The sequence below is a fragment of the Kocuria carniphila genome (assembly GCF_004136555.1).
GTDB lineage: Bacteria > Actinomycetota > Actinomycetes > Actinomycetales > Micrococcaceae > Kocuria > Kocuria carniphila.
On record NZ_NOIT01000014.1, the window covers coordinates 57672 to 110027 of the forward strand.

The 52356-nt window shown below is 64.8% G+C and carries 47 protein-coding genes and 1 pseudogene (1 of these 48 cut by a window edge); 19 read left to right on the forward strand and 29 right to left on the reverse strand.

The window, feature by feature from the left end; genetic code table 11:
* From EWV37_RS11325 to EWV37_RS11335, 3 genes are all read right to left on the reverse strand, one after another.
* Positions 1–444, reverse strand: partial view of an SOS response-associated peptidase gene (locus EWV37_RS11325; RefSeq protein WP_129701656.1) — the 5' portion only. The gene continues 369 nt to the left of window position 1, outside the view; only the first 444 of its 813 coding nucleotides appear in the window; it begins with the start codon at positions 442–444; its stop codon lies off the left edge, out of view.
* A 9-nt stretch (positions 445–453) separates the two neighbouring features.
* A complete protein-coding gene (locus EWV37_RS11330) occupies positions 454–1173 on the reverse strand; it encodes a lipoate--protein ligase family protein (protein ID WP_129701658.1) in 720 nt (239 codons plus the stop codon).
* Between the two features lie 61 nt (positions 1174–1234).
* On the reverse strand, positions 1235–1696 hold the full coding sequence (locus EWV37_RS11335) for a hypothetical protein (RefSeq protein ID WP_129701660.1): 462 nt from the start codon (positions 1694–1696) through the stop codon (positions 1235–1237).
* Between the two features lie 400 nt (positions 1697–2096).
* On the opposite strand from EWV37_RS11335, the gene EWV37_RS11340 reads away from it, so the two are divergent.
* A protein-coding gene (locus EWV37_RS11340; protein WP_238663226.1) for an IS3 family transposase occupies positions 2097–3244 on the forward strand; the annotation gives its coding sequence in 2 pieces (ribosomal slippage) (positions 2097–2381 and positions 2384–3244; 1146 coding nt in all).
* A gap of 36 nt (positions 3245–3280) precedes the next feature.
* Here the strand turns inward: EWV37_RS11340 and EWV37_RS11345 are convergent.
* From EWV37_RS11345 to nrdF, 4 genes and pseudogenes are all read right to left on the reverse strand, one after another.
* Positions 3281–3658: pseudogene (locus EWV37_RS11345) on the reverse strand (helix-turn-helix domain-containing protein); the annotation flags it as partial.
* A complete protein-coding gene (locus EWV37_RS11350; protein ID WP_202976214.1) occupies positions 3655–3993 on the reverse strand; it encodes a MarR family winged helix-turn-helix transcriptional regulator in 339 nt (112 codons plus the stop codon). The gene EWV37_RS11350 and the pseudogene EWV37_RS11345, both read right to left, overlap by 4 nt.
* 95 nt (positions 3994–4088) lie before the next feature.
* Complete coding sequence (locus EWV37_RS11355; RefSeq protein WP_129701662.1) at positions 4089–4469, reverse strand: hypothetical protein; 381 nt, start codon at positions 4467–4469, stop codon at positions 4089–4091.
* 381 nt (positions 4470–4850) lie between these two features.
* On the reverse strand, positions 4851–5831 hold the full coding sequence (nrdF, locus tag EWV37_RS11360) for a class 1b ribonucleoside-diphosphate reductase subunit beta (RefSeq protein WP_129701664.1): 981 nt from the start codon (positions 5829–5831) through the stop codon (positions 4851–4853).
* Positions 5832–6139: 308 nt separating this feature from the next.
* Between nrdF and EWV37_RS11365 the strand changes: the two genes are divergently transcribed.
* Positions 6140–6328, forward strand: a complete 189-nt coding sequence (locus EWV37_RS11365; protein WP_129701667.1) for an antitoxin — start codon at positions 6140–6142, stop codon at positions 6326–6328.
* Between the two features lie 86 nt (positions 6329–6414).
* Here the strand turns inward: EWV37_RS11365 and zapE are convergent, their stop codons facing one another.
* Entirely contained in the window at positions 6415–7464 is a 1050-nt protein-coding gene (gene zapE, locus EWV37_RS11370) for a cell division protein ZapE (protein ID WP_129701720.1), read from the reverse strand.
* Positions 7465–7727: 263 nt separating this feature from the next.
* Between zapE and EWV37_RS11375 the strand changes: the two genes are divergently transcribed.
* Genes EWV37_RS11375 through ybaK form a run of 3 tightly spaced genes read left to right on the forward strand, consistent with a single transcriptional unit; the run spans position 7728 to position 9600 of the window.
* Entirely contained in the window at positions 7728–8636 is a 909-nt protein-coding gene (locus EWV37_RS11375) for a sulfurtransferase (RefSeq protein ID WP_129701669.1), read from the forward strand.
* The gene (locus tag EWV37_RS11380; protein ID WP_129701671.1) at positions 8633–9094 is read left to right on the forward strand and encodes a SufE family protein; all 462 of its coding nucleotides are present in this window, start codon (positions 8633–8635) and stop codon (positions 9092–9094) included. Before EWV37_RS11375 ends, EWV37_RS11380 begins: the two co-directional genes overlap by 4 nt.
* A gap of 2 nt (positions 9095–9096) precedes the next feature.
* Complete coding sequence (ybaK, locus tag EWV37_RS11385; RefSeq protein ID WP_129701673.1) at positions 9097–9600, forward strand: Cys-tRNA(Pro) deacylase; 504 nt, start codon at positions 9097–9099, stop codon at positions 9598–9600.
* Here ybaK and EWV37_RS11390 read toward each other — a convergent pair.
* Positions 9560–10816, reverse strand: coding sequence for an alpha/beta hydrolase family protein (locus tag EWV37_RS11390; protein WP_095798887.1), 1257 nt, complete (start codon positions 10814–10816; stop codon positions 9560–9562). The two genes, ybaK and EWV37_RS11390, sit on opposite strands and share 41 nt — an antisense overlap.
* 132 nt (positions 10817–10948) lie before the next feature.
* On the opposite strand from EWV37_RS11390, the gene msrB reads away from it, so the two are divergent.
* From msrB to EWV37_RS11405, 3 genes are all read left to right on the forward strand, one after another.
* On the forward strand, positions 10949–11392 hold the full coding sequence (gene msrB / locus EWV37_RS11395; RefSeq protein ID WP_129701675.1) for a peptide-methionine (R)-S-oxide reductase MsrB: 444 nt from the start codon (positions 10949–10951) through the stop codon (positions 11390–11392).
* A 108-nt stretch (positions 11393–11500) separates the two neighbouring features.
* On the forward strand, positions 11501–12115 hold the full coding sequence (locus tag EWV37_RS11400; protein WP_129701677.1) for a DUF3000 domain-containing protein: 615 nt from the start codon (positions 11501–11503) through the stop codon (positions 12113–12115).
* Positions 12116–12251: 136 nt separating this feature from the next.
* The gene (locus tag EWV37_RS11405) at positions 12252–13559 is read left to right on the forward strand and encodes an HRDC domain-containing protein (RefSeq protein WP_129701722.1); all 1308 of its coding nucleotides are present in this window, start codon (positions 12252–12254) and stop codon (positions 13557–13559) included.
* Positions 13560–13677: 118 nt separating this feature from the next.
* Here the strand turns inward: EWV37_RS11405 and EWV37_RS11410 are convergent, their stop codons facing one another.
* On the reverse strand, positions 13678–14088 hold the full coding sequence (locus tag EWV37_RS11410; RefSeq protein WP_095798888.1) for a hypothetical protein: 411 nt from the start codon (positions 14086–14088) through the stop codon (positions 13678–13680).
* Positions 14089–14262: 174 nt separating this feature from the next.
* Between EWV37_RS11410 and EWV37_RS11415 the strand changes: the two genes are divergently transcribed.
* The gene (locus EWV37_RS11415; protein WP_238663228.1) at positions 14263–14727 is read left to right on the forward strand and encodes a QcrA and Rieske domain-containing protein; all 465 of its coding nucleotides are present in this window, start codon (positions 14263–14265) and stop codon (positions 14725–14727) included.
* A gap of 57 nt (positions 14728–14784) precedes the next feature.
* Here the strand turns inward: EWV37_RS11415 and dxs are convergent, their stop codons facing one another.
* The 4 genes from dxs to EWV37_RS11435 form a co-directional block, all read right to left on the reverse strand.
* Positions 14785–16797 (reverse strand): 1-deoxy-D-xylulose-5-phosphate synthase, encoded by a 2013-nt coding sequence (dxs, locus tag EWV37_RS11420; protein WP_129701679.1) that lies wholly within the window; start codon positions 16795–16797, stop codon positions 14785–14787.
* Positions 16798–16990: 193 nt separating this feature from the next.
* Positions 16991–19798, reverse strand: coding sequence for an aconitate hydratase AcnA (gene acnA / locus EWV37_RS11425; RefSeq protein WP_129701681.1), 2808 nt, complete (start codon positions 19796–19798; stop codon positions 16991–16993).
* A gap of 139 nt (positions 19799–19937) precedes the next feature.
* Positions 19938–21353 carry a class I SAM-dependent RNA methyltransferase gene (locus EWV37_RS11430; RefSeq protein WP_129701683.1) on the reverse strand — a complete coding sequence of 472 codons (1416 nt, stop codon included), beginning with the start codon at positions 21351–21353 and terminating at the stop codon, positions 19938–19940.
* On the reverse strand, positions 21350–23323 hold the full coding sequence (locus EWV37_RS11435; protein ID WP_129701685.1) for an APC family permease: 1974 nt from the start codon (positions 23321–23323) through the stop codon (positions 21350–21352). The genes EWV37_RS11430 and EWV37_RS11435 overlap by 4 nt, the downstream gene beginning before the upstream one ends.
* 64 nt (positions 23324–23387) lie before the next feature.
* On the opposite strand from EWV37_RS11435, the gene EWV37_RS11440 reads away from it, so the two are divergent.
* Together EWV37_RS11440 and EWV37_RS11445 are read left to right on the forward strand one after the other, a co-directional pair.
* Positions 23388–24116 carry a potassium channel family protein gene (locus EWV37_RS11440; RefSeq protein ID WP_095798923.1) on the forward strand — a complete coding sequence of 243 codons (729 nt, stop codon included), beginning with the start codon at positions 23388–23390 and terminating at the stop codon, positions 24114–24116.
* Positions 24113–24892 carry a potassium channel family protein gene (locus EWV37_RS11445; RefSeq protein ID WP_095798893.1) on the forward strand — a complete coding sequence of 260 codons (780 nt, stop codon included), beginning with the start codon at positions 24113–24115 and terminating at the stop codon, positions 24890–24892. Before EWV37_RS11440 ends, EWV37_RS11445 begins: the two co-directional genes overlap by 4 nt.
* On the opposite strand, the gene EWV37_RS11450 is transcribed toward EWV37_RS11445, so the two are convergent.
* Genes EWV37_RS11450 through dut form a run of 4 tightly spaced genes read right to left on the reverse strand, consistent with a single transcriptional unit; the run spans position 24792 to position 27169 of the window.
* Positions 24792–25529 carry a DUF3159 domain-containing protein gene (locus EWV37_RS11450; RefSeq protein WP_238663229.1) on the reverse strand — a complete coding sequence of 246 codons (738 nt, stop codon included), beginning with the start codon at positions 25527–25529 and terminating at the stop codon, positions 24792–24794. The genes EWV37_RS11445 and EWV37_RS11450 overlap by 101 nt on opposite strands.
* The gene (locus tag EWV37_RS11455; RefSeq protein WP_095798894.1) at positions 25526–25900 is read right to left on the reverse strand and encodes a single stranded DNA-binding domain-containing protein; all 375 of its coding nucleotides are present in this window, start codon (positions 25898–25900) and stop codon (positions 25526–25528) included. The genes EWV37_RS11450 and EWV37_RS11455 overlap by 4 nt, the downstream gene beginning before the upstream one ends.
* 5 nt (positions 25901–25905) lie before the next feature.
* Positions 25906–26658 carry a DUF3710 domain-containing protein gene (locus EWV37_RS11460; RefSeq protein WP_095798895.1) on the reverse strand — a complete coding sequence of 251 codons (753 nt, stop codon included), beginning with the start codon at positions 26656–26658 and terminating at the stop codon, positions 25906–25908.
* A 49-nt stretch (positions 26659–26707) separates the two neighbouring features.
* Positions 26708–27169 (reverse strand): dUTP diphosphatase, encoded by a 462-nt coding sequence (dut, locus tag EWV37_RS11465; protein WP_129701687.1) that lies wholly within the window; start codon positions 27167–27169, stop codon positions 26708–26710.
* Between the two features lie 81 nt (positions 27170–27250).
* On the opposite strand from dut, the gene EWV37_RS11470 reads away from it, so the two are divergent.
* Complete coding sequence (locus tag EWV37_RS11470; protein ID WP_095798897.1) at positions 27251–27775, forward strand: DUF3093 domain-containing protein; 525 nt, start codon at positions 27251–27253, stop codon at positions 27773–27775.
* Between the two features lie 94 nt (positions 27776–27869).
* Here the strand turns inward: EWV37_RS11470 and EWV37_RS11475 are convergent, their stop codons facing one another.
* Positions 27870–28169: a DUF4193 domain-containing protein gene (locus tag EWV37_RS11475; RefSeq protein WP_095798898.1), complete on the reverse strand. Its 300-nt coding sequence runs from the start codon at positions 28167–28169 to the stop codon at positions 27870–27872.
* A 333-nt stretch (positions 28170–28502) separates the two neighbouring features.
* Here EWV37_RS11475 and sepH point away from each other — a divergent pair, with 333 nt between their 5' ends.
* Both sepH and EWV37_RS15510 read left to right on the forward strand, forming a co-directional pair.
* Positions 28503–29840 (forward strand): septation protein SepH, encoded by a 1338-nt coding sequence (gene sepH / locus EWV37_RS11480; RefSeq protein WP_095798900.1) that lies wholly within the window; start codon positions 28503–28505, stop codon positions 29838–29840.
* 131 nt (positions 29841–29971) lie between these two features.
* The gene (locus EWV37_RS15510; RefSeq protein ID WP_158222969.1) at positions 29972–30610 is read left to right on the forward strand and encodes a hypothetical protein; all 639 of its coding nucleotides are present in this window, start codon (positions 29972–29974) and stop codon (positions 30608–30610) included.
* Positions 30611–30753: 143 nt separating this feature from the next.
* Here the strand turns inward: EWV37_RS15510 and EWV37_RS11490 are convergent, their stop codons facing one another.
* Genes EWV37_RS11490 through EWV37_RS11505 form a run of 4 tightly spaced genes read right to left on the reverse strand, consistent with a single transcriptional unit; the run spans position 30754 to position 36750 of the window.
* Positions 30754–31824: an alkaline phosphatase family protein gene (locus EWV37_RS11490; protein ID WP_238663234.1), complete on the reverse strand. Its 1071-nt coding sequence runs from the start codon at positions 31822–31824 to the stop codon at positions 30754–30756.
* 59 nt (positions 31825–31883) lie between these two features.
* Entirely contained in the window at positions 31884–32603 is a 720-nt protein-coding gene (locus tag EWV37_RS11495; RefSeq protein WP_129701691.1) for a DUF5998 family protein, read from the reverse strand.
* Positions 32604–32649: 46 nt separating this feature from the next.
* Positions 32650–34044 (reverse strand): serine/threonine protein kinase, encoded by a 1395-nt coding sequence (locus EWV37_RS11500; RefSeq protein ID WP_129701693.1) that lies wholly within the window; start codon positions 34042–34044, stop codon positions 32650–32652.
* 12 nt (positions 34045–34056) lie between these two features.
* Positions 34057–36750 (reverse strand): bifunctional acetate--CoA ligase family protein/GNAT family N-acetyltransferase, encoded by a 2694-nt coding sequence (locus EWV37_RS11505; RefSeq protein WP_129701694.1) that lies wholly within the window; start codon positions 36748–36750, stop codon positions 34057–34059.
* A gap of 70 nt (positions 36751–36820) precedes the next feature.
* On the opposite strand from EWV37_RS11505, the gene EWV37_RS11510 reads away from it, so the two are divergent.
* Positions 36821–39406, forward strand: a complete 2586-nt coding sequence (locus tag EWV37_RS11510) for a DNA gyrase/topoisomerase IV subunit A (RefSeq protein WP_129701696.1) — start codon at positions 36821–36823, stop codon at positions 39404–39406.
* Positions 39407–39570: 164 nt separating this feature from the next.
* On the opposite strand, the gene EWV37_RS11515 is transcribed toward EWV37_RS11510, so the two are convergent.
* Positions 39571–41679, reverse strand: a complete 2109-nt coding sequence (locus EWV37_RS11515) for a DNA gyrase/topoisomerase IV subunit B (protein ID WP_129701698.1) — start codon at positions 41677–41679, stop codon at positions 39571–39573.
* A 230-nt stretch (positions 41680–41909) separates the two neighbouring features.
* Here EWV37_RS11515 and EWV37_RS11520 point away from each other — a divergent pair, with 230 nt between their 5' ends.
* Positions 41910–42113, forward strand: coding sequence for a DUF7455 domain-containing protein (locus tag EWV37_RS11520; protein ID WP_016996488.1), 204 nt, complete (start codon positions 41910–41912; stop codon positions 42111–42113).
* A gap of 87 nt (positions 42114–42200) precedes the next feature.
* Here EWV37_RS11520 and EWV37_RS11525 read toward each other — a convergent pair whose 3' ends face one another.
* From EWV37_RS11525 to EWV37_RS11545, 5 genes are all read right to left on the reverse strand, one after another.
* The gene (locus tag EWV37_RS11525; protein ID WP_238663230.1) at positions 42201–42905 is read right to left on the reverse strand and encodes a ubiquinone/menaquinone biosynthesis methyltransferase; all 705 of its coding nucleotides are present in this window, start codon (positions 42903–42905) and stop codon (positions 42201–42203) included.
* Positions 42906–42919: 14 nt separating this feature from the next.
* Complete coding sequence (locus EWV37_RS11530) at positions 42920–44515, reverse strand: RNA polymerase sigma factor (RefSeq protein WP_129701700.1); 1596 nt, start codon at positions 44513–44515, stop codon at positions 42920–42922.
* Between the two features lie 161 nt (positions 44516–44676).
* Positions 44677–46056, reverse strand: a complete 1380-nt coding sequence (locus EWV37_RS11535) for a DUF4192 family protein (protein WP_095798910.1) — start codon at positions 46054–46056, stop codon at positions 44677–44679.
* 141 nt (positions 46057–46197) lie between these two features.
* Positions 46198–47496 carry an MFS transporter gene (locus EWV37_RS11540; protein WP_095798911.1) on the reverse strand — a complete coding sequence of 433 codons (1299 nt, stop codon included), beginning with the start codon at positions 47494–47496 and terminating at the stop codon, positions 46198–46200.
* 59 nt (positions 47497–47555) lie between these two features.
* Positions 47556–48476: a PAC2 family protein gene (locus tag EWV37_RS11545; RefSeq protein ID WP_129701702.1), complete on the reverse strand. Its 921-nt coding sequence runs from the start codon at positions 48474–48476 to the stop codon at positions 47556–47558.
* A gap of 212 nt (positions 48477–48688) precedes the next feature.
* Between EWV37_RS11545 and EWV37_RS11550 the strand changes: the two genes are divergently transcribed.
* The 3 genes from EWV37_RS11550 to EWV37_RS11560 all read left to right on the forward strand — a co-directional run.
* Positions 48689–50227, forward strand: a complete 1539-nt coding sequence (locus EWV37_RS11550; protein ID WP_129701704.1) for a leucyl aminopeptidase — start codon at positions 48689–48691, stop codon at positions 50225–50227.
* Positions 50228–50409: 182 nt separating this feature from the next.
* Complete coding sequence (lpdA, locus tag EWV37_RS11555; protein WP_095798914.1) at positions 50410–51777, forward strand: dihydrolipoyl dehydrogenase; 1368 nt, start codon at positions 50410–50412, stop codon at positions 51775–51777.
* Positions 51778–51892: 115 nt separating this feature from the next.
* The coding region (locus tag EWV37_RS11560; RefSeq protein WP_338032824.1) for a biotin/lipoyl-containing protein at positions 51893–52356 on the forward strand (464 nt) is incomplete at its 3' end.

Consider the following 52356-nt stretch of genomic DNA (forward strand, 5'->3'; position numbering starts at 1 on the left):
CCACTCGTAGATGCCCGCGAACCAGATCATCCGGCCCTCGGGCGGGTGCACGAAGTACGGCTGCTTCTTCCCTTTGCCTTTGCTGCCATCGGCCGGAGCCAGCCACTCGTAGTAACCGTCCGCCGGAATCGCGCAGCGCCGGGATTTGATGGCCGACCGAAACGAGGGCTTTTCAAGAACGGTTTCCGACCGCGCGTTGAACATCTTGGACCCCACGGTGATGTCCTTGGCCCATGAGGGCACGAGACCCCAGCGTGCCGCGTGCAGCTCACGGTGCAGCGTGCCCTGGTCATCCAAACGTTCCAGCAGGATGGGCACAGTCTGGGTGGGCGCGGTGTTCCAGTTGGCGCGCAGGTCGTCCCCGTCGAGGGTTTCGTCCACCTCCGCATCGAATTCCAACGCGAGTTGTCCCGGGGTCTTGGCTATGACGTAACGGCCGCACATGGGGTGCCCCTAACTGTTCTGGATGGATCCGTAGCCCATGTACTGGGAGTACATGGCGTACACCTGCATCAGTGCCTCTTCGACCTGGGACACCGTGGTTCCCGGGCGCACGTCATCTACAGCACCAGCGGTTCCGGGGTCCCAATCCACACCGAGCGCCGAGTAGACATCGGTCAGGACCGAGCGGATCGGGTCGGAGTGTTCCACCACGATCACGCTGGAGAAGTACCAGGCGCCCGCCACTACCCGTTGGGCGGTTCCCGCCAGTTTGACCGGTCGCTTGGGATCCTGGGCGGTGCGCGGTGCGTGCACGCTGTAGTCCCCCGCGCAGTATTCGCCGGGGATCTCCCCCACGTCCGCAGGAATGTCCAAGTGTTCGAGGGCGGCCACGATCATGTCGCCGAACAGGCGGTATCGGTCCTGGATGCCCGTCTTGGGGTCAGAATCGGATTCGACGTGATCCACGATCAGGCACCCGCCGTGATAGGCGGCCGCGCGCCCTCCGACCCGGCGCACCAACGGTGTGAATCCGGCGTCGACCGCGGCCTTTCGCGCGCGTGAAAAGCCCGGGTTGAGCTCGTCGCGGCGACCGAAGGCGACCGTGGGGCGGGGTTGGTAGAGCCGCAGGACGGGTCCGGTGTTCGACGACCGAGCGGCGTCGAGAATCGACAAGGAACGGCGATAGTCCTGCTCGGCACCAAGGGACTCGCGCTGACGTATAAGTTTCATGCTGCGCCCTACTTTAGTTCCTCGGCCGGGCGCTTTCGGGCGACGACGCCGCCCGGTCACCTCACGCGGCCAGGGCCACCGTGGATCCACTGCGCCACTGCGGCGCGACCAGGTGTTCGCGGGGCCGGATCCCGTCGCGAATGGAGCGAATGGCGATTCCCGGCTTCAACGGCCCGTAGGCCTGAGCGGCCGCGGTTGCAGCCGCGAGTAACCCGTAGTCATCCAGCAGGTTGCGAGAGTCCTTCATGCCCAGGATCTTCTCTCCAGGCTCGGAACTCTGAGTGACCGGCACGAAGCGATGAACCCGGTGCTGCACGCGAGCCAGCCGCTTCTTCTCGCGGCGAGACAGCGAGTTGGTGTCCGGATGGGCGCGATGCCAGGCCTGCGCTCCGCGCAGAACACGGGTCAGCAGCGATACGTGGAACTCAGCGACGGTGCCGCCACCGTGCATCAGGGAACCCAGTGCGGACAGTTCATGGGACGTGAGAGCGGAACGGGTCCGCGGGGAAGTGAACGTCGACATGTCATCCTCTCGACATCGGATGGATCCAAGCTCGCAGGGTGCGTGCCAGGTGTGGATCGATCATGCCGGGTGATGACTGATATTTCGTTGAGAGGACCTGGTGCTTAGCTGAAAGCAGTTATTCCTGAATCATGACGCTCTGTCCATGGGCGGCAAGGAAGGTCACCGGAATAGATGTGACGTTCTGGACCAGAGGTTCGAGGGCCTCGACGTGCCGCCTAAATCGTTCTGTCCTCCCCCAACTATTCTTGGCCTCTTCGGATAGGAAACGAGTAATAACAATGAGACTGGCACCATCTTGTGATTGATAGACCTCATTACTCAGCCACCCGGGACTGCCGCACGGATAGGTGACATCTGATCTGGCTTGCCCGTTGGGCGGCCTGGAAGGATGTGCATCATGCCCGCTCCCTACCCCCAGGAGTTCCGCGAAGACGTCGTGCGAGTGGCCCGGTCCCGTGAGGACGGCATCACCATCGCGCAGATCGCGAAGGACTTCGGCGTCCACGAGATGACGCTGCACAAATGGATCCGCCAAGCCGATATCGACGACGGCAACCGGCCCGGCAGGACACGGGAGGAGTCGACCGAGCTGCGCGAGGCCCGCAAGCAGATCCGGCTGCTCCAGCAGGAGAACGAGGTCCTCCGCCGCGCCACCGCCTACCTCTCCCAGGCGAACCTGCCGGGAAAAGGTTCTACCCGCTCGTGAGTGAGCTCGCCGCTGACGGCATCCCCGTCGCGGTGTCCCTGCGGGTCCTGAAGCTCTCCCGCCAGCCCTACTACCGCTGGCGCCACCAGCAGGTCACCCAAGCTGAGCTGACTGAGGCCTACCGCGCCAACGCGTTACTGGACGCCCACGTCGACGACCCCGAGTATGGCTACCGGTTCCTGGCCGGCGAAGTGATGTGCGAGCGCACGGCATGGAGCATCTGCCGGGACAACCAGTGGTGGTCCGTGTTCGGGAAGAATCGCGGCAAGAACGGAAAGCGTCCCGGGCCGCCGGTCCACGACGATCTCGTGAAGCGGGACTTCTCCGCCGATGACGTCAACGAACTGTGGCTGACCGACATCACAGAGCACTGGACCGACGAGGGAAAGCTCTACCTCTGCGCCATCAAGGACGTGTTCTCAGCCCGGATCGTCGGCTACTCGATCAGCGACCGTATGAAGGCGCGACTGGCGGTGAACGCCCTGGACAACGCCGCTTCCCGCCGCGGTGACGTCGCTGGCTGCATCGTGCATTCGGACCGAGGATCCCAGTTCCGGTCACGCAAATTCGTGCAGACGTTGAACCGTCATCACCTCATCGGATCGATGGGGAAAGTCGGTGCCGCTGGGGACAACGCCGCGATGGAGTCCTTCTTCGCCCTGCTGCAAAAGAACGTCCTGGACCGGAAGCGGTGGCGGACCCGCGACGAGCTCCGGATCGCGATCGTTACCTGGCTCGAACGCAAGTATCACCGCCGCCGTCGACAGGCCCGTCTGGGTCGATTGACCCCCATCGAATACGAGACCATCATGAACCCCGCCGTGAGCCTCGCGGCCTGACACCCCAACTGTCACCTATTCGTGCGGCAGTCCCTTTTCGCCACTGGGGTCGATGAACCTTCGCCTGCCCAGTCCGAGCCTGGTCAGGTGGCGGGTGAAGGTGCGGCGGTTGATCGTGAACCCGAGGTCGGCGAGCTCATCGGTGATGCGTTGAGCGGACCACTTGTGCTCGCGTCGCCAGGTCTCGATCTGCTCGATGGCCCAGGCTGGTGTGGCGTTCGGGCTCCGGTGGGGGCTCGATGAGCGGTCGCGCAGCCCAGCGTCGCCGTGACGCCGCCACCGGTTGACCCACTTCGATGCGCACGCACGCGAGATGCCCATCTCGGCGGCCACGTGGGCGATGGGGCGTGTCGTGCATCGCTCGACCAGCCGGCGGCGTCCCTCAATGCTGAGCGGGGCGTTGGCGTGGCTCATGCGTCCATCGCGTAGGAGCGCTCGATCAGGTCGGTCATCGCCTGTTGGAAGTCGCGGCGCTTCTGGTCGCTCCAGCCGATGGTCAGCGCAGCGAACACTTCCTCCTGCCAACGATGCGCCTGGTCCAGCATCGACTGGCCCGCAGAGGTGAGTGATGCTACCCGTCGTCGGCCATCGGTCGCGGACGCTGCCATGACGAGATACCCGGCTACCGTGGCGCTCTTGATCAACCGTGACGCGCCGCTCTGGTCGATCCCGACCTCCTGCGCGACCGCGTTCACCGTTGCCGGGGCGGCGCGCAGACTCAGGGCATGGACAGCCTCGCAAACGAGCACGAGTCGCCCCTGCTCACCGCCCGCGTCCGCTGCAACAGACCGACGTGACCAGTGCCTGACGAAGTGGAACAGGACCTGTCCCGGGCCGAGGTCTGTCACTCGGTTGCCGCCATCTCACGGCAGATGTAGGCCAGCTCGAGAGCGGACTTGAGGTCCGGCAGTCTGAGAGCAGCCGTGACCTTCCCTGCGGCAGCGCGGAAGACCGTCGCTACTCGCGTGGATTCCGCGTTCTCGGGCCAGGTCGCGTCCTCCTCGACAACCATCAGTCGCTCGCTGACTGGGTGCCAGGACCGCGGGACCAGCTTGATGCCCGAGCGCTCCACCCACTCGGCAAACTGCACAGGCGTGATCGGACCCGCGCCCTTCGGGCCGAGCACGACGACCGGATCACCGACCGCCCGCGCAGATCGCTGCAGGTCGCCGGCATTGACGCTCGCGTGCCACTTGTTGATCGCTTCTTCAAGGTTGGGTTCCATGAGCAGCAGTATATGCGATTCGCATGCATCTGTACTCGGGCGGCCGCGACATCAACCTCCTGCCCCGCAACAACTAGGTCGCGCGGTCCCTTCGATCCGGCCTCTCACCTGGCCTTTTACGGGCCTCGACGCGAGCCCAATGGCACGCTGTGGCACGCAGCTGGTGGCACGCTGCCCCCAAATTTCGGGCTTCGAGCCACCCCGCGCTTGGCTGGAAGGTGCGCTCGTGCCACCCCCGTGCCATACCGAACGGATACTGATGTTCATCTGTGCTCTCCTCTGTCCTTCGGATGGAGGCACGAAAAGAGGCCCGGACCTGCAGAAACCTGCAGGTCCGGGCCTCCCATCAGCCCTTTCGGGCCTCGAGCAAGCTCTGGGGTCTTAGAAGTCCCAGTCCTCGTCTTCCGTGTTCACGGCCTTGCCGATCACATAGGAGGAACCGGAGCCGGAGAAGAAGTCGTGGTTCTCGTCCGCGTTCGGGGACAGCGAAGACAAGATTGCCGGGGACACGTCGGTCATCTCGCGCGGGAACAACGCCTCGTAACCCAGGTTGTTGAGGGCCTTGTTGGCGTTGTAGTGCAAGAACTTCTTGACGTCCTCGGTCCACCCCACAGTGTCGTAGAGGGACTCGGTGTAGGCGATCTCGTTCTCGTAGAGCTCGTCCAGCAGGTCGTAGGTGTACGCCTTGAGCTCTTCCTGACGCTCCGGGGTCTCCTCGACCAGACCGCGCTGGTACTTGTAGCCGATGTAGTAACCGTGCACGGCCTCGTCACGGATGATCAGACGAATCAGGTCCGCGGTGTTGGTCAGCTTGGCATGCGAGGAGAAGTACATGGGCAGGTAGAAGCCCGAGTAGAACAGGAAGGACTCCAACAGCGTGGAGGCAACCTTCTTCTTGAGGGGGTCATCACCCTTGTAGTACCTGATGATGATCTCGGCCTTGCGCTGCAGATAAGGGTTCTCGCGTGACCAGCGGAAAGCCTCGTCGATCTGCTTCATGGACGACAGCGTGGAGAAGATCGAGGAGTAGGACTTGGCGTGCACCGACTCCATGAACGCGATGTTGGTGTACACCGCTTCCTCGTGCAGGGTCTTGGCGTCCGGGATCAGCGACACGGCACCCACGGTGCCCTGAATGGTGTCCAGCAGGGTCAGACCGGTGAAGACCTTCATGGTCAGGTCCTGTTCCTGCTCGGTCAGGGTCTTCCAGGACTGGACGTCGTTGGACAGCGGCACCTTCTCGGGGAGCCAGAAGTTGGAGGTCAGGCGATCCCAGACTTCGAGGTCCTTGTCGTCCTGAATGCGGTTCCAGTTGATGGCTTCCGCCGGGTGGCGGAGCAGTTCAACCTTTTCAGGTGTCATGGCGCGCGCTGGCTCCTTCGCTTGGTGAGGGGGCCGTCTTAATACCCGGGGGCGCCACGTGGTCGTGCGCTCGGGACGACGGCGCTTCAAGAGTAGCCCACACCGCCCAGTTCCGGCGATGGCCCAGGTCACCGGCACGTCACGCCCCGGGTGGCTCGGCAGAATCCCACACCGACCCACCCTTGTCACGGTCTGTTTTCTGTCGGCGAAGTTCACGAGAAAGCCTTTTCAGATTCACTTCTGTGAGGTCATGATGATCACATCAGCGCCCCGAGCGGGGCGGCTCGATCTACCGAAAGGAGACCGTCATGGTGGACATCGGAGGACTTGGAGACAAGGCAAAGCAGTTCGCTGAGGACAACCCGGACAAGGTTGACCAGGGCATCGACAAGGCCGGAGACACCGTGGACGACCGCACCGGCGGTCAGCACGCGGAACACGTCGACAAGGGCCAGGATGCGCTGCGTAACAAGCTCGGCGGCGGCAACGAGCAGTAACAGCTGATAGAACGGCGCCCCTCGGATGAATTTCCGAGGGGCGCCGTTTGCTATGCACACGTGCTTGAAAAGAGTCGTTGCGGAACCTAGGCCGCTTCCCCGCCTTCACGAGCGAGCGCGGTCAGACGCGACACGGCGCGGTAGTACTTCTTCTGGTAGCCGCCGGCCATCATTTCTTCGGTGAAGACCTGGTCGAAGGGCACACCGGTCGAGAGGATCGGCAGATCCTTGTCGTAGAGGCGGTCTGCCAACACCACGAACCGCAGTGCCACGGCCTGCTGGTCAATCGTGCGCACTCCGCGCCACACGATGGCGTCCAGACCGTCGATCAGCGCACGGTAGCGGGACGGGTGCACGCGGGACAGGTGCTCGACCAGCGCGTCGAAATCGTCGATCGCCACGGTCTTGCCCGAGAAGGCTTGCTCGGCAGCGGCGTCCAGAGCGGCGTCGTCGGCGAGGGGCCTGGGAGCCTCGGGAAGGCCGCGATGGCGGTAGTCCTCGCCGTCGATCCGCACGACGTCGAACTGGGAGGACAGCACCTGGATCTCGCGCTGGAAGTCCTGGGCCGCGAACCGGCCCTCGCCCAGCGAACCGGGCAGCGTGTTGGAGGTCGCCGCGAGCTTGACGCCCGCGTCCGCCAGTTCGCGCATGAGGCGGGACATCAGCACGGTGTCCCCGGGATCGTCGAGTTCGAACTCGTCGATGCACACGAGCTTGTAGTCCTTGAGCGCCTCCACGGTGTGGCGGAAGGTCAGCGCACCCACCAGGTTGGTGTACTCCACGAACGTGCCGAACGCCTTGGGCCCCGGAACCGCGTGCCACAGCGATGCCAGGAGGTGGGTCTTGCCCACACCAAAGCCACCGTCCAGGTAAATGCCCTGCGCGGGCGAACCCTTCTGGCCGCCGCCCCCACCGAACAGCTTGGAGAAGAACCCGTTGCCGGAGGCCTGGCCGCCACCCACGCCTGCAGCGAAGGCCTTGAGCTTCTCGACCGCCTCGGCCTGCGAGGGCTGGGAAGGATCGGGCCGGTACGTGTCGAAGGAGACCTCTCCGAAGCGCTCGGACGGACGGAAACCGTCCAGCAACTCGTGGCCGGATACGCGCGGATTACGCTCCACGAGGTGTTCAATGTGCATGTTCACGTAAAGGGCCTCCCTGCCCGCTGCGCCACTCCCCCGCGAATTCACGGGCACCGGGCACCGGACGGCATTGATCGGTACGGATTCTGAGCAGCCTAACTGCTCCTGCCCCGATGCTACCGGTCAGCCCGTGGTGAACACGCGCGCTGCAGCGCCCGGTTGCGGCTTTCTCGCATGCATTCGCCACCGCTGGCGCACTACGCTGGAAAACAAGTCCCGCGCGCCGTGACGCGCACGTCTAGACACGAGGAGTACTCCACATGCCCGTGGAAGCAGAGAACAACCAGGATTTCTCCCAGTACGCCCATCCCGAGCGGCTGGTCTCCACCCAGTGGGTGGCCGATAACGTGGGCAAGCCCGGTGTGGTGGTTGTCGAATCGGACGAGGACGTTCTGCTGTACGAAACGGGTCACATCCCCGGTTCCGTGAAGGTTGATTGGCACACGGATCTCAATGAGCCGGACACCCGTGACTACGTGGACGGCAAGCAGTTCGCGGAGCTCATGTCCCGCAAGGGCATTTCCCGCGACGACACCATCGTGGTCTACGGCGACAAGTCCAACTGGTGGGCCGCCTACGCTCTGTGGGTCTTCACCCTCTTCGGTCACCAGGACGTCCGATTGATGAACGGCGGTCGCGACAAGTGGGTAGCCGAGGGCCGCGAACTCACCACCGATACCACCGAGGTCACTCCGACCGACTACCCCGTGGTCGAGCGCGATGACTCCGTGATCCGCGCCTACCGCGAGGACGTCCTGGAGAACCTGGGCACCACGCCGTTGATCGACGTGCGTTCCCCGCAGGAGTACACCGGCGAGCGCACCCACATGCCCGATTACCCCCAGGAGGGCACGCTGCGCGGCGGTCACATCCCCACCGCAGCGTCCGTTCCCTGGGCCCGTGCCGCCGCGGAGGACGCCACTTTCAAGTCCCGTGACGAGCTGGACGCGATCTACCGTGAAGAAGTTGGCCTGTCCGACGGTGACGACATCGTCGCCTACTGCCGCATCGGCGAGCGTTCCTCCCACACGTGGTTCGTGCTCACCCACTTGCTGGGCTTCGACAAGGTCCGCAACTACGACGGTTCCTGGACCGAGTGGGGCAACGCCGTGCGCGTGCCCGTGGCCCAGGGCGAGGCCCGCGGCGAAGCTCCGGAGGGTGTCCGGTGACCACTGACGCATTACCGAATCAGATTCAAGAGCTGATCGAGGATTTCGACGCCGTTCCGGAACCTGACAAGCTCCAGCTCCTTCTCGAGTTCTCCCGTTCGCTTCCCGAGCTTCCCGCCCGGTACGGCGAGCACCCGGAGGACCTCGAGCAGGTGGTCGAGTGCCAGTCCCCGCTGTTCCTGGCCGTTGAGCTCGAAGAGGGTACCCAGGATCCCGGCGTGAACATCTTCTTCTCCGCGCCGGCGGAGGCTCCGACCACCCGTGGATTCGCGTCCATTCTGTACGAAGGACTGGACGGTCTGCCCGCGTCCACCGTGCTGGAGATCCCCGATGATCTGCCCGAGCGCTTCGGGCTGACCAAGCTGGTGTCCCCGCTGCGCATGCGGGGGATGTCCGCGATGCTGGGCCGGATCAAGCGCCAGGTCAAGGAGCAGCAAGCGGCCCGATCGGCCGACTGAGCATGGCACGCAAGCGTTCCGGGGCTCGAGCGTCACACGCCGCCACGGCGGCTCTTGCCGTGCTCGACGCCGCCGGGGTTGCCTATACTGCGTTGCCTTACCAGCATGATTCGCGCGCGGAATCGTTCGGGCTGGAAGCAGCTCATGCTCTGGGCAAGGATCCGGCGTGTGTGTTCAAAACCATCATGGTCGTCCACGACAAGTACTGGGCCACGGTCATGGTCCCGGTGAGTTCCACGGTGGATCTGAAGGCAGCCGCACGAGAACTGGGCTGGAAGAAGGCGAGTCTCGCGGCGGCGTCGGCGGCTCAGACCCGGACCGGCTACGTGGTGGGTGGCATCTCGCCGCTGGGCCAGAAGACTCCGTCACCCACGCTGCTGGATGAATCCGCGCGGGACCGGCCGACCGTTCTGGTCTCCGGTGGGCAGCGCGGGCTGGACGTCGAGTTGTCCCCCGAGGACCTGCTCAGGCTGACGGACGGGCGGTACGCACCGCTGGCCGCTTGAGCTTGGTGGGTAGCCATTCGCGCACGGCACGCTCCCAGCGCTTGCGGTCGATGTTCCACTCCTTGGTGTGCCGGGCGCCGGCGAAACCCACGAAGTCCACGAACGGGCTGAGCTCGGCCAGGTGCACGGAGCCCTCGACCGGGACCACCTCGTCGTCGGTGGAGTGCAGGATGAGCGTGGGGGTGGTGATGTCCTCCCAGCGGGACAGCCAATCCAACGCATGCAGGTCGAGGGGTGCCGCGAGACCGGTGATCTTGGGACCGAGCCGATGCGAGATCAGGTCCGTGGCCATGCGACCGATCCGGCGCGGAATCCGGTGGATCTTGGCCTGGTGCGCCACCAGCTCGAACCAGTCCACGACCGGACCGTCCAGCACCACCGCGCGAACCTTGTTGCGATACTGCGTGAGTTCCAGGGTGCGGAGCACGATCGCACCACCCATGGACCAACCGAACAGCACGATGTCCGTGGCACCTCGGGACAAGGCGTACTCGATGCCCGCCTCGACGTCTTCCCATTCGGTGAAACCCAGGCCGTAACGGTTGTCCTCGGTGGCGGGGGCCTCCCGATCGTTGCGGTAGGAGACGATCAGACTGTGCAGCCCGAGTTCCTGGGCCACACGGGCACCACGAATGCATTCCATGCGCTGTGCCCCGCGGCCGTGCACCATGACCGCCCACACTCCGTCGTGCAATGTCCGGTCAGTGTTTCCGTCCGCGGGGATGACCCATGCCGGAGCCGGACCGAGGTCCGTATCCACGTCCACCTTTTCGAACGCGAATCCGGCGTCGCCCGGGCGCGCGTAGACCGTCCCGGTCCACCAACCCTTCTTGCCCTCTTCCAACTCACCCCGGTAGACCCGCTCGACCAACCGGGTGACCGTGCTGTTGTTCTGCCGCACCACGAAACCGATGCGCGCCATGCTCTGGCCCTCGTCGAAGCGCAGGGCGTAGGTTCCGGCGGCGCGGGTGTCCGTGTTGGCGGGCAGAGTAATGAGCGGCTGACCGGAGTTTGGGTCGTTCTCGAGCTTCAGCACGGTGAGTTTTCCACCGACCTTGGGAGGCACCACCACTTGGCGTGCGATCAGTGCCGCCAGACCACTGGAGAGGGCGAACGTCGCGGACGCCGCACCGATGCTCGCCGTGGCACCCACGATGGCACCGTGTCGCCACGAACGGGCGGGGGCGTCTCCGGCGGGAGTCAGAAGCGAAGCCATGTCGTCATTCTGACATGTTCACCCTGGACGGCACCGGCGGGCATATTGGAGGACGGTGAAGTGTTGTACCCAGAGGCCTGCTCCATCACGGCCATCACGATCCAAAAACTCGAACTACGATACGGAGAAGCCATGTCTGAGAACTCCACCAACGAATCGGTCTCCGCACAGTCCGCCGCCCGCACCGACGCACAGTGGCGCGAGATGCTGTCGCCCACCGAGTACCAGGTTCTGCGCCAGGGCGGTACGGAACGCCCCTTCACCGGCGAATACGTGGACACCGAAACCACCGGTGTCTACGAATGTCGCGCCTGCGGGGCGGAATTGTTCCGTTCGACCACCAAGTTCCACTCGAACTGCGGCTGGCCCTCGTTCTTCGAACCGCTGGCCGAGGACCGGGTGCGCTACATCGAAGACACGACCATGGGCATGAAACGCGTCGAGGTCCGTTGCGCGGCCTGCGACTCCCACATGGGGCACGTTTTCGAGGGCGAAGGCTTCGACACACCCACCGACCTGCGGTACTGCATCAATTCGGTCTCCATGCGGCTGGTACCGGAGTCGCAGGGCGGCTAGCGGTCAACTGAGCTACCGCGCAGTCACCCTTGGCTCGAAGAAGTCGTCAGAGTCGCACACGGCGTGGCTCCCCTCACCCTCACCGACTCACTGGCTAATGTGAGCGTTGTGAGCGCGGTAAGCGAGCTGAACGGCACCCCGGAGGAATTTCGCACGGCAGTGCGATCTCTCGGTCGTGCACGCACCCGCCCTGAGGTTTCCCTGGCCCGCATCGCGCCGCCGAACGGACTGGCACCGCACGCAATCTCCATTGCCGCAGAAGTGGGCCGAATTCAACGGAGAACCCTCCGCGCAATGCGAAGTCCGGAGCAAACACAGGCGCCCACCACCGGGCGATTCGTCATGTTGTACGACCCCACCCGGCCCGGGCCGTGGGGCGGGTCCTTCCGAATCGTCAGCTGGTTCCGGGCGCACATGGACCTGGATATCGGACGTGACGAATTACTGACCGATGTCAGCTGGTCCTGGCTCACCGACGCCCTGGACGGCAGCGGTGCTCACTACATGGCCGAGGGTGGCACGGCCTCGCGCACCATGGAGAAGGGTTTCGGCTCTCTGCGCGAAAACACCGACAGCGTGGAAATCGAGGTCCGCGCGTCCTGGACTCCGCTCACCGAGTACGAACCGCAGAACTGGGCCGCCGCCCATGTGGAGGCCTGGTCAGAATTACTGTGCACCGCCACGGGTCTTCCCCCGTACAGCGAAGGCGTGACGTATTTGTAGTGGATCACACCTACTGACGGGTTCAGTGGCAGTACGGTAGGTACAACAGTTATCGATCCATTTGTCAGGAATTCTCATAAACACCGTGAGTGATCAATCTGCCAGGCCGCCGCGCGAGCCCCAATCCACCGAAGTGGTGGTCGAGGGGTTCGAGGATTTCCATGTCCCCACAACGGTTCACCTGAACGGGCCCGCCGAGGGTATCCCCCGCGTGGTGGATACGGCACGCGGTCTGGCTCGCGCAGCAGAACAACTGGCAGAAGCCACCGGCCCCGTGGCGATCGACACGGAACGGGCATCCGGGTTCCGCTTCGGACAACGAGCGTTCCTGGTTCAGATCCGCCGTGAGGGCGCCGGCACCATTCTGATCGACCCCGAGGCCGTGGGATCGCTGGCCAGCGTGAACGAGGCCCTGAGCGGCGTCGAATGGGTCCTCCACGCCGCCACGCAGGATATGCCCTGTCTGCGGGATCTGGACATGACTCCCGACATCTTGTTCGACACCGAATTGGGCGGTCGGTTGCTGGGACTACGCAAAGTGGGCCTGGCCTCGATGACCGAGGAGCTGCTCGGATTCACACTCTCCAAGGAACACTCGGCCGTGGACTGGTCCAAGCGGCCACTCCCCCAGGATTGGCTCAATTACGCTGCACTCGACGTCGAGGTCCTGGTTCAGCTGCGCTGGGCCACCGAGGAGCGGCTCGTCGAAGCCGGCAAACTCGACTGGGCCCGGCAGGAATTCGAGGCGGTGCGCACCGCGCCAACTCCCCCGCCGCGGAAGGATCCGTGGCGCCGCACTCACGGGATCGGCAACCTCCGTGGCCGTCGCAAGCTCACCGCCGTGCGCAACCTGTGGACCGCTCGCGAGAACCTGGCCAAGCACAAGGACCTCTCCCCCAGCAGGCTACTGCCCGACTCGGCCATCATTGCCGCCGCGAACGCCATGCCGCGCACGGTGCCGCAATTGCTCGCGACCCCCGGGTTCCACGGCCGCTCCGCTTCCCGTGAGGCCCCCCGCTGGTTGACGGCGGTCCAGGAGGCGCGGCTGACGGAAGATCCCGTACCCCACAACGTTCCCTCGGACGCACTTCCGCCGGTCAAGGGCTGGGACACCAAGCGACCGGAGGCCGCCGCGAGGCTCAAGGCCATCAAACCCGCCGTGGCGGAACACGCGGAAACCGTGGGCATGCCCACCGAAAACTTGGTCACGCCCGAGTTGCTCCGTCGGTTCTGCTGGCAGCCGCCCCGCTCCACCTCGGACGACGCCGTGGCGCAGCGCCTCACAGAGCTAGGCGTCCGGCAATGGCAGGTCGAGCAGGTCACTCCGGTCATCGGCCGCACGTGGCGTGAACTGCGAGCCCAGCGTCGCGCGGAGAAACACGCGGACGACTCCCCTTCGGGTACAGAGCCCGACACGAGTACCGGGACATCCGAACAGCAATAGACACCGCCGCGCTAGGACCAGGCGGGTCTGAACAAGGTCTGCACACCAGATCACCCGCAGATGACAGTGGCCGCGCATCCCGGGGGATGCGCGGCCACTCGTCTGTGACGGACAGACGTCAGTTCTTCATGTCGTCCTTGGTGGGAGCCGGCTCTGCGGCGTCCATGTCCACGTCCTTCTCGGTGGTCACGGGCTTGGGGAGATCAGCATCGGAAGAGTTGGAACCGACCTTGGCCTTCACCGATGCGGCACCACCCTGAGCCTTGTCCTTGACGGCCGAAGCGCCTTCCTGAGCCTTGGAGGACACAGTGCCGGCTGCCTTCTGCGCGGTCTCGGCGAGCTTACCGCCCACCACGGGAACCTCGGCCTTGACCCAGTCGGTACCTTCAGCGACCTTGTCCTGGACCTTGGGGTCGTTCCAGGTGTTGATGGCGCTCTCGCGCAGGGACTCGTAGCTCTTACGGCCCGAGGCGGAACCCACGACAAAACCAACACCGAAACCGGCGACAAAAGCGAGACGCTTGATCATCTTGATTCCTTTCATTCCTTCGAGGCAGCCATCATGGCGCCCCTTGGCTAATACACATCCTACTGATCTTTGCCGTGGCCCTCAGGGTTGACGCACGGGCTCTCGGCCAGTCGCACCAAATTGCCAGGGTCGAAATCCTAGACTGATGGCAACCACACCGTAGAGAGGGTCCCCTTGAGCACCGAACGTCATCAACCGTCCGACACCGCAGATACCTCCGGCTTGCCCACGCGACGCCGCGTGATGGGTGCTGCGGGACTCGCTTCAGTTGCCGCGGTCGGACTGAGCGCTTGCGGTGGCTCCGATCAGGAATCCAGCGACCCGGCCACGCCCCAGGCACCCACTAGCCCCGTGGACGTAGCTGCGACCTCGGACGTTCCGGTGGGCCAGGGCCTGAAGGTTGAAAAAGACGGCCTGCAGGCCGTTGTGGGCCAGCCCACCGAGGGCACCTTCAAGGCCTTCTCCCCCGTGTGCCCCCATGAGGGTTGCGTGGTGAATCCCGCCAACAAGAGTTACGTGTGCCCGTGCCACAGCTCCACGTTCGACATGGCCACCGGTGATGTGCAGGGCGGTCCCGCGACCAGTGGACTCGTCGAATACCCGGTCACGGTTCAGGGCGACCGCATCATCGTGGGGTGACCGGTTCCAACGGCCCGGGCTTGACGCCCGCGGGCCGGAAGGCCCAGGCCCGCCTGCTTACGCGCCGTCCACCCGCCGCATCTGGCTGGTCTGGGTGGCGCGTACTTTTTCCTCGTCGGCGGGTCGAGCATAGGGAACCCGGGTGCCGAGCACGGAGGACAGTGTGTTCTGGGCGATGCGCTGCGCGGTGAGTCCGGTCCGCTCCAGGATCTGTTCACGGCTCGCGTGGGCCAGGAACTCGGTGGGCAGGCCCACCTCGTTGAGAGCGGTATCCACTCCGGCGGACCGCATTTCCTGACGGATGAGTGAGCCGATACCACCGGCCCGCACACCGTCCTCGATGACCACGACGATGCGGTGCTGCGCCGCAAGCTCGACCACGGATTTGGCCACCGGAAGCACCCACCGCGGGTCCACGACCGTGGAGGACACACCGTGGGCAGCCAGTCGCTCGGACACCTCCTGGCTGATGTCGCACATGGCACCCACGCTTACGATCAGCACGTCCCGGCGATCGGTGCCGGGCTCGGTCGGGTCGCCATTGCGCACCAGCACGTCCACGCCGTCCGGTAAGCGCTCCAACGCCGGCGACGGCGCTCCCACCGTTCCCTTGGGATAGCGCACCACGGTGGGTGCGTCCTCGACGGCCACGGCTTCGCGCAGTTCCTCCACCATGGTGGCCTCGTCGCGGGGCGCGGCCAAGTGCAGTCCGGGAATGATCTGCAACAGCGCGAGGTCCCACATGCCGTGGTGGCTGGGCCCGTCCGGACCGGTGACGCCGGCGCGGTCCAGCACCACGGTCACACCGGCCTTGTGCAACGCCACGTCCATGAGCAGTTGGTCAAAACCACGGTTCAGGAAGGTGGCGTAGAGCCCCACCACGGGATGCAGTCCGCCGAAGGCCATTCCCGCGGCCATGGTCAGGGCATGTTGCTCGGCAATTCCGACGTCCACCACGCGATCCGGGTGGGCCAACTGCATCTTCTGCAGTCCCATCGGAATGAGCATGGCGCCCGTAATACCCACGATGTCTTCGCGTTCGTCCGCGATGGCCGCAATCTCGTCACGGAACACGTGGGTCCAGGTCCGGGAGGACGACGTCGCGGTCGGTTTGCCCGTGGACGGATCAATGACCGGCACGGAGTGAAACTGGTCGTTCTCGTCGAGTCGGGCGGGCAGGTACCCGTGGCCCTTCTCGGTGATCGCGTGCACGATGACCGGGCCACCGAAGTTCTTGGCGTTACTCAGCGCCTGTTCCATGGCGTCCAGATCGTGGCCGTCGATCGGGCCCACGTACTTCATGCCGAGGTCCTCGAAGATCCCCTGCTGGACCACCACGTCCTTGATGCCCTGCTTCATCCCGTGCAGACCCCGGTACACGGCCGATCCCAAGTGACCGGATTCCTGGAGCAAACCCTTGACCTTGTCCATGGTCTGCTCGTAGCGGCGGTCGGTACGCACGGCGTCCACGCCCTGCTGCACGCTCGCCTGAAGTTCCTGCAGCCGGTTGGCGAAACCACCCACGGTGGGCGCGTAGGAACGGCCGTTGTCGTTGACGACGATCACGACCTTGCGGTTCTTGTCCGAGGCAATGTTGTTGACGGCTTCCCAGGCCATACCGCCGGTCAGGGCGCCGTCGCCGATCACGGCCACGGTGTGGCGATCGTGCTGGCCGGTCATCTGGTAACCGCGCGAGATACCGTCCGCCCATGACATGGACGACGACGCGTGTGAGGACTCCACGATGTCGTGTTCGGATTCGCCGCGGTCCGGGTAGCCTGCCAGGCCGCCCTGTTGGCGCAGCGTAGAGAAGTCTTGGCGCCCCGTCACGAGCTTGTGAACGTAGGACTGGTGACCGGTGTCGAACACGATGGAGTCACGCGGTGAATCGAAGACCCGATGCAGGGCAAGTGTCAGTTCGACCACACCCAGGTTGGGTCCCAGATGACCACCGGTCGCGGCCACGTGCGTGATCAGGAACGAGCGAATGTCCGCAGCCAGTTGCTCGAGAGCCGCGGCGTCCAGTCCTTTGAGGTCTGCCGGGCTCTTGATGGTCTCCAGAAGCGTCATTGCGTGCTCTCCGTGCCTTGAAAATTCGGGATCGGTCAGTGCGGTGTCGGTCGACAGCAGACTGTCGGTCTGCCCCGACGTACCGTTCGATCTTACTCGTCATCACCGACAGCACTGCACAGGCACCTGATGAAACAACCCGGCCGACGATCCTCGAGAGGACCGTCGGCCGGGTTGTCAGGCCGCGAATGCCTTACTTGGCAATCTGACGCAGCACGTACTGCAGGATGCCACCGTTGCGGTAGTAATCGGCTTCACCCGGGGTGTCGATGCGCAGATCGGCGTCGAACTCCACGATGGAACCGTCTTCCTTGGTGGCGGTGACCTTCAGGGTCTTGGGGGTCTCGCCCTCGTTCAGAGCGGTCACACCCTCGATGTCGAAAGTCTCGGTGCCGTCCAGGCCCAACGAGTCAGCGGACTCGCCCTGGGGGAACTGCAGCGGCAGCACACCCATACCGATCAGGTTGGAACGGTGAATACGCTCGTAGGACTCGGTGATGACCGCGCGCACGCCCAACAGCGAGGTGCCCTTGGCGGCCCAGTCACGCGAGGAGCCGGAACCGTATTCCTTACCGCCCAGCACGACCAGCGGAACGCCGGCTTCCTGGTAGTTCACGGAAGCGTCGTACACCGTGGACTGCGGGCCGTCTGCCTGCGTGAAGTCGCGGGTGAAGCCACCCTCCACGCCGTCCAGCAACTGGTTCTTGATGCGGATGTTCGCGAACGTGCCGCGGATCATCACCTCGTGGTTACCACGACGGGAACCGTACGAGTTGAAGTCCTTGCGCTCCACACCGTTCTCGATCAGGTACTTACCGGCCGGGGTGTCCGACTTGAAGGAACCTGCCGGGGAGATGTGGTCGGTGGTGACCGAGTCGCCCAGCTTCAGGAGCACGCGAGCGCCCTTGATGTCCTCGACCGGGGTTGTCTCCATGGACATGCCGTCGAAGTACGGTGGCTTGCGCACGTAGGTGGAGTTGGGATCCCACTCGAACACGTCGCCGGTCGGGGTCTCAAGGTTCTGCCACCGCTCGTCACCGTCGAAGATGGTGCCGTATTCGGTGGTGAACATCTCGGTGTCGATCGAACGATCGATGATCTCCTGGACCTCGGTCGGGTTCGGCCAGATGTCCTTGAGGTAGATGTCGTTACCTTCGGAGTCCTGACCCAGGGCTTCGTTCTCGAAGTCGAAGTCCATGGTGCCGGCCAGGGCGTACGCGATGACCAGCGGCGGGGAGGCCAGGTAGTTCATCTTGACGTCCGGGTTGATGCGACCCTCGAAGTTACGGTTACCCGACAGCACCGAGGTGACCGCGAGATCGTTGTCCTGGATGGTCTGGGAGATCTCGGGCTCCAGCGGACCGGAGTTACCGATGCAGGTGGTGCAGCCGTAACCCACGATGTAGAAGCCGAGCTCCTGCAGATCCGGGACCAGGCCGGACTTCTCGTAGTAATCGGTGACGACCTTGGAACCCGGAGCAATGGAGGTCTTGACCCACGGCTTGGCCTTGAGACCCTTGGCCACGGCGTTGCGTGCCAGCACGGCAGCAGCCATCATGACCGACGGGTTGGAGGTGTTGGTGCACGAGGTGATCGAGGCGATCGAGACTGCACCGTGGTCCAACTCGAACTCGCGGCCGTCCTCCATGTTGACCTTGATCGGGTTGGACGCTCGGCCTTCGACATCCTGTACGTCGTGGTCGCGGGGGCGCTCGGAAGCGTCCTGCTCCTCGGTGGCGTCGTGGGACGGGGAGTCCGAAGCGGGGAACGAGGTGCCGTTCTCGCTGCGGTCCTTGACGATTTCCTGGCCCTCAACGTAGTTGACCAGATCGTCACGGAACTGCGGCTTGGAACGAGTGAGCTCGATGCGGTCCTGCGGGCGCTTGGGGCCGGCGATCGAGGGAACCACGGTGGACAGGTCCAGCTCGAGGTACTCGGAGAATGCGATCTCCTCCGAGGGGTCGTGCCACATGCCCTGTTCCTTGGTGTACGCCTCGACCAGAGCGACCTGCTCCTCGGAGCGGCCGGTCAGGCGCAGGTAGTCCATGGTGACCTCGTCGATCGGGAAGATCGCGGCGGTCGAACCGAACTCGGGCGACATGTTGCCGATGGTGGCGCGATTGGCCAGGGGCACAGCTGCCACGCCCTCGCCGTAGAACTCCACGAACTTGCCCACCACACCGTGCTCACGCAGCATCTCGGTGATGGTCAACACCACGTCGGTCGCGGTAGCGCCGGAGGGGATCTCGCCGGTGAGCTTGAAGCCCACCACGCGCGGGATCAGCATGGAGATGGGCTGGCCCAGCATTGCGGCCTCTGCCTCGATACCGCCAACGCCCCAACCCAACACGCCGATGCCGTTTTCCATGGTGGTGTGGGAGTCGGTACCCACGCAGGTGTCCGGGTAGGCACGAACGGTGCCATCGACCTCGCGGGTCATGACCACGCGGGCGAGGTTCTCGATGTTGACCTGGTGCACGATACCCATGCCAGGGGGAACGACCTTGAAGTCGTCAAATGCGGTCTGGCCCCAGCGCAGGAACTGGTACCGCTCACCGTTGCGCTGGTACTCGATGTCCATATTGCGCTCAATGGCGTCCGTGGAACCGAAGGCATCGATCTGCACGGAGTGGTCAATGACCAGCTCGGCAGGAGCCAGGGGGTTCACGCGGGATGCATCGCCGCCGAGTTCCGCAACGGCCTCGCGCATCGTGGCAAGGTCCACGATGCAGGGAACGCCGGTGAAGTCCTGCATGATGACACGGGCAGGGGTGAACTGAATCTCCGTGTTGGGCTGGGCCTCGGGATCCCAGTTGGCCAGGGCTTCGATGTGCTTCTCGGTCACGTTGGCACCGTCTTCGGTGCGCAGCAGGTTCTCGAGCAGAACTTTCAAGCTGTAAGGGAGTTTCTTGGCCCCCTCAAGTGCATTGAGTCGGAAAATTTCATAGTCGGTGCCGCCGACGTTGAGTACGCCTTTGGCTCCAAAGCTGTCCACAGTCATGGTGTGGAACTCCTCTCGCCACCGTTTGAATGCGTTCGCAGCTGTCAACGGAGCGCGAGAAGCACCCCGGGCGCGCACGAACGGTCACCCCACAGTGTAGCCTGTGCCACTTCCCCTGACCGGGAGATTCGGCTCGGGATCATTCATTGCGCCGCAGCACCGCCACGGCCTCAACGTGATGGGTGTTGGGATACAGATCGAAGGCCCTGATGTTGACCACTTTCCACCCGCGCCGGGACAACCGACCGAGGTCGCGACCGAGCGCCGCGGGATCACACGCGACGTACACGATCGTGCGGGGTTCGACGGCGTCGATGGCCGCGAGCACTTCCTTGGCCGCACCCGAGCGCGGTGGGTCCAGGATCACGATGTCCGGCTGAGGGGCGCGCACCGCGGGACGTTTGTGGCCCCGGGAGGCCCCGTGGCGGCGTCGTGCGGGGTTGCGGCCCGTGAGAATCCGAGCCACATCGCCGCGGGTGACCCGCACATGATCCAGCTCCGAGAGGTTCACGCGGGCATCCGCGGAGGTGACCGGGGAGCCTTCCACCGCGAAGACCTGACCGTCCGGACCCACCAAGGGCGCCGCAGCGGCGGTGAACAGGCCAGCGCCGCTGTAGAGATCCCACACCGTGTCCCCGGGCCCCATCTGCGCGGCCGCGAGCACCGCATCGACCAGCGTGCTCGGGGCGCTGCGGTGGATCTGCCAGAACCCGGTGGGACTCACTCGCCACGTCAGCGATTCACCGGCGGGCATGTCGAGGGTTTCGCGGACAACCGGTTCACCGACCCAGGTCTGGATCTCCCGATCTTCCGGGGACTGCGCGGTCACCGAGACCTCGTGCTCACTCCCCCACGCGGCCAGGTGACGGCGCAGTTCGGCCAGTGCGTCGGGGTCCTGACGCGCGCGCAGACTCACGTGCAGCAACGGACGGCTTCCGTTGGCCGGCGCGGCGACATCCAACCGCGACGCGCCGGGTACGGACAGTTCCCACGGGGCCAGTGACTGAATGACCGGCGTGGCCAGTGGCATGTCGGTGATCGGAATCAGTTCGTTGGAACGGTGCGGGTACATGCCCGCGGTCCCGTCCTCGGCAACGTCCAGGTGCAGGCGGGTGCGCCAGCCGGTGCCATCCGAGGTTTCGTCCTCGACCGCGGCGACCTGTCCCCGCCAGTCGATTCCGGCAAGGTGATCAAGCTGCTCGGCGACCACGGAGCGCTTGAGTTCGCGCTGGGCCTCCAGGGTGAGGTGCCCGAATTCGGCCCCGCCCACGGGCAATCGCTCCTCCCGCGCCGCCGACACCGCGTCCGCCGCTGCCCACGGGTGCTCTCCCCGCCGGCCTTCGGAGGCCTCGAGAACCTCGACCACGTCACCGCGCCAGAACTTGGCGTCCTCACCTCGATCCGTGAGGCGGACCCGCACCAGCTCCCCCGGGGCACCGTGGCGAACGAACACCACGCGCCCCTCCGGCGAACGCGACACCATGTGCCCTCCGTGGGCTACCCCGGTGAGCCGGAGCGTCAACTGGTCGGCGGTGTCGGGTTGGTCTTCGGTCATCCTTGATTCTCCGTGAGTCGTAGTTCGCGCACCGATTCCAGGTGCCAGGGAACGGAGGCGATCATGACGCCTCGTTCGAAATGTAGTCGTGTCTTGAGCGGTCGGATGGCTTGGTTGTGCAGGAACCGTTCCCAACCGCGTCCCACAACATATTCGGGCAGGTAGACGATCACCAAGTCACGCGGTGATTTCTTGCGGATGCTGCGCACGTGGGAGATCACGGGGCCGATGCTGTCACGGTACGGGGACGCGAGGACCGTGATGGGGACCGGGAATTCCAGCCGCTGCCATTGCCGCAGGACATCTTCGGTGCGGGCGCGGTCGGTGTCCACGACCACGGCCTCCAGCGTGGACGGCCGGGAGGCCCGGGCGTAGGTCAGGGCGCGCACCACGGGCTTGCGGACCGATGTCACCACGATCAGCGCGTGCACGCGGGAGGGCAACGCGCGGACCGGTGATTCCGGATCGACCTCGAGTTCTCGGTCCACTTCCGAGTAGTGGTGGCCGATGGCCCGCATCCACAGCGTGAGCAGCGCAATGGCAACGATCGTCAACCAGGCTCCCTGCGAAAGTTTGGTTCCCAGCACCACCACGAATACGGCCGCGCAGAAGATCAGGGCCACCACGGCGACTCCCTGCCGCACGGTCAACTGCCGGGTCGTGGCTTTCGAGGTGCGAGTGCGCCGCACACGCGCCCAGTGCCGCACCATGCCGGCCTGGGTCAGGGTGAACGCGAAAAATGCGCCCACCACGTACAACTGGATCAGGCTGTTGACGTTCGCGTCGAAGATCACCGTGAACAGTGCCGCGACGATCGAGAGCAGCACAATGCCGTTCGTGAAGGCGAAGCGGTCTCCGCGTGACTGCAGTTGTCGCGGGAGCAGGGCCGCGCTGGCCAGTCGCGAGGCCAGCGTGGGGAAGCCGGAGAATGCGGTGTTGGCGGCCATGAACAGCACACCCACGGTGACGGCCACCAGCACGAAGAACCACACGGAGTCCTCACCCGCAATGGTCTGGGCGAGCTGACCGAGGATCGGCACCTGAAAGAACTCTTCGCCGGGACGCTGACCGTTGATCAGCAGTTGCTCGTCCGCGTTCATGACCACGACCGCGCGGGTTTCCCGCGTGAGATACAGCACGCCCAGCAGCAACACGGTGGACAATGCGCCCAGATAGGCCAGCGTGCGAGCGGCATTGAGGGCCTTGGGTTTGCGGAAATAGGGCACCGAATTGGTGATGGTTTCCACACCGGTCACGGCCACCGCGCCCGAGGAGAACGCTCGCAGCACCAGCACCGCACCGGCCAGTCCCACCAGGCCCGCCTCCATTCCCGCGGCGGGCAGAACCTCGTAGTCCGCCGACGGCGCTCGGTCCAAAGTTCCGGTTACGTTCTGTACCAGCCCGGCAACGATGAGTAGGAGCACCACTCCCACGAACGCGTACGTGGGCACGGTGGATGCCCGTCCCATGAACTGGAGTCCGCGCAGATTGAGGAGTCCGACGATTGCAATACCCGCCAGGGCCACCCACACCTGATGACCCACGAACCACGGCACCGCGGAGGCGACGTACTGCGCCGCCGCTGACATCGACACCGCCACGACCAGCGTGTAATCCACCAGCAGGGCCGCGCCCACCATGGCACCGGAGGGCCGGCCCAGGTTCTTGGAGGCGATTTCGAAGTCCGCACCGCCGGACGGATAGGCTCGCACGTTCTGTCGGTAGGCGGTAATCAGAACGATCAGCACCACCAGCACCACGATTCCCACCCAGGGTGAAATGGCGATGGCCGCGGTGCCCGCGAGGGCCAGGGTCAGCACGATTTCGTCCGGTGCGTAGGCCACCGATGACAAGGCGTCGGAGGCGAAGACCGGAAGTGCCGCACGGTTGCGGAGCAGGGTTCCGCCGGCGCGCTCGTTGTGAAGTGGTTTACCTACGAGTACGCGGCGGGCAAGTTGGGACAGGTGCACGATTCAACACGCTAGTACCTCGCGGGGGTCTTGTCCCGAAGCCCGGAGAATTATGCTGTGCGACATGGCGCATTTTGTGATCATGGGTGTCGGCCGCGTGGGGATCTCCATTGCGCACGCCCTTGAGGATTCCGGCCACACAGTGGCGGTCATTGATCAGGACGATCGGGCCTTTCGAAAGCTCCGGCCGTCCTTCGGTGGCAAAAAGGTCACCGGCCACGGTTTCGACCGTGATGTTTTGCGCCGGGCGGGCATCGAGGACGCCTACGCGTTCGCGGCGGTGTCCAGCGGTGACAACTCGAACATCATTGCCGCCCGGGTGGCCCGTGAGACGTTCAAGGTCAAGCACGTCGTGGCTCGCATCTACGACCCCAGCCGCGCGGAGTTCTACCAGCGCATGGGGATTCCCACGGTGGCGTCCGTGCGGTGGAGTTCGGATCAAGTGTTGCGGCGCATCCTGCCGGAGCACGCGATCACGGGTGACTTCCGAGAGGCGTCGGGGCGGTTGCAGCTGGGAGAGTTGCCGCTGCACGAGTCGTGGTCCGGTCTGCACCTGGACCGCATTGAAGAAGCGGCCGGGGTGCGGGTGGCCTTTGTGACACGGTTCGGGGAGGGCATTCTTCCGGCGTCGGATTCCAGCTACCAGCAGGGAGATATCGTGCACGCCATGATGCGCGTGGAAGACGTCGAGAACGTGGCCAGAGTCCTGTCCCGCCCGCCCTCGGACGAGGTCATGGAAGCAGTGGCCCTGGCCGCCACCGAAGAACGCGGGCACGGACGGGAGCGGTCATGAGAGTCATTGTCGTGGGTGGTGGATCCGTGGGGTCCTCGATCGCCCGGGAACTGGTGTCCCACGGCCACGAGATCGTGGTGATCGATGCGACGTCGGAGGTGATTGGCCGGTCGAACCTGCGCGGCACCCAGTGGGTCGTGGGTGACGCATGTGACCTGGAGGTGCTGCAACGCGCCAAGACCGAGGAAGCGGACGTCGTCGTCGCGGCGACCGGTGACGACAAGGCCAATCTGGTGGTTTCGCTCCTGGCGCGCAGCGAGTTCGGGGTTCCCCGCACCGTGGGTCGGGTGAACAATCCCAAGAACGAGTGGTTGTTCGACGACGCGTGGGGCGTGGACGTTGCCGTGTCCACTCCGCGGCTCATGACGGCCCTCGTGGAAGAGGCCGTGGAGGTGGGTGACGTGGTGCGGCTGTTGAGTTTGCAAACCGGTGGTGCCACGCTGGCCGCCTACACGGTGCCGAGGGAGCACCCTGTGGTCGCGTCCATGGTGTCCCAGGTGCCGTGGCCACCGGAGGTCGCGCTCGTGGCCATTCTGCGCGACGGTGTGCCCATCACGCCCTCCGGCGATGACGTTCTGGAAGGTGCGGACGAACTGTTCTTCATCTCCACCGCTGAGGGTGAGGAACAGTTGCGGGCCATGTTCACCACGGCCCAGGACGTCCCGGAGGTTGAGGTTACCGAGGACCGTCCCGAAGAGGCCGAACGGGCCGGGTCATCATCCACCCGAGCCACAACACCAACGCGTACAGCGGAACGCCCATCACCAACCGAGTGACACCCAGCGCGGCCACGTTCTCCGCGAAGTACAACGGCACCTGCACGAGCAGCCGCGCCGCGAACATGCCGATCAGCAACAGGGTGGCGCGCTGATAGGCCGTGCGGCGGCGTCGGTCCTTGCGCCACTCCATCCCTTCACCGCGCACGTAGCCGTAAAACACGCCCAGCAACGGCCAGCCGACCGCGGTGGAAATGGACAGCCCAATGAACCACGCGATGTTGATGAAGAAACCGGGTACGTAGTAATCAAGGGCCTGGCCACCGGCTCGGGCGAACAGCGCGCACACCGCCACACCGATCAGTCCGGTGATCGACTGCATCAAGGATTGCCGCTGCGCCAGGCGCAGAACCGCGAAGACCGCCGCGGTGGCCAGAGACGCGATCAGGGCGATGCCCAGTTGCTGGGTCAGCAGGAACACGACCAGGAAGATCAGGCCGGGCAGCACCGCCTCGATCAGCCCGCGCCAGCCGCCCACCGCGTGAAGCACGTCCAGCTGGCCGTGTTCATCGCGCCTCAGCCCGGCCCGCGCCGCATAGTCCCCCATGGCCTGTTCCATGGACGGCGGCCGCTCGGGCCGATCGTTGTCTTCCTGCTCACCGGAGTGCTCCGGGGGCGGGGGTGTTCCGTGGCTCACCGGTTGATCCTTTTGGGAGTGATGATCTCGTAACGAGGGTTGTACATGGTCGGCACCGAATCGGTGAAGGACACCACGGCCACGCACCGCAGTTTCGTGCCCGCCATGACGCCTGGGACGCTGCGCTGACCGTGCCAGAGCAGTTTGATGTAGGAATCGGCGCGGCCCAGTTCCTGCGGCGGTTGGTTCTGCACGTGGAGCACGGCTTGGTACCGCGGAGCCTCCGTGGCCGGGGAGAACGTCACCTCGGTGACCTCACCCTCAACCATGACCCGCCGCCGTTGCGACGACGCCGCCGGATCCAGATCCTGTGCGGCGGCGCCGCACTCGCTCACCACGTCGATGGCGCCGGTGGCTTGGGATGTCACCACGACAATCAGCCGATTTCGGTGATTTCAGGACCGCGGCGCGGTGCACTCACCGGCGGTTGCGGGTCCTCGACGGGTTGTTCGGGCGATGCGGTCCCCGGATTCTGGGGCGTGGCATTCTCCGGAACCTTGAATTGCAAGAGGTCACGCGGGGGCATCGGATCCTGTCCGCGCACGATCACCAACGACCGCACGACGTCGTCGAGGACCTCCGCGGTCGTGGACGGCATTGCGCCGCCACCCGTGTAGACCGCGCGCAGGAACCAACGGGGCCCGTCGATGCCGACGAACCGCGCCAATCGGTAGCCGGGACCGCCCGAGGCGGTGGTCGCGTTGAACTTCGCGTTGACCTGCAGGCCCAGCGGTCCTTCGGCCACCGTCGCCTGCCCGCCATCACGGCGCAGCCCCTCTGTGAGCTCGCGGCGAACGTCGTCCCACAGGCCACTGCTCTTGGGAGCCGAGAAGGCCTGCAGCTGGACCGAGCCGTCCTTGTAGTCGACGTTCAGCGCGCGCGGTCGTTGCGTTTGCTCATCCAGGTCCATGCGCACGGCCACCCCGGACACGGGCTTGATCAGGATGCAGCCGAGGTCCACATAGTCCTCACGCTCGCCCTTCATCTCGGACTCGTCCCACGGTCCCAGCGCGCGGGGGTCCGGCGACGACGCCGCTTCCGCCTCCTCGGGTGCGTCCTGCGGCTCGGTCTCGGCGACGGCGCCGCTGTCCGCCTGGGCGTCCTTGCCGCGCTTCTTACGTCCAAACATGTGTGCTCCGTTTACTGTCTGCGGGTCGTGGTGATTGGGTGGCCGGGGTCTAGTGGGTTCCCGAGGAGCCGAAGCCCCCCGCCCCTCGTTCGCTCTCGGGCAGCTCTGTCACTGCCTCGAAGTGCGCCGTCTCCACACGCTGGATCACAAGCTGGGCAATTCGCTCCCCTCGGCTCACCGTGTAGGTTTCCGTGCGGTCGGTGTTGAGCAGGCACACCTTGATCTCGCCCCGGTAACCACAGTCCACGGTTCCGGGAGCGTTGACCACCGTCAATCCGTGCTTGGCCGCCAATCCCGATCTGGGGTGCACCAAGCCCACGTACCCGTGGGGAATCGCAAGGGCCACACCGGTGTCCACCAGTGCGCGCTGACCCGGCTCCAGCACGGTTTCTTGTCGGGCTCGCAAATCGGCCCCGGCGTCTCCAAGGGTCGCGTAGGACGGGGGTGCCAGCTCAGGATCCAACATCTTGAGGGCCACGGTCACGGTGTGGTTACCGGCTACATCAGTCACAATCCACCACTCTAACGCGGTGCACCATGTGGCGCCGTCTGCACGTGGAAGACTCCTAGCAAGCTGTGGGAAAGTGGAGCCATGACCTCTCACGATCCGCGCGCCACCACGGCCTCAGAGCCGGTAACCCCCGACCATCCTTCGACCGAGCCCGTGGTCGAATATCAGGAGCGACTCACCGTCGCGTGGTGGATGTGGCTCGTGGTCCTGTTCGTCGGAGCGGCGTCTTTCATAGCCCTGGCCCCCATCAACATGGCCGTGGGCATCATTGCGGCGGTCGTGATCATGGTCTTGATCACGTTGATCCTCCATCTCGGCTCGCCCAGGATCGTGGTCACGGATCAGGACGTTCGCGTGGGCCGCGCCTACATCGAACGCCGTTTCGTCGGCGAGGCAGAGCCGCTGCGCGGAGATGCCGTGCGAGTGGCTCGCGGGCCGGAACTGGACGGCCGCGCGTTCATGAACTTCCGCGTGTCCATTCCTGACATGTGCCGGATCGAGATCGTGGACCCCGTGGACCCCACACCGTACTGGCTCACCGCAACCCGTCACCCCGAAGAATTAGCGCGAGCCATCAACGCCGGTCGCCCCACGGACTCGGCGTGAGACGACACGGTATGCGGAGCTGAAAAAGTCCGGGCGGTCACCATTTGGTGACCGCCCGGACTTTTTATTCAACGGCTGATTCAGAGACCGCGTGTCAGCCCATGCATTCGAAGCAGAACTTCACGCCGTCGCGTTCTTCGGCAAGCTGCGAACGGTGACGTACCAGGAAGCACGAACCGCACGTAAATTCGTCTTCCTGAGCGGGAAGAACCACTACGGACAGTTCTTCGTTGGACAGGTCTGCGCCGGGGAGCTCGAAGCTTTCGGCCGCTGCAGCTTCATCTTCGTCGACGCTGCCGGACTGCTGATCCGATCGACGAGACTGCAACTCCTCGATCGAGTCTTCTTTGAGGTCTTCGTCCTGCTTGCGCGGCGCGTCGTAATCTGTGGCCATGTGTGAATCCGCTCCAACCGGTCTTCGCGAGATCGCTGTGGGTGTCGAGACCCCGGCTTTCTGGGAAAAATGCCGGGTCCGTGTCGCGTAGATTGTTCACCATCAACCGCGAAAAATCCAGCCCGAATCTCCTGCGGCGAAATGTGTGTCTTACAGCACGCGGATCCGCCCCCGAACGGCTGCTCCCGGTATACCCCGCCCCGTCCCTCGAAAAATGCGGTGGCCCGGGCAGAAACCGGTTCGGGGCCCTTCATGAAAGCACTAGACTGGCACGACATGAGCGGCAGGAATTTCTCTGACAGCATTACTTCCCGCCGGTAAAGGAAGGACAGCATGGACCAGTTGCACCTGGTGGGCATACACGATGACGGGGAGCACCTCATCGTGGAAACCACCGATTCACAGCGTTACTCGCTGAAAATCGATCAGCAGTTACGACAAGCGGTGCAGCACGCGCGGAAGAAGACACCCGCGCGTGGCCGTGTGACGGGCCAGTTCGGCCCCCGCGATATCCAGGCTCGTTTCCGTGCCGGTGCCAGCGTGGAAGACATCGTGGCCGAGTCCGGATGGGAGCCGGAGCGCGTCAAGCGTTACGAATGGCCGATCCTCGCCGAGCGCGGTCACATGGTGCGGGAAGCCCTCAAGGTTAAAGTCACCGGCACGAGCCCTTCCCACGACGGCTACCGTTCCGTGTTCGAGGGCGAACCCCGCACTCTCGAGCAGACCGTGCGCCATCGTGCCCGGAACACCGGTGTTGCGGTGGATTCGTTGGACTGGGATGCGTGGCAGCGCGAGGACCAACTCTGGACACTGCAACTGTCTTTCACCGTGTCCGATCGCGACCAGGCACCCCATGACACCAATGGTCCCGCGGAGTGGACCTACAACCCCGCGAATCAGACGGTTCGACCGGCCAATGACTGGGCCACCGCGCTGGGTCAGGAACCGCACGAGTCAGGGCCGCTGGGCGTTCCCGCCCCCGCAGTGAGCCATGCTCCGGCCCCCAACGCCCAGGTGGAGCAACTCCAGCGAGAGGCCAGCCAGGCGGACGAGTTGCTGGACGTGCTGCAGTCACGCCGCGGACGGCGTCTGGGTTCGGACAGTGAAGAAGACGACCGCCTGGCCGAGATCCTCGGCCGCGGCATGGGGCACGTGGACAACCGTCCCCGACCCATCGGCGCGCCAGATGATTCTCCGCTGTTCGATCAGCCCATCCAGCCCGCTGCCGCCCGCGTCGCCGAGGACCGAGCCTTGGAAGAGGACGCAGACATCGAGATCGTGGATGATTCCACGAACGCTCCCCACGAGCACGAGACCTCGAGCGAGGAACCGGACCAGGCGGCGTCGCCGTCGCTGCCCGAGGCCGTCACCGCCGGTCGAGGCCCTCAGCTCACCGTGGCTACGGATTCCGAGGAGTCGATGGCCACCCTCGAATCGGAGGAGCCCGTCGCTCAAGACGACCGGGGCGAAGAGTCGGAGTCACCGGAATCGACGTCCGCCACGCTTCAGGAAACTCCGGAGACGGAGCCCGAAATCGAGCCGGCGCAACGCCACGAGGAACCACAGGAGCAACCGCAACGGGCTCCCGGTCCGCGCGGCCGTACTGGCAAGGCGAAACGCTCGTCGGTGCCGAGTTGGGACGAGATCGTCTTCGGTTCCAACTCGAACTAGTGTCCGGGAGCACCACGCGAGGGACTGCAGATTTCCCGTCGACACGCTAGAGTCATCAAGGCAGATTGGGCTCAGGGGAGAGAGCGGTCCATCTTTGCTCTGGCAATTCATGGATTCGAGGGACGCGTTGCATGGGTAATTCCATACAGGACGACTTGTTCGGTGCCGATGAACCGGCTGCGGAAGCAACCGGTGGTTCCACCGAACCCGAAGGTGACGGGGGTTTCCGCCGATTCATGGCACCCCTCGTGCTCGGATTGGCCGCGCTCCTGGTCCTCGTGGGGGTGGGCGCACTGGCTTTCACCGGACTGTCGAATTCCCAGGATGATGAGGAACCCGCAGACTTCGCCACGGAATCCGAATCGCCGTCCCCCACGCCCACGCGCAGCGCCACTCCGAGCCGCACGCCGTCCCCCACCCCGGTGGAAACCGCCCCGCCGGTCCAGGAGTACGTGCCGCCGCCACCTCCTCCTGTAGCGCCCCCGGTGGTTCCTCCGCCCCCGCCCGCACCGGTTCCGCCGCCTCCGGCACCACCGGTGACCCAGGCACCGGAGCCGACCAAGAAGCCCGAGCCGACCAAGAAGCCGACCCCGGCCCCGACGAAGCAACCGACGACGGCGCCCAAGCCGCCGAAGTCGACGCCGACACAGGCTCCCAAGCCGCCGTCGACCAAGGCTCCGGTAACCAAAGCGCCGCCCGCTCCCAAGCCGACGAAGGCGAAGCCGCCGGCCAACGACAAGCCGGCATCGACACCCAAGCCCAGCAATTAGTGCACAGAGGCCCGATTCGCACTCCAGCGAATCGGGCCTCTTCGTGTTCAGTTATCGGTCTCGGGACGACGCCACCGCGATGCGAACCTGGGCGCTCGTCGAATCGTCCCGTTCCCCCTGGCCGGTGGCCAGACACCGGGTAGTTACCAGAGCAGCGCCGGAATCAGGCGTTCGGCATCCGTGAGGGAGCCGTGCTGACCCACCATGTTCAGGGGCTTGGCGCCCTGCCGTGAAACGTCATAAATGGCGACCGGTTCCTTGCCGAGTACCCATACATCACCGGCGCGTTCCAGGACGGCCTGATTCGGGTCACTGCCGAAGTAACCGCCCGAGGCCAGCTCGTCCCGCGTGGCCACCCATACGTCGTCGCCGAAGTGGTCCTGCCAGCGAGTGACGACCTTCTCAGGATCGGTATCCGCTTCCATGTGAAGTTGCACGGCCCGCGGTTCACCCGCGGTGTGTCGCACGCCGTCGAGCAGTCCGGGCACGGCGCTGGCGTCATAACGGTGTTCGGGAGCCACGTCCACCATGCCGTGATCGGCGGTGAGGATCACGCGGGTGTTGGCCGGTAGCTTCTGGACGAGCCGCTTGATCGCGGAATCCAGCTCTTCGAGGGCCTGCAGCCACGTGTCGGATCGCCACCCCTTGGAGTGCCCGATCTTGTCCAGCTCGTCCCAATAGAAGTACACCAGGGCGCGCTTTCCCTCCCGGAGTTCCTCGAGGGCGGCGGCGGTGCGTGCGAATACGCCGTCGGCGCCCTTGAAGCGACCGCCGCGCAGCGACGCGCGGGTCAGTTCGGAGTTCTCGAACCGAGGCTTGCTGATGGTCACGGTGTCCACCGTGTCCTCCGCCCGGTTGAACACCGTGCGATGCGGCTGCCAGGATTCCGGGTCGATCTGTGGGCTCCACTGCCCCAACATGTTGACCACCCGGTCCCGGGCCGGATCCAGCACGTCGTAGCCGAGCATGCCGTGCTGCCCGGGGGTCAGCCCGGTGCCCAGACTCGACAGCGATACGGACGTGGTGGTGGGGAACGCGGCGTCGAGCTCCCCCAAGGACTGCGCCTTCCGGAGCGTAGGCGCGTAACTCGCGTACTCGCTGAGCAATCTGGAACCCAGACCGTCCACGAGTACCACCACGTAGCGCTGGGCCTTGGGCAAACCCAGGGAGTTCGTGAGGTCGGGGACGCCCAGGGCTGCGGCGGCAGAGGACATCACGTCTGCCACGCTGCGCCGGCCGTAACGCGGGGGCGCAGGAAAATCAGACGGCAGTGTCATTGGGATTTGCGCCCGGAATCTCGCCCCGTGAAGCGGTGTCCGAAACGAGGGCGCTGCACGGGCGCCTCGGAAGGCCTGCGGTCGGTCAGGGGCCGCTGATGCGGCGACTGGGCGATCTGGGCACCCGAATCCGTCACGGGTGCCAGGTTGGCGCGGCGCAGCGTGCGCGCGAATTCGCGGGCGCCCTCCACTGCGTCCTTGCCGTCCGCCTCGGAACTAATGCGCATGACGACGTCCTCGCTGGCGGCGGTTCCCGTGTAACCGTGGTCGGCCTGGCACTCGGGGTCCTCGCACATCGCGGGGTACAGCTCGAGCTGCTGGGTTCCGGTCCAGCTCACGGCCAGGGTCAGTTCCATGATGGGCGTGTCCGGGTGGTAGTTCTGCGGCTGGTGGTAGGCGTAACTCAGGGTCACGGAACGGATCTGGGAAATCCCGACCGTTTCCGTGGACACCCGGGCGACCACGTCACGCCCGCTGTCGTCGAACTGCTGATCGTCCACGTGGGTGATGTGCAGCACGTCCTCGGCGAGCACCAACACGGTGATGTGTCGGTGGAGTTCGGTGTTGTTGAAGTGGGTCTCCAATTGCACCAGGTGGGAGACGGGCTGTCGGCCGTCCAGGGAATCCTTGACCACGTCTTCCACCAATTGGGGATAGAACCCGGCCGTGCCGATGTCCTGAATCAGGCGCGAACCATCGGGAGCTGAATACGTCATGCGTCCATTGTCCTTCACTTGCCGCTTCTGTGCGCAATTATCACGGTCAGGGGGTGACCACGCACGACAGCGATCCGTCTTCTTGCTCGGTGCACACCGGTGTCACGTCCTGGCCGGGTTCTGGCGGTGGCGACGGCGTTGGGGTCACCTCGGGCGTTTGGCTCACGTCGGGTTCGCCACCGGTCGTATCCTCCAGCCACGAGCTGAGCGCCGGGCCGGCCAAGAAGTATCCGGCGGTCAAGGCGATACCGGCCAGCACCAGAGCCAAGAGCACCCAGGGCATCCGAGATCGTTGGGGCCGTGTGTTTCGCCTGGCCGGAATGGACCGCGGTGTGGGCGTGGGTTCCTCGCTCGCCACGTGCGGCACAGCGGCAGTGCGCGGGGTCTCCTGGCGTGGCAGAGCTTCGGTGGTTTCCCCGGTGGCTGCCAGTCTGCCGAACGGGTTCAACGGGTCGTCGGAGATCGGTGGCACGGCTGCCGCCTGTGGGTGTTCCTCTCCCCTGCGGCGCACGGCGTGCCATTCGATGCGTGCCGTGGGAGCGTCCTCCGAGAGGGGCAACACCGCTGCATCGGGAACCACGGACAGCTCACGCTCCGTGGTGGGTGAGAGAACGTCGAAGATCTCGAAGGGTTCTCCCTCGGCCGTGAGGGATTCGCGGTCGGATCGGCTCGCTGCTCCTTCGCCCAAGTCGTGCAGGGCGATCTTCGCCGCGGCAATGCGCTGTTTCGGTTCCGTGCTCAGCAGACCCGCCACGTGACTACGCAACTGCGGAGAATCCGGGAAAAGTCCCTCCACCGCTGTCGGTTCCAACGGGTTGCTGAGATCCACGTGCGGGTCCACGAGCCGCACCGCCGTGACACCGGCCGCGTACAGATCCGAGGAGATCGACGGCTCCATGGGTCCGTAGGCCTCGTGCGGCAGGTATCCCGGTGTCCCGACCACGGTTCCCGTATGGGTCAACCGAGCGTCCTCCGCGCGAACGGCAATACCGAAATCCGCGAGTCGAGCCCATGGCCGCCCGGAACCGGTGGGTTCCATGAGCACGTTGCCCGGCTTCACATCCCGGTGGATCCAGCCTCGTGCGTGAACGAACTGCAGGGCCTGAAGCAGTTGGTAGACGATCTCCTCCGCCACGAAGTCCGCCACGGCACCGTTGTCCCCCAACGCTGCCTCGAGGGTCCCCCCGCTGACCAGGGGCATCGCAATGGCCACGTACTCGTCCTCGGCGGCCCAGCCGTAAGGTGCGACCACGTGCGGGTGATCCAACTTGACGGATTGCTCTCGCACGAAGCGCAGCAGATCGGCCGAATCGCGTTGGCGTAGCACCTTGGCCGCGCATTCCCGCTCCAGTTTGTGGTCCATGGCGCGCCACACCGCCCCGCTGCCACCCTTGGCAATGGGTTCCAGCAGTTCGAAACGCCCAGCTATTGTGTCCGACACGCGATAGGTGACCTAGCCCCGCATGGCCCGGCGAGCGCTGTCGGTACGCTGCCCCGGGTCACCCAGAGTGACGGTTGCGGACAGGACAGTGACTACGGAACCGGACAGCAGCACCGGGTTGAGGTCGATGGACGCAGTTTCCGGGAACTGGTCCTTGAGCAGCGCCACCTTGTTGATCAGGTCTTCCACCCCGGTCGTATCCACGGCGGGAACGCCCTGGTGGCCAAAGAGTTTCTTGGACGCCTTGGGTGCGCGGACCATTCGGGAGATGTCCTGATCGGTCAACGGAGGGACTCGGTGCGCCCAGTCGTCGAGCAGATTAACCGCGTCCCCGGCCATGCCGAACGACAGCACGGGTCCGATCAACGGGTCCTCAATGGCTCGCACGATCACCGTCTGGCCGGTCGCGGCCATCGACTGCACCTCGAAGTCGGAGGTACCGAAGCTCGCGAGCGCCCGCTTCATGGTGGTGATGGCTGCTCGCAGCTGCGATTCGTCCTCAATGTTGAGCACCACACCGCCCAGGTCAAGACGGTGACGCAAGTGCGGATCGGTCGTCTTCAGTGCCACGGGGTAACCCAGTCGTGCGGCTGCCTCGACACCCTCGTCCGGGTCTGCGAAGCGCACGGATTCCAGGACCTTGATTCCGGCGTAGTCCAGCAGTTCGGTCGTCTCGTCCGTGCTCAGTTCGTAGAGCCCGTCGCCGGGGATCTGAGGCTTGAGCTTTTCGAGGAACTTCTCGATAGCGTCGTGGTTGAAGTCCTCGGGAATCTCCACGTGTCCGTGGTCCTGGTCGCGCCAGGTGGAGTACGTGACCACGCTGGAGAGCGCGAGCAGCGCGGCACCTGGCGAATCGAAGCACGGGAGGGAGGCGCCGTCGTCGGTGGTGTGCACCGTGGCCGTCTTGGCGTCACTGCCGAACTGGCCCGTGAACACCCCGATGGCCGTGCACTCGGCGGTGCGCGCCTCGCGCGCGATCTGGTCGACGAGCGCGTGGTGATCAAGGCCCGGAACGGGCATGAGAACCACCACCAGGCTCGCGACGTCGTCGCGGGCAGCATTCTGTCGAACCGCGTCGATGATGGCCTGGTGTGCGTGCTGGGGACCCTGGCTCGTATCCACGTTGCCGTCCGAGACGATCGGTTCCATACCCAGGCGGATCGTGGAATCCTCCGCCAACTGGGACAGCGCCAGTGCGTTGGCCACGACCGCGACACGATTGTTCTCGGGTACCGGCTGGCTTTCGGCCACGGACGCGATATCAAGCAGCTGCTCGGCGGTGGCGGCTCGGATGACACCGGCCTGGCGGAACATGGCGTCCAGCGCACCGGGAGGGGCCTGGGTGGTACGTCCCGTGTGTCCCGGGGGCAGTCGCAACCCGGTGACCTCGGACTTGGCCACGATGACGGGCTTGGAACGCGAGAGCCTGCGGGCAATGCGGGAGAACTTGCGCGGGTTGCCCACCGATTGCAGGTACAGGCCGCACACCGTGGTCGAGAGATCGTCCTCCCAGTACTGCATCATGTCGTTACCGGACACGTCCGCGCGGTTACCGGCGGACAGGTAACTGGACAGCCCCACCTTGTGGCGACGTGCGGCACCGTAGACCATGGTGCCGATGGATCCGGACTGGGTGAACAGGCCCAGCCCCCCGAGCTTGGGCATGCGGGGCAGAACCGATGCGTTGAGGCTGACTTCTTCCGAGGTGTTGATGAAACCCAGGCTGGCCGGGCCCACCACACGCATGCCCGAGGCACGGGCGATGCGCACCAGGCGGCGCTGTTGCGCGGCACCTTCTGCGCCGGCCTCGGCGTAGCCGCCGGTCATGATGACCACGGCCTTGGCGCCGGCTCGGCCGGACTCGGCAATCGTGGACTCCACGGCCTCACGCGGCACGGCAATGATCGCCAGGTCGATCTTCTCCGAGATCTCCTGGACCTTCTCTACGAACGTCAGGCCGTCCCGCTCGTACGGCGTGTTCCCCACTCCGTAGAGGGTGCCGGTGTAACCACCGTTCAGGATGCCCTCGACCGCGTGGTACCCGGCGTGATCAGCATCCGAAGACGCACCGATCACCGCGATGACCTTGGGTGACAGCAGTTCTTGGATCGAACGGGCCTCCGCGCGGTGTTCGCGGGACTCCATCACGGCCAGGGACTTCTCGGTGGGATCGATGTCGAAGTCGACCACCACCACGCCGTCCTCGAACTGGCGGGAGACGTCATAGCCGGCTTCCACGAACACGTGGAGCATCTTGCGGTTCTCCGGGAGTACCTCGGCCGTGAAGCGGTCGATCCCGTTCTCGCGAGCCGCTGCGGCCAGGTGTTCCAGCAGGATGGAGCCGATGCCGCGCCCCTGGTGATGGTCGGAGATCATGAAGGCGACTTCCGCCACGCGGTCCGAGGTGCGGTCGTAGCGACCCACACCGATCATCTTGCCGTCCAGCAACAGGATGAAGCAGACCCGGTCCACATGGTCCACGGTGGTGAAGCGCACCAGTTCCTTCTCGGACAGCGACGGTTTGTAGGAGAAGAACCGGAGGTAGATGCTGTCCTCGGACTGTTTTCCGTGGAACTCCGTGAGCAGCTCCCGGTCATCCGGACTGATGGGGCGCAAATGCGCGGTCGCACCGTCGCGCATGATGACGTCTGCTTCCCAGTATTCGGGGTAGGACGGTGACTGCGAACCTTCATCGTGAGAACCCATAGACTTCAGGGTAGCCAACCGCGTGACCTCTCGACAGGTACACGCCGATTATTCGAGGAGTTGCCGCTAGATGGCCCGACGTCGTTCAACCACCCGCTCCGAGCAGGACGAGCTGCCCGAGGATTTCACCGAGCACATTGTTGACATTGATGTCACGCAGGAAATGGAAACCAGTTTCCTCGAGTACTCCTATTCGGTGATCTACTCCCGCGCCCTGCCCGACGCGCGGGACGGCCTCAAGCCGGTACAGCGGCGCATCCTGTTCATGATGGACCAGATGGGCCTGCGCCCGGACCGCGGTCACGTCAAGAGCGCCCGCGTGGTGGGCGAGGTCATGGGTAAGCTCCACCCCCACGGTGACTCGGCCATTTATGACGCCATGGTGCGCATGGCCCAGTCCTTTGCGATGCGCCTGCCCCTGGTGGACGGTCACGGCAACTTCGGCTCGCTCGACGACGGCCCCGCCGCGCCGCGTTACACCGAGGCACGGATGGCCCCGGCCGCCCAAGCGCTCACAGGGGATCTCGATGAAGACGTCGTGGATTTCGTGCCCAACTACGACAACCAGTTCCAACAGCCCGGTGTGCTTCCGGCGGCCTACCCTGCGCTGCTCGTCAACGGTGCCACGGGTATCGCGGTGGGTATGGCCACCAACATGGCACCGCACAATCTGCGCGAGGTGGTTGCCGGCGCGCGGCATCTGATCCTCAACCCGGAGGCCACGCTCGAAGATCTCATGAAGTTCGTGCCCGGCCCGGACCTGCCCTCGGGCGGCCGCATTGTGGGCCTGGAAGGCATCCGTGACGCTTACCGCACCGGTCGCGGTTCCTTCAAGACCCGAGCCAAGGTCTCCATCGAACAGGTTTCGCCCCGCAAACAGGGCATCGTGGTCACCGAACTGCCCTACATGGTGGGCCCGGAAAAGGTCACCGAGAAGATCAAGGACGCCGTCCAGTCCAAGAAGCTGGCCGGCATCTCGGACGTGGTGGACCTGACCGACCGCACCAACGGCTTGCGCCTGGTCATCGAGCTGAAGAACGGTTTCAACCCCCAAGCCGTGCTGGCTCAGCTGTACAAGCACACGCCCATGGAGGATTCCTTCGGGATCAACAACGTGGCCCTCGTGGACGGGCAGCCGCGCACGTTGGGTCTGCTCGAGATGCTGCGGGTCTACACTGATCACCGCTTGAGCGTGGTGCGCCGCCGCACCGCGTTCCGGTTGGACAAGCGTCAGAACCGTTTGCATTTGGTCGAGGGCCTGTTGATCGCGATCGTCGACATCGACGAGGTCATCCAGATCATCCGTTCCTCCGAGCAGACGGCGGAGGCCCGTGACCGGTTGATGAAGGTCTTCGACCTCTCGCGCGCCCAGGCCGAGCACATTCTGGAACTGCGCCTGCGTCAGCTCACCAAGTTCTCGCGCATCGAGCTCGAGGCGGAGCGGGACCAGCTGCTCCAGGAGATCGCCGAACTCGAGGCGATTCTCGGCTCCGATCAGAAACTCCGTCAGGTCGTGGCCGACGAGCTCGAGGAGGTCGCGAAGAAGCACGGCGACGATCGCCGCACCGTCCTGCTCGAAGCCGAAGATCTACCGGCCGTGACCTCGGCGGCGGACGCCGGCGGCAAACGCAAGCAGGCGGCGTCGTCGGTCACCCTCGAGATCAGCGACGACCCGTGCTGGGCGTTCGTCTCCACGACCGGTCGCCTGGCGCGCACCAACGCGCGCACACCACTGGCCGATGCCTCACGCCGCTTCAAGCACGACGCGCTCTCCAGTGTGCTCCCGACCACCGCGCGCGGCGAGATCGGTGCGGTCACGTCCACGGGTCGCATGCTGCGCGTGTCCTGTATCGACATTCCCGTGTTGCAGGATTTCGACGGCGTTCCACGCCTCGCGGACGGGGTGCCCGCCTCGGACTTCTTGGGCCTGGACAAGAACGAGCACCTGGTGGGTCTGGTGCCCCTCAATCAGGTCTTCGCGGTCGGTACCGAGCAGGGCATCGTCAAACGCGTGAACCCCGACTACCCGCTCAATCTGGATCAGTGGCCGGCCATCAAACTCAAGGACGGCGACCGCGTGATTGGCGTGGCTGCGTGCCCCGATTCCGCCGAACTGGTGTTCGTCTCCTCGGACGCCAAGTTGCTGCACTTCGGGGCGGACCTCGTACGGCCCCAGGGACGCAACGCGGGCGGTGTGGCCGGTATGAAACTGGCCGCCGGTGAGCGCGCGATTTTCTTCGGCGCGGTCAAGGAGGACGACGCCACTGTGGTGGTCACCCAGGCCAAGTCCCAGGATCAACTACCGGACATGGGTGAGGCGTCCATCAAGGTCACTCCCCTGTCCGAGTACCCGGCCAAGGGCCGTTCGACCGCCGGTGTCCGCGTTCAGCGACTTCTCACGGGCGAAACCGAGCTGAACCTGGCCTGGGTGGGCCACGGGCCCGGCAAGGCCGTCTCAGCGGCCGGTGTGGCGCGCAATCTGCCCAATGAGTACGGCCGCCGCGATGGTTCCGGTGTCAGCGTGGATCGTGCGGTGCACGCCGTGGGACCTGCGCTCGGCGGTCTCCCAGTGCCCGGGTTGGAGGCCGCTGAGGATTCCACCTCTGCGGCTGAACCGTCCGGCGCGGAGCAGGACACCCTGCCACTGGACGACTGAATCATTGCTCCATTGACGACGGCGCCCCGAACCTTCCATGTGAAAGGTTCGGGGCGTTGTTCGTGGAGCAGGCGTCAAAACGTCATGTGACGAAGCCCTGCCGCGGGCTCGGCAATGTCTCGCTGCTGCACCTTTTCCTGTGCTGCTCTGTCACGCCTGCCGGGTCAGGCGTCGATGCGATCCTGATCCAGCTGCGCAGCACCGGCCACGATGAAGTCCTTGCGAGGTGCCACCTGGGAGCCCATGAGCAGCGAGAACGCGTGCTCCGCGGCCTCAGCATCCGCCACCCGCACGCGACGCAATACGCGGTGACGGATGTCCATGGTGGTCTCGGCCAGCTGATCCGCGTCCATCTCGCCCAGACCCTTGTAACGCTGGATCGGTTCCTTGTACCGGCGGTCCTGCTCTTCCAGGCTGCCCAGCAAAGTCTCCAGTTCGCGTTCCGAGTAGGTGTAGACCATTTCGTTGGCCTTGGAGCCGGGGTTGACGATTTCCACGCGGTGCAGTGGCGGCACCGCGGCGTATACCCGTCCGGCTTCCACCAGCGGGCGCATGTAGCGGTAGAACAACGTGAGCAGCAGGGTGCGGATGTGCGCGCCGTCCACGTCGGCATCGGTCATCATGATGACCTTGCCGTAGCGGGCGGCGTCCACGTCAAAGCTGCGTCCCGAACCGGCACCGATGACCTGGATCAGCGCGGCACACTCGGTGTTGGCGAGCATGTCGGTGATCGACGCCTTCTGGACGTTGAGGATCTTGCCGCGGATCGGCAGCAGTGCCTGGTAGTTGGAGTTACGAGCCAGGCGCGCGGTACCCAGCGCGGAGTCACCCTCCACGATGAACAGTTCTGAACGGCCGACGTCCGAGGAGCGGCACTCGACCAGCTTGGTGGGCATGGAGGAGGTTTCCAGGGCATTCTTGCGGCGCTGGGTCTCCTTGTGCACGCGTGCCGAGATGCGGGACTTCATTTCCGCGACGACTTTGTCGAGCACCTGGCTGGTCTGAGCCTTGTCGTCACGCTTCTTGGACGTGAACTGCTTGGTCAGTTGGGACTCGACCACCTTGGTGACGATCTGACGCACCGCCGGGGTACCGAGCACCTCCTTGGTCTGGCCCTCGAACTGCGGTTCGGCCAGGCGGACGGTCAGGACCGCGGTGAGACCCGCCAGGACGTCGTCCTTCTCGAGTTTGTCGTTGCCCACCTTGAGTTTACGGGCGTTTGCCTCGACCTGCTTGCGAATGGTCTTCAGCAGGGCTGCCTCGAACCCGGACAGGTGCGTACCGCCCTTGGGCGTGGAGATGATGTTCACGAATGAGCGCACAGTGGTGTCGTAACCGACACCCCAGCGCAGAGCGACGTCCACCTCGCACACGCGCTCCACGTCCTGGAGCTGGGCCCGCCCGGTGTCGTCGAGCACCGGAACGCGCTCGGTGAAGCTGCCCTGGCCCTGCAAACGCCAAACATCAGTGACCGGCGCATCGATCGCCAGGAATTCCGCGAACTCGGAAATGCCGCCGTCGTACTGGAACACCTCGGTGTGCGGACCGGTCTCCCCCGGAGTGCCCGCGAGCAGTCGTTCATCGCGGACCGTGATCTGCAGACCCGGGATCAGGAACGCTGTTTGGCGTGCCCTGCGCACCAGCTCTTCCGTGGAGAACTTGGCGTCCGGGGTGAAGATCTGTTCGTCCGCCCAGTAGCGGATCCGCGTGCCGGTGACCCCGCGCTTGGCTTTGCCCACGATCTGCAGCTCGGAGTTGTCCGTGAACGCCTCGAACGGCGCATGCGGGGAGGGCGCACCCTTGTCCGTGAAGATGCCCGGTTCACCGCGCTTGAAGGACATCTGATAGGTCTTGCCGCCGCGGTCCACCTGCACGTCCAGGCGTGAGGACAGCGCGTTGACCACGGACGCACCCACGCCGTGCAGACCACCTGAGGCGGTGTAGGAGCCGCCGCCGAACTTACCGCCGGCGTGCAGTTTGGTGAACACCACCTCCACACCGGTCAGGCCGGTACGGGGCTCCTGATCGATCGGGATGCCGCGACCGTCGTCATGGACCTCGACACACCCGTCCTTGTGCAGGATCACGGTGATGTTCTGTCCGTAGCCGGCCAGCGCCTCGTCCACGGAGTTGTCGATGATTTCCCACATGCAGTGCATGAGCCCGCGGGAGTCCGTGGATCCGATGTACATACCCGGGCGCTTGCGCACCGCTTCGAGCCCTTCCAGGACGGAAAGGTGCCGGGCGTTGTATTCGGAACGAGTGGGTGTCACGGTGATAAATCTCCCGAGAGTCTGGCCGGAGGCGCGAGTGGGACTCCCCCACTTTAGTCACGAGTGCCGACATTGTGCGCGGTGGGCGAAACCACTGTCCACGGGGAAGGAATCGGGTCTACCTTTGGTTCTATTGATACGTGCTGCAGTGTTCATTCTCGGAACCACCTGCACACCGCAATGACACCGGATGGTGAGATTGCAGACCCTGTATCCGTAAGGAGGATCCAATGAACGCGACACTCGAGACGCGTGAACTCAACGCGACCGACCGCTGTGACGCCTGTGGCGCCCAGGCATATGTCCGCGTGGTCCTCGAAAGCACCGGCGGTCAGCTCCTCTTCTGCGCGCATCACGCGCGCAAGAACGAGGACAAGCTGCGCCCGCTGGCTGCCACTTGGCAGGACGAAACGGAGCACCTGGGAGCCTCCTGAGGCACTCACGGCCAATGCAAAGACCGGGGCACGCACCACACACGGTGCGTGCCCCGGTCTTTCGCTATCCCCCAGGTGCTGACGGGATCAGGGTTTGTGACCCCACATGATGACATTGGTACCGAAGTACTTGGTGGCCCAGTCGACGTCCCGGAACCCTACGCGCTCCATGACCGCCGCGACCTCAGCGGGTGACATGAAGCCCAGCGTGGAGCTTTTCAAATAGGTGTACGCCTCGCGATCCTTGGCGATGATCTGTCCGAGCAGCGGCAGGACCACGCTCATACCGACCGAGAGCACCAGCTTGAGCACTCCGCGCGGCGGTGATGTCTCCAGCACGACCACTCGACCGCCCGGCTTGAGCACGCGGTGTTGCTCCCAGAGAACCCGCTCCACGTCGCTGACGTTACGAAGCAGGTACCCGTGAGTCACAGCGTCGAAGGATTCGTCCTCGAAACGCAATTGATGCGCGTCCGCGAACTCCCACTCGATGCTGTCCGCACCGGGTTTCTCACGGGCCTCGGCCAGCATGTTCTCGGAGAAGTCCACACCGAAGATCTCAGCGCCAGGGTAACGACGCCGCGCGGCCAAGGCGATCTCGCCCGTGCCGGTCGCGATGTCCAGGAGTCGCCCACTCGCGGTCAGATCCGCGCGCCGGGCAACCTCCCGACACCACTGCGCGTGACGACCCATGGTCATCAGCGAGTTGATTTTGTCGTAACTACGCGTGACCCGGTTGAACATGCTCTGGACACGGCTGTCCTGGGACGTCATGGAGTAATCCTCACTCACCGTGGCGATCCGGATCAGTCCAAGTAGTCCCGCAGCACCTGCGAGCGCGACGGGTGACGGAGCTTGGACATGGTCTTGGACTCTATCTGGCGAATGCGCTCACGAGTGACCCCGTAGACCTTGCCGATCTCGTCCAGGGTCTTGGGCTGACCGTCGGTCAGACCGAAGCGCATGGCCACCACACCGGCTTCCCGTTCGGAGAGGGTGTCCAGCACGGAGTGCAACTGTTCCTGGAGCAGGGTGAAGGACACGGCGTCCGCGGGAACCACGGCCTCGGAGTCCTCGATGAGGTCACCGAATTCGGAGTCGCCGTCCTCGCCCAGCGGGGTGTGCAGTGAAATGGGCTCGCGGCCGTACTTCTGAACTTCCACGACCTTTTCGGGGGTCATGTCGAGTTCATTGGCGAGCTCCTCCGGGGTGGGTTCGCGGCCCAGGTCCTGGAGCATTTGACGCTGCACGCGTGCCAATTTGTTGATGACCTCGACCATGTGCACCGGGATACGAATGGTGCGGGCCTGGTCGGCCATGGCGCGGGTGATGGCCTGACGGATCCACCATGTGGCGTACGTGGAGAACTTGAAGCCCTTGGTGTAGTCGAACTTCTCGACGGCGCGGATCAGACCCAGGTTGCCTTCCTGGATGAGGTCCAGGAACAACATGCCTCGGCCGGTGTAGCGCTTGGCCAGGGACACCACCAGTCGGAGGTTTGCCTCGAGCAGGTGGTTCTTGGCGCGGCGTCCGTCGTGGATCACCCAGCGGTAGGCCCGGCGGGTCTCTGCGTCCATCGAGTCCTGCTCGTCCGCGAATTTGTGTTCAGCGAACAGGCCGGCCTCGATGCGCAGCGCAAGATCGACCTCTTGCTCGGCGTTCAGCAGCGCGACCTTACCGATCTGCTTGAGGTAGTCCTTGACGGGGTCCGCAGTGGCACCGGCGGCGATGACCTGCTGCGCCGGGGCGTCGTCCTCGTCGTTGGTGGTGAGCACGAACCCGCGAGCGGTCTTGTCCTCACGGCCCTTCATGCGAGGAGCGGCTTCCTCCGGGCTGGCCTGAGTCGATTCCTCGCCGTCAGAGTCGCGTTCGTCCTCGATGGCCTCATCGTGGTTGGCCAGCAACTCGTCATCCGCGTCCGCGGTGTCCGCGGAATCGGAAGCCTTCTTGCGGCCACGACCCGTGCCCGTTGCCGTGGCGGTCTTCGACTTGCGTGCGGCACCCGCGGTCTTACGGGCGCGAGTGGTCTTGGCGGGAGTTGACTCCGTGTCCTCGACCTCTGAGGTGTCATCGCCTTCGGCCTGGGCTGCCTTGGCGGCAGCGGCCTTGGTCGCGGACGCCTTGGAAGCCGCCGCCTTGGTGGCCGCGCTCTTGGCCGCGGTCGACTTGGTCGCCGGGGTCTTGGAAGCGGTGGGCTTTGCTGTGGTGGTCTTCTTGGCCGCGGTCGTCTTCTTCGCCGCCGTGGTCTTCTTAGCGGCGGTTTTCTTGGCCGCCGTGGTCTTCTTTGCCGCACCGCTGGTACTCGCCCGGCCGGTGCTGGCCTGAGTGGTCTTCTGTGCGGAGTCCTGTGACTCCTCAGAGACCGTGGACTCGTTCGCGGTCTTGCTTGCAGCAGGTGACACTGAGAACCTTTCGTTGAACCGGTCGCGAGGTGCATTGCCACCATGTGTGGTCAACACGCCTATGACCCTGTCAAGCCCGGATTGCTGGCATTTCTGCCTCCTGAGACTTGAAGGGTCCTAGTTGAGCCAACATACATGCCCCAAGTTTTGTTCCCGGTTCATCACAAATATTTTTCGTGAGCGTGGCGAGGGTCATTGCGTTTCGCCCACCAACGGTCTCCGGGCCACGCCGTACGGGGGTCGGTGCTCCACCACGGTATGTCCTGGATGTCCAGACGACGCCGCACGGTTCGGGCTCCCTCGCGACCCTCCGCGATCTCGTTGCTGCGCTCCAGGAGCCCCATGGCAGTGAAGGCTCGTCCCCTGAACACCTCCAATTGAGCGCGCGCGGATACGACGTCCGCGTGGACCATGGAGCACCGACGTTCCCGCCCTCGGAAGGCCTCCGCGGATTCCAATCCGTGGCTCAGCAACAAGTCCAATCCCTCCAGGATTCGATAGGCCGCTTCTACCGTGGCCCAGTCCGGAATGGACTCCCACTGGCCTAGCACCGCGTGCGCGCAACACAGCCCCTCAGCGACGTCCTCGCGCGTGGCGCAATACTCGATTGCGGGTGCTGGGAGGGACAAGACTTCTCGCAGGGACGCTTGCAGCCCCTTGTGCGCCCGCGCTGCTCGGTCCTGGTCACCGGTCAACCACGAGTAGAAGATCGCATCCCGGGTGATGTTGTGGGTCAACGCCATGACCAACCGAGCGAGATGCTGATCCGTGAGACTCAACAACGCGGAGGGCCAGTCGGCTCCTCCGGAGTTCATCACGGCGATGGCATCATGCCAGCGCCGCAGGTCTCGTTCGTAGCAGGCCGGCGCCTGGAAGTGACAGTGCCACTGCTCGTCCACCCACTCGTGATGGGTGCCCTCGTACGCGAAACCGTGGTCCTCGGGCACTTCGTCCTCGGTGTGCCAAACGCCCGGTCCCTCTGTTAAGTGGTCCAGGGCGTCGAGGAATCCGGACGACCGGTGCCTTAGCGCATCCGGCACCTGGCCAGGTTGTTCCGGGGTCAACTCGTTGAAACAGCTTCCGAGCGCCACCATGTGCGCGTTCAGCTGGCTGTCGGAGATCCCACTCACCGGCTGCGGTTCATCGACACGCTGGAGGTTCCACCAGTGCTCCGGGCCCACGACGAAACCACCGGTGGCGCGCATTCCGGAGTCCTCAACGGCCAGCCCCAGCCACGCCGCGCGGAAGAAGTCCTCCTCGGGTTGGGAAAGCACCGCCGTATCCGAGTACACCACCACCGTCGCCTGATGCACGTGACCGGTGGTCGCTGTCACCTCAGTCAGTTGTTGGGCGTATTCCGCAAGATCCTCCGTCCCGCTGGGGGTGGGCAGCTTCAAACACAGTGCTCCCCCGCTGGAGACCGGGATGAACAGGACGGCGCAATTGCGCGGTTCATATCCCAGTTGGTGCGGAATCAGCGCCAGGAGGTCTTCGTCGCAGCGGATCTTGACGGGTTCTTGGGGATCATTGAGGAGTGTCATGCCCCCACGATCCGCGAGGCGCGCTCACCACGTCTCGCGGCGGCGTCGAACTGTGCATGCCGGGCAAGAAGGAAACCCGAGAGACCGCACTGTGGAGTGTGAGTGCCGCGACTTAGGGGACCAACAGGTTCTCGGACGCGATCACACGGAGCGGGGCCCGTGCACCTTGCGCACTTTCTTAGTGCAGATGAGCACCGCAATGATGCCCACCGCGGCCACGAGACCCTGGGCGGCAATGGCGGGACGGAACGCCTCGGCATCGTAGAGGGTCGGTGAAACCCCCGCCGCGAATTGGAGGTCCAGCACCAGACCGGTGAGATAAATGGCCGCCAAGGACGCGATGAACCCGCCCACATTGGCCAAGCCCGTTGCGGTGCCTCCGCGGCGGGGCGGATTGAAGCTGCGCACGATGTCAAAAGCGAGCATGGACGCGGGATAGGACAACGCCAGCATGCCGACCGCAATGAACACCACGGCCGTGGGCGCCTCACCGGGCCACAGCAGCATGAGCGCCCACCCGCAGTAGATCACCGCGCAGAAGCACAGAGCGAGCACAGAGCGGCGCTTGGCGAACACCGCACTGAGCTTGCCCACGCCCAAACTCACCACCACGTTGACCACCACGAACGTGGTCATGACCACGGAGGCCTGAGTGGCATCCATCCCCTGAGCGTTCTGTAAATACGGGTACGCCCACATCAGGGCAAACGTATTGCCAACGAATTGCACGGCGAAGTGAACCCAGAAACCCAATTGCGTCCCGGGTTCCCGCAGGGATTCCTTGATGGTCGCGCCCACGGTTGCGAAAGAAATGGACTCGTTGAGCACGTTCACCCCCGGTGGTGCGCTGCGCAGTAGGGCCGCGGACAGCACGCCGGACAACAATGCCAAGGCCGCCAACGAAATGAACGCGGGAACCCAGCCGGTCGCGTGCAGCACGGCCGCGAAGGGGATCACGGAGAAGAGTTGCCCCAGATTGCCGGTCATGCCGACCACTTGGGAAAGCATGGGCACGCGCATGGCAGAAAACCATGCGGGCAACAGGCGCATGACGCATACGAACGTGGCGGCGTCACCGGCGCCCACGAGAATTCGGCCAATCACACCGGCCGCAACGGATTCGGCCGCCGCGAGCTGCAATTGGCCGACCACCATGCACGCGGCCCCGGCGCTGATCAGCACACGGGGCCCGAAACGGTCCACCAGCACACCCACCGGGACCTGCAGGGCGGCGTAAACCAGCACCTGCATCATGGAGAACATGGACAGGCCCGCTGCCACTGTCTGGAAGCGGTCCGTCGCTTCCACCGAGGCCACACCAAAGCTCGTCCGCTGGGCTACCGCCGAGAAGTAGGCGAAAACCCCCACCGCAAAGACGAGCCACGCCCTTCGCGAATCCTTCCCCTGATCACGGGGTGAAGACATGGGAGTGCGTGGCATGCTCAGGGTCCTTGGGTCGCAGTGGAGATCGCGGCCCGGCTAGTGCAGTTGCCGCGAGATCAGTTGTCCTGCTCGTCCTGAGAAGCGAGGAAAGCCTCGGCGGCCGCACCGAGTTCGTCGGCGTCGGGCAGATCGTCGTGGTCAGGACCGGCCAGGATGGAACGATGCGCTGACGCATCGACCACGTCATCGTATCGCCGTTCCATATTCTCGATGACGGACTGGATCTCCGGGGACCCATTGGCCTGCTCGTTGATCTGCTGAATCACGCCGCGAGAGGCTTCACGCAACTCGTCCGTGGGAAGCGTGCGGCCCGTGACGGCGCTCAGGTGCTCCAGAGCAGCCACTGCGGCCTGCGGCAAGTACGACTCCGCGAGATACTGCGGCACGTGTACCGACAGGCCCACGTGATCGATACCGGCGCCCTGCAACTTCAATTCCAGTAAGTGCGAGACGGAGGCGCTGATCTCGAAGGTCGGCTTGTTACCTCCCGTGCTCGGCAACAGGTCGGCCCGCGGTCCGTGCGCGGTGACCAACATGGGGCGGGTGTGGGGAACGGGCATGGGTATACCGCTCACCAGGGCCACCAGGCTCACGTCCAGGCGCTGGGCCAGGCCGACCACGGCCCGGGTGAAGCGCTCCCACTGAGTATCGGGTTCGGGTCCGGTGAGCAGCAAGAAATGACGACCCAGGCCATCCGTGACCACGCGCAGGGTGAGCTCGGGTGCGTCCCACTCTTCGAAGTGGTCCTCCACGAACTTCACGTGCGGCCGACGGGAACGGTAATCGTAGAGCTGGTCCAGATCGAACTGGGCCAGGGTTTCACTGGGCATGGAGTCCATGACCACGGCCTCGATCTGCCCGGCCAGGTGCCCCGCCTCCACATATCCGGACAACGCCACGATCATGGGCAATCCGCGCAGTCGCCCATCCCCGAGCAACGCGGGGTCACTCAGGTACAGCGCCGTAGGATCCAGCACAACGACCTCCTGCAAATAACTTGGGGGGACGAAACCAGCGACGGCTCGCCTCTTGATGACATTACTGACTTCAACGCCGGTGTGACCCGCCGGTATTCCCGCAGCGTACTGCGGAAGTGTCGGCACGTCCGGATAGGATCGGTGACGGTTCCCACGTTGTGATCCCCCTAGCGTGGGTAAGTGTCAGTGTTTCCGAACGAAAGGACACCATCGTGACCACCGTGCAGGACATTGTTGATATCAGCGATCTGAGCTTGGCCGTCAGTGCCAAGTCCCCGGCTGCCCTGTCCGCCGACGCGCTCGTCGTGGGTGTCGAGGCCCCCGGCAAGACCGTGAATCTGGGTCCCGCAGCCAATTCCAAGTTGAGCCGCACCCTGTCAGAGCTGGCCGAACTCGCGGGTGCCTCCGGTGCCGCAGATTCCGTCACCGTGGTTCCCGCGCCCTCCAACGTTTCCGCGCGCCTGGTCGCGTTCACGGGTCTGGGCAAGGTCAACCTCGACGACGCCGCCGCTCACGCAGAGTCCCTGCGCCAGGCGGCCGGTGAAGCCGTGCGCCAGTTGGCGGGCAAGGCCACCAGCGTGGTCGCTGCTCTGCCGACCACCTCCGTGGCCGAGGTCCAGGCCGTGGCCGAGGGCCTGGGCATGGGTGCTTTCAGCTACACGGCCCAGAAGGTGCAGACCCTGGACAAGCAGTCCACCCCGGTCGCTTCCGCGACCGTGTGTGTTGCGAAGGACCTCGCCAAGCGCTCGCAGGTGGCCGTGGAGCGTGCCGCCCACGTAGTCAAGGCGGTTCGCACCGCCCGCACCCTGGTCGATCTGTCCCCCGACACCGCCAACCCGGAGTTCGTGGCTGACTACGCAACCGCTGCCGCCAAGGGCAGCAAGGTCAAGGTCACCGTCCTGGCCGAGAAGGAACTGGCCCGCGGCAACTTCGGTGGTCTGCTCGGCGTCGGCCAAGGATCCGTTAACGGGCCGCGCCTCGTGAAGCTCGAGTGGGCTCCCGCCAAGGCCAAGCGCCATGTCTCGTTCGTGGGCAAGGGCATCACGTTCGACTCCGGCGGTCTCTCGCTCAAGCCCCCGGCCTCCATGATGACCATGAAGTCCGACATGGCCGGCGCCGCTGCAGTGCTGTCCACAGTGATCGCGGCGGCCGAATTGAAACTGCCCGTGGCAGTGACCGGTTGGCTCTGCCTCGCGGAGAACCTTCCGTCCGCCACGGCCACCCGTCCCGGGGACGTTCTCTCGATGCACTCCGGACACACCGTGGAAGTGCTCAACACGGATGCCGAGGGCCGTTTGGTCCTGGCCGACGGTCTGTGGGCCGCGGGCCAGGAGGATCCGGACCTGCTCGTGGACATCGCAACCCTCACCGGCGCCCAGATGGTGGCCCTCGGAACTCGTACCGCCGCCGTGATGGGTGACGAGCCCGCCCGCGACATGGTGGCCGAGGCCGCTTCCGCTGTTGGCGAAGCGACATGGACCATGCCCCTGCCCGAACACTTGCGCGCATCCCTGAACTCCAACGTGGCCGACATCAAGAACATGGGCGACAAGCACGGTGGCATGTTGGTGGCCGGATTGTTCCTGCGCGAGTTCGTTCCGGAGGTCAAGGGCAACCGCGTCCCCTGGGCCCACGTGGACATTGCCGGACCCTCGTTCAATGAAGGCTCCCCCTGGGGCTACACCCCCAAGGAGGGCACCGGATTCGGTGTTCGCACCCTGTTGAACGTGGCCGAGAACTACGCGTCGTAGTAGTCGTACCCGCCCCACCAAGCGCGCCACGCGCCGGGGACCCACGAGGTAGCAATACCTGGTGAGTCCCTGGGCGTGGCGATAAGGTGGGGACAAAACATCCAAGGGTCTGAGCGCACCGCAGATCGGTACGGCCAGACCGCATAGCAACGTCAAAACACTCGAACCCCGAGGGAGCCAACGTGGCCGACAACCAATACAACATTCTCGTCCTGGGCGGTGGATCCGCCGGATACGCAGCAGCACTGCGCGCAGTTCAGCTGGGTTACTCCGTGGCACTGTTCGAAAAGGAGAAGCTGGGCGGCACGTGTCTGCACTGGGGTTGCATCCCCACCAAGGCGTACCTGCATTCCGCCGAGTTGGCAGAGGGTGCTCGTGAGTCGGAGAAGTACGGCATCAAGGCCACGCTGGAATCCATCGACATGGGTGCCGTGCGCGATTACAAGAACAAGGTCGTGCAAGGCAAGTTCAAGGGACTCACCGGTCTCATGAAGATGCGCAAGGTGGACGTCATCGCCGGGGACGGCAAGTTGACCGGCCCCAACACCATCGAGGCCAACGGCACCACCTACACCGGTGAGCACATCATTCTGGCCACCGGTTCCTACGCCAAGACCCTGGGCATCGAGATCGGTGGTCGCGTGATGACCTCGACCGAAGCCCTCGAGATCGACTTCGTACCCAAGTCCGCGATCGTGCTCGGCGGCGGTGTGATCGGTTGCGAGTTCGCTTCCATGTGGCGCTCCTTCGGTGTCGACGTCACGGTGATCGAAGGCCTGCCCCACCTGGTGGCCAACGAGGACCCCGCCATCATCAAGATCGCCGAGCGTGAGTTCAAGAAGCGCGGCATCAAGTACAACCTCGGCACGTTCTTCGAGAAGGTCGAGCAGAACGACGACGGCGCCAAGGTCACCCTCGCGGACGGCAAAGAGTTCGAAGCGGACATCGTTCTCGTGGCGGTCGGTCGCGGCCCCAACACCGAGAACATGGGCTTCGAAGAGCAGGGCATCCCCATGGACCGCGGTTTCGTGACCCCCAACGAGCGTCTGCACACCGGTGTCGGCAACGTCTACGCCATTGGAGACATCGTTCCCGGCGTGCAGTTGGCCCACCGCGGTTACCAGCAGGGTCGTTTCGTGGCCGAGGAGATCGCCGGACTCAACCCGGTGCCCGTCGAGGACATCAACATCCCCAAGGTCACTTTCACCGAACCCGAGATCGCATCCGTCGGATACTCCCAGCCCAAGGCCGAGGAGAAGTTCGGTAAGGACAACGTGGAGACCTTCGAGTACAACCTCGCCGGTAACGGAAAGAGCTCCATCCTGGGCACGGGCGGCATCATCAAGCTCGTGCGCGAGAAGGACGGTCCCATTGTCGGATTCCACGCAATCGGTACACGCATCAGTGAGCAGATCGGTGAAGGTCAGCTCATGGTGAACTGGGAGGCATACCCGGAGGACGTTGCCGCGTTCATCCACGCCCACCCCACCCAAAACGAGGCCATCGGTGAAGCAGCCATGGCATTGGCCGGAGCACCCCTGCACGGTTGATACCGAGTCGATGCCCGCCACCCGGCGGGCATCGACGGTTAGCCCACCACCGGGGCGGTCACCCGCCCTGACAACTTGAGAGCATTTCTACGTTTAGAGAGGGACGGACGAGACAATGTCTGAAACCGTTAACCTGCCCGCACTGGGCGAATCAGTCACCGAGGGCACCGTTACTCGTTGGCTCAAGGAAGTTGGCGACGAGGTAGCCGTTGACGAACCCTTAGTCGAAGTTTCCACCGACAAGGTCGACACCGAGGTCCCCTCCCCGGTGGCTGGCGTCATTGAGAAGATCCTGGTCGAAGAGGACGAGGACGTCGAGGTCGGCGCGCCGCTGGTCGTCATCGGCGACGGTTCCGGTTCGGGCGATTCGGACGATTCCGGCTCCGAGGAGTCCTCAGATGATTCCGGTGAGTCCGAGCAGGCCGAAGAGCCCGCCGAGGACACCCAGGACGCCAGCGAGTCCGAGGAGAAGGAAGAGCCCAAGGAAGCACCCAAGGCCGACACCAAGAAGTCCTCGGGCAATTCCGTAGAGGTCACCCTCCCCGCACTGGGCGAATCCGTCACCGAAGGCACCGTGAC

Excerpts from the sequence above, each read along its gene's own strand:
- EWV37_RS11330 (WP_129701658.1), bottom strand. The coding sequence starts at position 1,173 with ATGAAACTTATACGTCAGCGCGAGTCCCTTGGTGCCGAGCAGGACTAT.
- EWV37_RS11335 (WP_129701660.1), bottom strand. The coding sequence starts at position 1,696 with ATGTCGACGTTCACTTCCCCGCGGACCCGTTCCGCTCTCACGTCCCAT.
- EWV37_RS11355 (WP_129701662.1), bottom strand. The coding sequence starts at position 4,469 with ATGGAACCCAACCTTGAAGAAGCGATCAACAAGTGGCACGCGAGCGTC.
- nrdF (WP_129701664.1), bottom strand. The coding sequence starts at position 5,831 with ATGACACCTGAAAAGGTTGAACTGCTCCGCCACCCGGCGGAAGCCATC.
- EWV37_RS11365 (WP_129701667.1), top strand. The coding sequence starts at position 6,140 with ATGGTGGACATCGGAGGACTTGGAGACAAGGCAAAGCAGTTCGCTGAG.
- zapE (WP_129701720.1), bottom strand. The coding sequence starts at position 7,464 with ATGCACATTGAACACCTCGTGGAGCGTAATCCGCGCGTATCCGGCCAC.
- EWV37_RS11375 (WP_129701669.1), top strand. The coding sequence starts at position 7,728 with ATGCCCGTGGAAGCAGAGAACAACCAGGATTTCTCCCAGTACGCCCAT.
- ybaK (WP_129701673.1), top strand. The coding sequence starts at position 9,097 with ATGGCACGCAAGCGTTCCGGGGCTCGAGCGTCACACGCCGCCACGGCG.
- EWV37_RS11390 (WP_095798887.1), bottom strand. The coding sequence starts at position 10,816 with ATGGCTTCGCTTCTGACTCCCGCCGGAGACGCCCCCGCCCGTTCGTGG.
- msrB (WP_129701675.1), top strand. The coding sequence starts at position 10,949 with ATGTCTGAGAACTCCACCAACGAATCGGTCTCCGCACAGTCCGCCGCC.
- EWV37_RS11410 (WP_095798888.1), bottom strand. The coding sequence starts at position 14,088 with ATGATCAAGCGTCTCGCTTTTGTCGCCGGTTTCGGTGTTGGTTTTGTC.
- dxs (WP_129701679.1), bottom strand. The coding sequence starts at position 16,797 with ATGACGCTTCTGGAGACCATCAAGAGCCCGGCAGACCTCAAAGGACTG.
- acnA (WP_129701681.1), bottom strand. The coding sequence starts at position 19,798 with ATGACTGTGGACAGCTTTGGAGCCAAAGGCGTACTCAACGTCGGCGGC.
- EWV37_RS11430 (WP_129701683.1), bottom strand. The coding sequence starts at position 21,353 with ATGACCGAAGACCAACCCGACACCGCCGACCAGTTGACGCTCCGGCTC.
- EWV37_RS11440 (WP_095798923.1), top strand. The coding sequence starts at position 23,388 with ATGGCGCATTTTGTGATCATGGGTGTCGGCCGCGTGGGGATCTCCATT.
- EWV37_RS11445 (WP_095798893.1), top strand. The coding sequence starts at position 24,113 with ATGAGAGTCATTGTCGTGGGTGGTGGATCCGTGGGGTCCTCGATCGCC.
- EWV37_RS11460 (WP_095798895.1), bottom strand. The coding sequence starts at position 26,658 with ATGTTTGGACGTAAGAAGCGCGGCAAGGACGCCCAGGCGGACAGCGGC.
- EWV37_RS11470 (WP_095798897.1), top strand. The coding sequence starts at position 27,251 with ATGACCTCTCACGATCCGCGCGCCACCACGGCCTCAGAGCCGGTAACC.
- EWV37_RS11475 (WP_095798898.1), bottom strand. The coding sequence starts at position 28,169 with ATGGCCACAGATTACGACGCGCCGCGCAAGCAGGACGAAGACCTCAAA.
- sepH (WP_095798900.1), top strand. The coding sequence starts at position 28,503 with ATGGACCAGTTGCACCTGGTGGGCATACACGATGACGGGGAGCACCTC.
- EWV37_RS15510 (WP_158222969.1), top strand. The coding sequence starts at position 29,972 with ATGGGTAATTCCATACAGGACGACTTGTTCGGTGCCGATGAACCGGCT.
- EWV37_RS11490 (WP_238663234.1), bottom strand. The coding sequence starts at position 31,824 with ATGTCCTCTGCCGCCGCAGCCCTGGGCGTCCCCGACCTCACGAACTCC.
- EWV37_RS11495 (WP_129701691.1), bottom strand. The coding sequence starts at position 32,603 with ATGACGTATTCAGCTCCCGATGGTTCGCGCCTGATTCAGGACATCGGC.
- EWV37_RS11505 (WP_129701694.1), bottom strand. The coding sequence starts at position 36,750 with ATGGGTTCTCACGATGAAGGTTCGCAGTCACCGTCCTACCCCGAATAC.
- EWV37_RS11510 (WP_129701696.1), top strand. The coding sequence starts at position 36,821 with ATGGCCCGACGTCGTTCAACCACCCGCTCCGAGCAGGACGAGCTGCCC.
- EWV37_RS11520 (WP_016996488.1), top strand. The coding sequence starts at position 41,910 with ATGAACGCGACACTCGAGACGCGTGAACTCAACGCGACCGACCGCTGT.
- EWV37_RS11535 (WP_095798910.1), bottom strand. The coding sequence starts at position 46,056 with ATGACACTCCTCAATGATCCCCAAGAACCCGTCAAGATCCGCTGCGAC.
- EWV37_RS11540 (WP_095798911.1), bottom strand. The coding sequence starts at position 47,496 with ATGCCACGCACTCCCATGTCTTCACCCCGTGATCAGGGGAAGGATTCG.